This window comes from Candidatus Zixiibacteriota bacterium (genome assembly GCA_036480375.1).
GTDB lineage: Bacteria > Zixibacteria > MSB-5A5 > GN15 > JAAZOE01 > JAZGGI01.
On the sequence record JAZGGI010000038.1, the window covers coordinates 1 to 57671 of the forward strand.

The following is a 57671-nucleotide window of genomic DNA, read 5'->3' on the forward strand; positions in this document are numbered from 1 at the left end:
CGGTCAGGTTAAATATCCCCGGTCCGCTTAGCAGCACTATTGAAACACTATCGTTGACGTCAGGATCCGATGCCGAGATATCAAAACAGATCGAATCGGGAGCGCATAACATAACCAGCGAATCGAAAGTATGGATAATCGGCTGATTATTCATGTCTATGTTAAAAATAATTGTAGCCGTGTCCGCGCCGCAGTTATCTGAAACTTCAACTTGATATTCATACACTCCTTCAATGTGAGTTGTCAGACACAAAGCTCCGGTTTCCGGATCAATAGTTACATTGATATTCTCGGTATTGATAGCGGGAATTAATTCATAAATATTCGGATCGTGCATTCCCCCGCCGATTAACATAAAAGTTAACATATCACCATCGGGGTCGGCAGCTTCGACATTGTAACAAACGGCAACATTAGGATCGCACGACGTTAGGGTAGTATCTCCATCATTAGCAACGGGCGGTTGATTAAATTGGACGTCAATGATCAGGGAATCGAGAGTTTCGTTGCCTTTTGTATCAGTAGCTTTGAAAATAGCAATATATTGCCCGGGGTCGGTAGGAATCCAGGTATAATTGCCGTAAACCGGAGAAGTCCCAGGCGCTGTTGATAACAGCCCCGGACCGGAAATCTGAGTTAGTGTAATGATATCGCCGGGATTGCGGTCGGTGACGGTAATAAATTTAGAAATCTTTTCGCCCGGGCACATGTCCAAATACGATAAATTTCCCAGGGGCGGATCGAAGATTGGCTTATTATTTCCCGAGCAGGATGACACGGAAAATTGCAGGCCGTTGCCTTCGTATACGTAGCTCCCGTTGAATTCACTGCTGGAGGGTAATTCCCCGATTTTATCATAGGTCGCTCCCGGCAGAGGTACCGGCGTATACATCGTCATATTGGCCCCGCGCCCCGAAGCGGTATCCTGATATTTATCGTAAATTCCGGCGTATGTATCTTCAAAATCGGGAAGATACGAAATCGGGATTCGATCTTTGCCCAAGAGGAGTTGGTCGGCGTCAAAGGGAGCGAAATGGCCGGTTGCCCAGATATTGAAATCCACCGCGCATCCGTCAAAGCAGATTCCGACGGTGTCGTAATTATCGGTAATAGATTCGAGACGGGCAAAATCTATGGTAATGTCCCACCAAATCTCATAAAGATTTTCCGCGATCGAGTCAGAATGTTTGACCCAGCCCCAGCGGTCGTTTTTGACGTAATCTTCGGAGGTTTCGAAACCTATCGGCCAGACGTTTACATTGGGGGCTGGTTCCCGGTCAAGCTGAACAAGAATCGAGCCATGGAGTTGTTCATATCCGATGATGCCAGGAACAATTATTCCGCATACGTACCATTTATTTGTCACGCTATCAAGAAAGACATAATATCCAGTCATTCCGGGCGTATTTAGCGTCTCAAACGGAGGACCGCCGATTAAGTGTTTGGAATCAAGCAAAGAATAATTCGGTGGAGGGCTGGTAACCTGATTGCCGGTATTGGGGTCATAGAAGAGTGAGAGATCGCTTTCATATTTATCCGCCGCCGATATCGGAACAGCCAGAATTAAAAATAATAACAGAATTTTGAGGAATCTATTTCCAGATCTGAACATCGGTCCTCCAGAGTTTATTTACAAAGCGGAATTCCATGGTTTTATGTTTTAATACTAAGGCGTAATGTCACATCTATCAGCTTATTGGAAATTACTCCTTACCTGACCATGTAGCATACCAGATGCGTAAATTGAAATTTTCTCAAGCAGTAAAAAAGCACTATCAATCGGTGGGGATGAAGTGCCTTACTTTAACCAAAATATAAGAGAAACAGAAGATATGTCAAGCGATTTGTGACTTCGACAAACCCCAATACCACATTGATTAACAACAGATTATGAGGATTGATGAAATCTACGCTTCACTATTTTAGATTTTGAACATTTTTACAAAATGACTTTATCGAATATAATGTTCCTGTTTGTGAATGTTTGGAGCTTGCGCAAAATGTTGCATAATATTTTCCAATTGACCATTAACCGACAATTGATTGATGGGGAAACATTTTAATATTCAAAAAAAACGGCCGCAATAATAAATAAAAACTCATTGGACTGTGTAAATTTATTCTACTCTTTAATACTAATAAAAATCTATCGACAGCTGGGATATATCCGGCGAAAGCTCAAGTTCAATTTTGTTTAATCGTGAATTATAATCGGGATTAGTATAGGCGTCATCGGTTTCAATAAAGCCGATTCTCTCAAACAAACGGCGTAAATCATCGCCGTATCCGGAAACTTTGATACCGCTGTTTTCAGGGGCGTAAACTGAGAAGTTGGCATCTTCTCCCTCAAGTGATACTTTAATATTTTCCAACATCTCACCCAAATACATATTGATACGGCCACGTTCTGATCTAACGAAGAGTTCCTGCAAATTCAATGATTTGCAGTCGATTTCCATATCCGATTTACCGCCGTAGAATTTCAGGCTTAACGGCAGGTGATCGGCGACCCTGATATTCCAGTTATCATAGGAGCTCCGATAATGAGAATCGCCCCATCCCCAGATACGTTTTTCTTCGGCGATATCAATTTTGGCAATACCGTTGGAGACATCATAATCAATATCCGGTTTATATTTACGTCGTTTAAATCGGCCGTTAAATAAATCGCTGGCGGTTTTTTTCAAATTAATATCGACGTTTTTGACATCAAGGGTCATTTCCACGCTGGAGATTTCCGCGTCTTTTTCAATTTCATATTTGTATGTATCGCCTCGGCGGGAAAAATCCAAATTTGAATATGATGAGCCTATCGCAACCCATAATACGATTCCGGAAAATAACACCGGCGCGAGGTATGAAATGAAAACCGCTTTCGATTTGGCGAAGATTTTTTCTACTCCGATAGCGATTAATATAATCGGCCAGAGAGCAACGATATCTTCCCAGACATACCAGTCGACAACTCCAAAGTTATGCAGCAGGATTAGCCCGCCAGCCAATATGAAATATATGCCCCATCTAAACCTGGCTGGAGTCATGCGGTCCCCCTTTCAACTCCTGATTTTCGGCCTCTTCCCGGCGGCGCCGGTTGCCCCATCTAAAGATCAGGAATATACCGACCAATATTAGCAAAGCCGGCCAGAATTGTTCAAAATCCCACCACCAGAAGTTGTTTCTCAATATAAAGAAAACTCCGATAGCTATTAAAATAGCACCTGGGACATATTTATTCCAGCCGATATATTCCGTCTTTGGGGGTTTGGGAACCGGAGTTTCTTTGGATTCGGATTGGATTTCCGCGGCTGATTCTACGGGTACTTGAGGAATAATAATCCAGGCGATAATATAAGCAAGAAGGCCGACACCGTCGGCGAATACTAAAAGCACGGCAAGGATGCGGATAAAGGTCGGATCGATTCTAAAATATTCGCCCAGACCGCCGCAGACGCCGGCAATGGTACTATCGGTTCGAGAACGATAGAGTTTATTTTCCAAGGATACCTCCTTTTCCTCATTTATTTTACCTGTCTTTTATTTACGAGGAACCCATCAAAAAGTTTTCTTATAATAGTTTTTACAAATCAATCATCGCGCCTCAGAGGGACGAATCTCACCGGATACATATCCTTAATACTGACCTGTCCCCTGATATTTTTTGAGACCAGTTTAAGACTCTGAATATGAACACCAACCGGAATAATCAATTTACCTCCCCGGCCGAGGCGGTCAACGAGCGAGTCGGGAAATTTCTCAGGCGCGGCGGTTACGATTATGGCATCGAATTCCTCAGGAGTTTTTGGTATTTCAAGGCCATCTCCAACGTAGAATTCAATATTCCTATAATCAAGGCTGTCTAACAATTCCCTTGCGTTTTTTGACAGCCTGGCTATGAATTCGACTGTATAGACTTTCTTAAATAATCCCGCCAGTACAGCGGTTTGATACCCTGAGCCGGTGCCTATTTCGAGAACTATTTTATCCGGCCCCGGGGCAATATTTTCCGTCATCGATGCCACAACATAAGGCTGAGAAATCGTCTGCCCGTATCCGATTGACAAAGGACCGTCCTCATAAGCTAAATTTCTCGATTCATTCGGGACAAAAAGATGGCGAGGGACTATCCTCATCGCTTCCAGAACCGCTTCGTTTGTTACGTCCCGAGCGACGATTTGTTGAGCAACCATTTTCATGCGGGAGCGGAGGGAGTCATTTTCTGAACCGCCTGATTTTTTTGAAAATCTCGAAAACATTTTGCCCCTTCCGAACTCCCAACATTTACTCGATTAAGTCAAAATTACTTAATCTATCTTTATATTCAAGCAGATTTTTATTTTCCGGATACAGGACTAATTGTGAATCTATTAGTTTTTTTAATGATTTTAAATTGTCAATCGCATCGTCAAAATACTGTTTTTCTCCGGTAATTTGATATAATTCTCTCGCGGCCAGAATTTTCAGGTAATGGTTTTCTATATTTTTTGACGCAAGATCAAATTCTGGTAGAGCCCTTAGACTATCCAAAAATCGCATTACCGGTTCGTTGAGACTTACATCAGTAAAAGTCTGACTGAGCATCTCTATTTCACCTGCTGACTTTTTGGATCGGATTTTCTGCGGTGAATAGTTGTTAAAAAACTGATCGAGGCTATCGACTGAAGCAATTGCATATTCGCTTTTTAAATCTTCGGCCGCGAATAATCGTTCTCCTTTTCTTTTTTCGATGCCCGGCATTGACACCGCGTCGGTCTTAATTTCAGGCTGAATTAATTGCGGTCTGGCTAATTGTACAGCGACGAATTCATCCTTTTTATCCGTTTCCTGCGGCATAATTTTATCGGCTTCTTTTATATCGGGTAAATAATCCTGCTCATCAATTTGGACTATCAGAGTCTCTGACACTGGAGATTTTGCCTCTGCTCCTTCGCCTTCGATTTTTTCCGTTGATTCTTCGGGAATAGGTTCATCGCGTCCAGATGTTTTTTGAGATTCTTCCGGGGAAAGTGATTTTTCATTTTCAATCGCAGTATCATCTGATCTTTGCCCGCTGATTGCCGAAGAATCAATATCTGGGGCAGACTTAAGATCGCGATCGTATCTGATTTTATATCTTGCTGGTGATAAAATATCCGTACCGTATTCCTGGTATGCTATCCGTCCCGCCAGAAAAAATACAGCGATTGTTGCGGCGACTGCCAGGTACTTCCGCCAGACGGGTATGATTTTGGCTGCGTGTTGTTCCTGTGAGGCTTTGCGAGATGGTTTATCTTCGAGATTGGACATAATACTGTTTTCAAGATTGTCCAATATCTCATCTTCAAATTCGGGCAGCGATTGAGTAGCTAACTCCTTTAGTTTAACTAATCGGTCAAACTCATCAGCAAGGCGTTTGTCTTTTTCCAGGGCCGCGACAATTTCGGCCATTTCCCGGGGAGACAATTCGCCGTCGAGATAAGCCGATAATTTTTCCGAGTATTTGGAATAATCGTTTTCCATTTTATTCCAGTAAATCCTTTAGCTTTTCCACCAATGCTTTTCGGGCTCGATATAACCGGGAATCCACCGTTCCTTGAGAAATTTCGAGGCGTTTCGCGATTTCGTCATAACTAAGCTCCTCAAAGTGTCTTAAAATAAATACGATTTGATATTGCCCAGGCAGTTCCCGAACTGCTTTCAAAAACCTACGGTCATTTTCAATGAGCTGCAGCTTTTCCAGAGGGTCGGGACCGGCGTCCAACCGTATATTATGACTCGGTTCCAGACTGGTTTGACGTCCGCTTCTTTTTAAAAAATTTAGTGCCTGATTGGTAGCGATAGTTGAAAGCCAGGGATAAAACGGACGGGTCTCATCAAATCTATCGAGTGCCTGCCAGCCGCGAATAAAACTATCCTGGACAATATCCATGGCGTTATCTAAATCACCGACCATACCGATTACCATGCGCAAAACCCTCTTCTGGTATTTCTTTACCAAATAACCGTAAGATGCCTTATCCCCGTTTCGCGCCCGAATTATATAAGCGGCATCTTCCGTACTTTGTTCTGTATTAGTTACCGATTTGTTATTACTTTCTTCCAAAATTTATCGAGAAATTTCGCGAATTAGATTTTCAACTAAAAGTACCGGTTCCAGACCGCTTTTGCGCACCTTGCGCTCGGTAATCGCGATTTTTGAAATCGCATTTAGAGTGGCGTTTTTATCGTACAATGCGGCCTGTTTTTTCAGTTTGGAGATAAAAAAGGGATGGCGGGCGAGCTTTTTCCCGGCGTGAATTTTCAGCAAACTCATCAAATGCCGCGAGAGCAAAAAAAGCAATCCGGTGGGATTGGAACCCTTTTTTACCATGTCGTTATAAGCAAACAGAGCCCGGTTGCTATCCTTTTCGGCAATCATATCGATCAATTCAAATATCCCGAATTCCTCATGCGAACTGCTCAGCGATTTTATTTCATTGATGCCGATATGGGAGCCGGATTCATTTGATATGGCAAGCTTGTCCAGCTCTCCCGCAAGACCGCCGAAATCACCGTCGGTTAATGAAACGAGCAAATCGACCGCTTCAGCATCGAAAGTAAACCCGAGAGATTCCAGGTGTCTGATAATCCTGACCTTGGCACTACCTGCTTTTAGGCGTGTGAATTGCATCGGTTCGGCGATTTTTGTTATGGCTTTGAAGAAGGCGCCTCTTTTATCCGGCGTATAAGAACCCGGTGTCGAAAGGATTACCACCGTTTCAGGAGGCGGCGCCGTCAAAAAATTAAAAAGCCATTTATACTGGGTCGGTTTCAGTTTTTGAATATTCTCAATAAAGATTAGGCGCCTTTCCCCCAGCATAGGAATCGCCGACAGTTCGCAAATTATCGTTTCGAGGTCGATTTTGTCGGCGGAAAATTTATTGCTGTTAAGAAGCTTTTGGCGACCGGGGATATAATTGTTCAGAAGGTATTTATAGGCTTCTACTTTCCGATAATCTTCTTCGCCGTAAAAATAATAAACGGGCCGGTATTTGCCGGCCCCAATTTCTTTTTTCAGGGAATCGGAGTCCATACATAGAAAGTATGAACCCGGAGAGGTGCTTGTCAATCAATTTTGGAGCGCAAAGCCGGATTATCGGGCCGCGATACCCAGTTCAGCGTATAATTGAGCCTGTCGCGGTATTCCAGAGCTTTTTGCAGATAAGGCGCAAGAGCTGTATTGTCCACTTTGTTATTATTCACCTGATTTATCAGGTCGAAATTATTTGTGTATAATTCCAGGGCACGATTTGAAAAAAGCTGTGGATTGACTTCCACAAATTCCAGTAGGGTCAAAAGCGATGCGTAATCGATAACCATTCCTTTGGCCTGATACGGCGCTTTGAATTTGACGCCTATATCCGGGATATCAAAAGTAACCAGAGTATCAATATCATTGTTGGATTTTTTGAGTTTGAAAGAGCCGAAATACATTTCCATGAAAGTTTCCTCCGACGTGTTTAGCGCAAGCGGCATGCCTGAAATTGTTTTGGATTTTTGAAATCTAAGTTGTTCCCTGACGGGACATTAAAAAGAACCCGCCCGGGAAGGGGAAACAGTTTTATGATTTATTGCAGACTGTTGCAAATATTGAAATGCTTAGCAATTGCGAACGAATTCATTTTGCGCAAATCTATCGGTCATTCCCGCGATATAATCGACCGTCAAACGCCGGTGAGGAACATCGGGAAATCTCTTTCTGAATCCTTCCGGTATCCGGCTTATGTCTTCAAGAAAATAGCTAAATAGAAAAGAAATTATTTCAAATGACTGCTCTTTCATGGCGTTGAGCTGAGAATGATGGTATATGTTTCGTCTTAGAAATTGCTTTAATTTATTGTTAAATCCGCTTTGCTCATCGGAAAATGATATAATTCTATGAGGACATTGCCGCACATCAGATATGGTTTCAATATCATGCTCATTAATTCTTTTTTTGATTTCCGCGGTTAAATCGAGAACATTCATATTTACCAGATGTCGAACAAAAGCGTAACGAATCATTTCTTCCGATTTATCGTTCACACCTGCCTTAACTTTGTCCATAACCGGAGCCAGAAAATCAATATCACGCATCATTTCCAATGTCAGAAGCCCGCTGCCCAATCCATCATCGACATCGTGGCCGTGATAGGCGATTTCATCGGCAAGATTAACAATTTGTCCCTCCAAAAGAGGGTTTTCATCGGGATTAAATTCATCGGGAACGGAAATATCATGATTGGATTCATGCTTGATAACCGCTTCTCGGACCTCATAAGTCAAATTCAATCCAAAGTGATTCGGGTATCTTTTCTCCAGAAAATCAATGACCCGCAACGATTGTATATTATGATTAAAACCTCCGTCATGGGCCATCATCATATTCAAAACTTCCTCACCGGCGTGACCGAAAGGAGTATGGCCCAGGTCATGGGCCAGCGCGACCGCCTCGGCGAAATCTTCATTCAATGACAAAACCCTTGCGATGGTACGGCTAATCTGAGTAACTTCAATAGTGTGGGTCAATCGCGTTCGGTAATGGTCTCCGGTTTTCTCGACCGAATCAAGATTGGCAAAGACCTGTGTTTTATGCTGCAGGCGCCGGAAGGCAGTTGAATGAATAATCCGATCGCGATCACGCTGAAAAGCCGAACGCCCCGGACCTTCGGCGATTTGATATTTCCTGCCTTGGCTGTCTTCCGCCCGAGCGGCATACGGGGCCGGCTTACTAATACCATCATGTATTGGCATTGTTATATATCCGTTTCCTTTTCAACGCATATAATAGCTATTTTCGCCCAATTCCCAATAAAACCGAATGAGTTAATCCCAAAACGGGATGATGCGAAAATTTGTATTCGAAAGTCATCTTTCGATGCTCGAACTTCAGACCGGCTCCGACTCTTACCGGGGCCAATACCAGAGCCCAATTGATATGGGCGTATTCAACCATTTGGAAATCCTGGGATATTTCCGCGGTCGGCTTTTGGTATTGGATGAATAAAAACTTAATTTGAGAGTCCAGGCCTGTTTTGTTTTTATATGATGCGCCCAGTTCCGCCTCGGTCGGTATGTCGCGTTTATTGACAATATATGACGGCTTATTTATCGCGCGGATCAGCCCATATCCTGAAATATTCTTCACTTTGAACATCAAACCGGAATTTACTATTATGGCCGATTGTGAATTATATTTTTCATTAAATGATATACGGCTATAGATGAGAGACAGGCCGAATGATATTTCGCGGCATGTATAATTTCCGGCCAGCGACATACCGGTTTGCTGAAAGTAATTTGATTTTCCGAAATTTGAAAATCCGGCGGCCAATTGATATTTGTTGAATGAATAGGTTAATCCGGCCCGGTTATCGCTTAATTCGCTTAATCCGTAGAGCGAACGATACGAGGTTTGCAAAGTTAGTTTTTTACCGGTTAGGGCGAAGGGGTATTGAAAGATATCAAGGGCCCCGGCATTGTGGAAATCGACATAGCCGTGCGAAAAAACCTGATGATCCAGATAAGACATACCTCCTGCCGTCACAGATTTGCCCAATAGCGTAAGTACAATTCCGAATATAATGATAAAGCGACTCGTCATGGCGCGATTACAACTGTCCTCTTAAAATCAAAATCCTCATCCCCATTAACGCGGGCATATAAAATATAAATTCCCACAGCAAGCGTCTGATTATAATCATCTGTGCCGTCCCATTCGATTTCGCCAGGTATGATCTGCGAGGATTCGAATATTGTTTTCAGTTTTCGCCCGGAGATATCATATATGAATAAATCAAACGAATTGCCGGGAGGCATATCATACGATATGACTGCGATATCCTCAAAACCATCGCCGTTGGGTGAGAAGGGATCGGGTGATACTCTGAGTTGAATACCATCGGGGCGAAAAGGATTAAAATTATTTGCTCTCCCCGGCGACGAACCGGTTGGATCATATGATTGCCCCCAGAATGATACTCCATGCACATCCAAATATCGTTCCCAGCTCCGGTTGTCGGTAAATACCTTTTCGTAATAAAAGCTGTCAAACGCAAGAGTATCAATAAACCCTAATCTGATTTTGTCTCCTCCCGAATTGTTGAGAGCCTTCCATCCCGGCGGCTCGATGACAACACCCTCAAAACCAAAATAATAATCAAGAAATGACGCTTTATCCTGGGTCATTATTATAAAAGCAGGACCTGGAATAATCATAGATGTATCAGAGATTTTTTCCCAACCTAAGGCATCACCGATATAATAATTCGACAAATCAATTGCCGAATCGGCGGCATAATAAAGCTCAATCCATTCGCTTTCCAAATCGCCGGATGGATTGGGCAGAAATTCATTTATTCTTATTTCTTCCGGCGAATCCTGAGCCGATATGCTTGTTATTAATAATACACTAAGAATGCAGCTTAAAAAGATAAACCCGCTCATTAAATTCTCCAATTTATATCCCACCGCAGAGTCACATACCTTTCGTCGGTATAATCGGCGCGGTATCGATAACCGTACCTGATGTATGAACTGATATTTTTGCTAATCGTTGTTTCATGCGATACGGTCGCGTATATGTAATTGTTCTTTATATCCGTCAGCCTTATTCTATCGAGTTTTATCAGGAAATGTAATTTCCCAAAACGATCCTTGACCCGGGTTTCGGCCAGAAGCATACAATCGTTACGATTATAATACCGATCAAAATAATACCCGATTACCAACCGGCCGTTTATGGCTGAACGAATTCTATTAACTTCAAACTGGACTCGCCTCTGCGCCTTATCGGTAGAATATAAATTATCATACCTCCAATAACAATTGAGTTTTGCGGTATAATTTTCCGATAAATATCGAATAAAGCCCGTTTTTGCCTCCAGCCTGTTATCGTCGGCGGAACGTTCGGCATATCCCAGAGATGTTTTAATTTGAATCGACTCTGTCATTGAATATGTTGAGTTAACGGCACCTCCGATTTCTCCGGCGTAACGATCCGAATAGGAAAAATCCATATCATCCAAATACAGAGTCCTGCTTCGACGTGAAGATGGCCCTCCCGCGAAAAACGAAGGATACCGATTGTCATAATGCCATCCGTTGATATTTAATAAAATGGATCCCTTATCCCAGCGAGCTTTTATCGCACTGGCGGTTGTTAATTTATTGTCGTTATAGGCCAGTGCAAATTCGCATTCTTTCAACGGTGAATTGGCGGGCATAAATCCCAGTGAAAGATAGGTCGCATCAGTATTGTTATTGTGGCCCCGGTTGACTACTCTTCCATGTGCGCCAGATAAGAAGGATACGGTTGAAAATAAACTGAGCGGAATTGAAATACCGGTAAAAAATTCCCGAAATGATTCATTGCGATCATAATCGAATATTATTTTTGCAATTCCACTTTTTATTGGCCAGCTTAATAAAGCTCCGTTTGACCCGCCGTAATTTGGCAATAAGAACTTTTCCAATTCATCTCTTTCGGATGGTTTGGACAGCAATTGGCCATGATAACCGTAAATCAGACCCATCGAAAATTTCTCTTTATAATTTCCTAACGTAAGAATGGATTGAGATTCGGTTATACCCGGTATGGTCAGCTTAGCATACCTCCTCAACCATCTTTGATTGCCGGCATAGCTGTTTTCCCATTCGCCATAAACTTCCAAATTATTTTTTATTCCATAATAGCGAAGCAACCTCTGATTTTCCTGATTGGGTTCCAGTTTATGATATTGCCGAAATAAAACGCTTTGATTGAGAGTTTTTTCATGCTTGTGTGCTTTGGGCGCATCCCTTTTTGATATTTCCGCAGGGATAACTTCAATATATGGGTTTGATGAAAATCCCGCGATAAGGTCGGGATATTGCGCTATGATTTGCGAATCGGCCGAAGTAATATATTCTTTTCTAACTATTTCGAGCAGCTCGATATAGTCATTGTATTCCAGAAGATCGTTTTCAAACGCTTCATAAATCTCTTCCGGCGAAGGGATATATATATTCGATTCTCCAAACGAAATTGAGCCGAAGATATATAAAATAATTAATAATGTGACAATCTTTAATCTATAATTCACCGTATTTATTCAGCTTGCGATATAATGTTCGTTCGCCAATTCCCAGCTTTTTTGCCGCTTCACGACGATTGCCTCCGGTCGCCTCCAACGTCCGAAGTATCAATTCTTCTTCCATTTCCTCAACGGTTTTAATATTCGCTTCTCGGGGAGTTTCCCCGGTAATAACCGTTTCTCCCCGCCCGTGCAAATTTTCGATTATTATATCACGGAGCATACGAATTTCCTGCCCCAAAGAAAGAAGAGCCTGGTAGATAAGCTGAAATTCCGCCTCCTGAGGAGATTTCCCTGTAACAACCGGCAGGGTTCGCTCGCTATAACCCTGTTCCTCGATATATTGCATCACCTGCTGTTCCGATATTTCACCCTTTCCGCCGGCGACGATTATACGGCTCACGAAATTACGCAGTTGTCTGACATTCCCCGGCCAGCCATAATTCAGAAGAAGCTCCATCGCTTTTCGGGACACAAGGCGCGTCGTTCCCGTTTCTTTGAGAAAGAAGTAATGTATCAAGGGCATAATATCGGCCAGGCGGTTTGCCAGCCCGGCCAAATTTATCCGCATCGCGCCCAGCCGGTAGTACAAGTCTTCCCTGAATTCATTTTCGGCAATGGCATCAAGAAGTTCGCGATTGGTCGCGGCGACAATACGCACATCGGTATGAACCAAATCGCCGCCACCAACACGATAAAAAGTACCCTCTTCAAGCACCCGCAAAAGTTTGACCTGCAAAGCCGGTGATGTTTCTCCGATTTCGTCTAAGAATACCGTGCCGCCGGCGGCGCGCTTGAAAATGCCTTCTCGACGACCGATAGCTCCGGTAAAAGCCCCTTTCTCGTATCCAAATAGTTCGGATTCCAAAAGAGTTTCAGCGAGCGCCCCGCAGTTAACGGCTACAAACGGTTTTCCTTTTCTGATGGAAAAATTATGAAGCGCCCGGGCAACTAATTCTTTACCCGTTCCGGATGGTCCGATAATCAGAGTGGAAATATCCGTTGGCGCTACCTGAGCGATCATTTCCGCGGTGCGTTTCAGATTAGCGGACTTTCCAAATAGTCCATAGTCTTTCAATTTCCCCCTGATGCGCAGGCATGAATTTACTCGCGCCTCAAAATCAGATACTTCTGTAATATGTGAGATAACGCTATCGACTATATAATCAGGTAAATGATGTTCGGATGTATCCGAGATAAGCCAGAATTCCGCCTCGGGAATCTTTCGATACACTCTGAATACCAGCGATTCCGAATATTGCGAGTGATTGGCGTCAATCAGGATTATCTCATAAGACTGCTGTTTGACCGCTTCAAAAAGATTTGAAGGCTCCCACATACGCAATGCCAGTCCGCTATCCAATGTCGATTCAAGAAAATCATGTTCTTCCTCCGAAAACACCAAAAGGTTTGGAATAACCATAAATCTATTTCCTTTTTCTCAAGCGTTTTCTTCCATGAGGTTTTTTACTTTGACTGTTTTTCTCTACTACAAACAAATCAATCTCCTTGGCTTCCTTGTCAACTCTCATGATCCCGACTCGAATCTTATCCCCCAACCTGAAAACCTGACCCCGCCGCCGCCCCTTTAACAGGTAATTAGCCTCATCGAATTTATAATAATCATCATCCATTGTTGAGAGACGAATCATTCCTTCACATTCGGGTCCGATTAGACGAACGAAAAATCCAAAATTCATTACTCCCGAAATAATCCCGTCATACTCCGACCCGACCTGTCCCGCCATGTAAGCAACCTGTTTAGCCTTGACGGCGCTGCGCTCGGCTTCCATCGCCCGCCTCTCCATGGCCGAGCAATGTGTGCCGGCGTTGTTCAATATTGTGCCTAACTTCTGGGTCGTCTTAACCGGATACTTGTTTTTCTTCAGCATTTTCAAAAGGCGATGTACGAGTAAATCGGGATACCTGCGAATCGGCGATGTAAAATGAAGATATTGCTTAAACGCCAATCCAAAATGTCCAATGTTTTTGGGTTGATAGACCGCTTTAGCCATTGAGCGCAGGAGAAGTTCATTGATGAATTCCTCTTCCGGCTGGCCCTTAATTTTCTTAAGCAGTCTCCCGAAATCGCCGGTCGGCATAGTCGGCGATACGGGGAAGCGATATCCAAGCTTGGATATCAAAAACGAAAAAGCCTCCACTTTTTCCATATTGGGTCGATCATGGACGCGGTACAGAGTAGGCAGAGCATGATGAAGAAAATGATAAGCCACCTGGCGATTAGCCGCCAGCATGAATTCTTCAACCAGGCGATGCGATTCGCGCCGGACGCGATTTCCGATTTCGATTACATTCCCCTGCTTATCGAGAATAATTTTTGCTTCGGGCAAATCGAAATCAAGCGATCCGGCTTTTTGGCGTCGAGCTAAAAGGATTTTCGCCAGCTTTCGCATAGTCGTCAAATCATCGGCGATACGATCAATGCGCGGGCTGGCTTTCCCGGTATCATAAAAATCCTGTACCTCGCTATAGCTTAATCTGGCGCGCGATCTGATTACCGAAGGAAACAGTTCATAATCGAGAGCCTTGCCGGTTTTGTCAAAATCAATGATTATGGAGAATGCCAGTCTTTTTCGATTTGGCCTCAGCGAGCAGACGTTATTGGATAATATTTCCGGCAGCATTGGAATGACCCGGTCGGGGAGATATACCGATGTTGCCCTGCTATATGCTTCTTTATCAAGTTTGGTATTGGTGGCGACGAAATGCGACACATCGGCGATATGAACGCCCAGCCGATAAATATCCCCCTCTTTTTCAATCGATACGGCATCATCATGATCTTTGGCGTCGGACGGATCGATTGTAAAAGCGCTGAGTCCCGTCAAATCAGGTCGATTGAGAATCTCGCTTTGCCATCCGCTGACCGCGGCTTCTGCCTCACCTATCACATCACCGGAAAATTCTACAGGGATCTCGTATTCTCTGATAATCGATTGCATATCCACGCCCGGATCGCCGGGAAAACCAAGCCTCTCGGAAATCTCACCCTCCGGATTCAGTGACGGATGTTCCCACTCGACTAATCTAACGACAACTTTTTCGCCGTTAGTCGCGTCCATTGTTTTTCCCAGAATAATATAGATATCGCGATTGATATTTTTTGCATCGGGAATAACGTGGGCGTATCCGCGGCCTTTTCGGAATGTCCCGACAATAGTCTGTAATTTCCGTTCGACGACTTTGATAACTATTCCGGTACGTTTGCCCTTGAAACCAAATCCCGGCTTTAACCTGATTAAAACTTTGTCTCCGCCAAAAGCTGTCAATGTGTCCCCTGCGGCAATATAAATTTCCTCATCAGACCCATCAGGCGTACAAAAGCCAAATCCGGATTTTGTTATTTGTAATGCGCCCGATACCAGATCCATTGCCTCAGGAAGGCCTATACGATTCCGTTTAAGCTTGACCAGTTTTCCCTCGTCCAGCAGGTTTTTAATTTTCCTGCGGAATGTTGGATATGCGGAATCTTTGATTCCCATCGCCCTGGCCAATTCGAGAGCTTTCATCGGGTAATCAGCATTGGAACGGATAAATTGAAGAATCTGGTCAATACTTGTAGAGCGTTTCTTTTTCATATAAGAATCCATTTTATAAGAATTTGGAGTAAATAATCATGTTTGTCAAGTAGATTTTGTCGCACACCTGCCAATTTGGCAGAAAAATAAGGGGTCGGGTAAATCCTGACCCCTTATAGATATAACGAGAAAGGTTCTAATTTATTCTAACGACCGCAGCAGCCGTCCTGGTGGCGTATTCCATGACCACCTTTGCCCCGGCCCATCGGCGGACATTTGGTTTTGAGCTTATCGAGTTTCTTCACTTGCTCCACTGTTAATATTTCACGAATATCAAAGCGATGATTCATTTTCATTTCGGAAACCCTGCCCTTGAGTTCGGCAATATCGGAGTTTATAGACAATGCTCTGTTTTTATCGGGGGAATCCGAATGCATTTCGTTGTGAAGGTGCAATTCAAGTTTTTTCAAATCCGCCCGCAAATCAATCATTGCCTCATGGTGAGACAATCGTATTGATTTGATTTTATCAATCTGCCCGTCGGTGAGCTCGAGCGCTTCGGAATGCCTTAGTATATTTCCAGGACGATGCGCCCGGCCAAAATGCGCGCCTCGTTCGAAATTATCGCATCCTGCTTTTCCTGCTTTTCCCATTTTTCCCATACCGTGTCCCTGCATCTGCGCAGCAGCCACTCCTGCAAAAATGAAAACCACCAGAAAAAATATAATCCGTTTCATATCCAATCTCCTTTTTTTAAAATTAAATTCCATCATCTTCATTGGGAGGGAACGTTCTGCCTCGCTTTCGATAATCAAACAATTTCTTAATAATATCCTTCTCAAAACGTTCCTTGAATAGGATAAACCTCCCCATTTGGTAAACATCAAGGATTTCGGAAATCTCATTGGCCAATATGAATTTTTCCTCATCCGTTTTTTTCTCGTTATGATTTAAAAGTTCAAATACCCGCCCTATATCTTTCTCCACATTTTCTTGTTTTAGAAAATGCGACAAAGAATCAAGTAGCGTTATTCTTTCACGTCTTATTTCCCGCATCTTTTTGCGATGCGAAGTAAAGATCGGCAGGAATTTATCCGCTTGCTCTTCGGTCAATTCAAGAGTCTCAATTAGCTTCATCTTTCGAAGAGTCTCGAAATTCTCCATTCTACGATGCTTATCCCCCTTGCCCTTAAACCCCCGCCCTCGATGCTGGGCATCGGCGGAAAGGCTTAAGGTCAGAACCAATGCAATCAATGCCGCGATTGTAATTATCCGCTTCATGACTTATATCTCCATCGTAAAGTTTTCGCTTAACCAGGCCAACTCTTCTTCGGTCAGACTTTCAAGCAGGTCGTAGGCTTGATCCAACTGTATCTGGGACGTGATATATTCGGCCGTTGACTCATCGATAAATTCATTCAATATATACTCATCCGATTCAAATATCATTTCAGCCAGCACATCGGAATCGATATTGCCCGGATCAATCTCCGTCCAGTCGAGAGCTGTAGTAATTTGATTTGGTTCTTCCGGCGAATAAACGAACAAAACAATCAGAGTAACCAATGCGACCGCCGTCACCGTTCGGATCCATGATATCATTTTTCGTTCCCGGGGCTGCACCGGTATCGGAGCCGGTTCGTCAATCATTTTTTCTCGGAGGTCCTTTTCGAGCCGCGCCGCCTCGTCTTTGGCCAACTCGAGATTCGTGAGAGGCGTGAGCATTTCCGACATTTGGGAAAGCTCTTTACAATAGGTCATGCATTCGTCGCAGGATTCGATATGTTTTTGCATCGCTTCCGGCAGTTCCATTGGAGAACATTTGAAGAGCTCATCCATTTTCGATTTAAATTCATGACATTTCATAAAACTTACTCATCGATTTTTTAAGTTTTTTCAGCGCCTCGGCATAGTTGGTCTTGGCCGCCGATACCGAAATTTCAAGCGCTTCGGCAATTTCATTAAATTTCATTTGTCCGAAATAACGCATATTGAAAACCATTTTTTGCCGCGGAGGCAAATCCGTTACGGCCTGCAGTATCTTTTGACCGGATTCCTTATTAACGACTCTGCCATGAGGCGAAACATCGCCTGAAGGCGCGTCAAAATCGTTCGGCAGCGAGATTTCCCGTTTCGCCTTTTTCAAATAATTTTTGGTTTTGTTGGCGGCGATTTGAAAAAGCCAGGACGAAAACAGCGCGTCTTTGCGAAAACCATTCAGGTTCTGCCAGGCCGCCAAGAAAGTATCCTGGGTCAAATCGAGAGCCGTTTCTCTGTTTGCCGTCATTCTCATAACAAATCCAAAAATCCTGTTTTGATATGTCCGGACGAGTTCGGTAAAGGCGTTTTTGTCGCCCTTTGCCGCTTTTTCTATGAGTTCCTTCTCGCCCGCCATATCGTTTTTCTTACTTTCTGTAAATTAGACACCCCAACCCCCAAATAAGACCAAAGGGATCAGAAATAATCAACCATTATTTTTAATTCTGATTAGATAAATTAATAATAAAAAGCGGGATCATTTTTGAATATCGATATTAAATCTGGCTGAAATATTATCCAAAATAATTTTGGCTTCGGCTTCGTCAATAGAGGCACCGAATCGATAAGTCCTGGCACCGTAATCAAAAGCGATGATTCCACCGCCAAACCCCCAGAATTGGAAAGCTGATTTGGAACTAAAAATATTTCTTGATTCCGGTGATATTCTCAAATCCTTTATATGCACTAATTCATATTCTTTTTTCAAACCAACATTAAAAATAGCCCTTTTTATTTTAAGCTGCAATCCATCAATCTTTATTATTTCACGTCCAGCAACATTCCAAAACCAAATGAATATTGCAAATATCCCGCCAACCGTCCACATCGCTAGCCAAAAAAGCATAAAGGCCTTCCCTTGATTTTCGACTTCGCCGCTAAGCAATTGTTTAGTAACCGTAAACTCACCGAAGCACCAACCTGCCAGCCAAAACATCAAAAACAAAATGATAAACACGTTTTTTTTGGATGGAATTGATATTTCCAAAAATGACACATTGTCAATAATTGTCGATCTGGTATTTTGAAGTTTTACTTTTGCCATTTATCCAACCTCTCATGCAAATTTTACTAAGTATTATATGCCTTATTATATAAAATATTCATCGATTTCCAACAAAAAAACGGCTTTAGTGAAAAGTCGTTATTAAAATTCATGAGTGTGGCTGTAAAAAATCAATCCGGCCGGGCTTTGATTAGCACCTTGCTATAGGCGTTCATGTCTTCGAGGACTTTACCCGTTCCGCGGACGACACAGGTCAACGGATCTTCAGCGGCATAAACGGGCAGATTAGTCTCTTCGCGCAGGCGTTTATCCAATCCCCGCAGAAGCGCGCCGCCTCCGGTCAGAACGATGCCTCGTTCGAGAATATCGGAAGCCAATTCCGGAGGCGTTTGTTCGAGAGACCGCCGCACTGCCTCGACAATTGCTTCGATCGGTTCTGCCAACGCTTCGCGAATCTGCACTGACGAAAGTTTGATGCTTTTGGGGACTCCGGCAACAAGATCGCGGCCTTTGACTTCCATTGACAGTTCCTGCTCGAGCTGGAATGCCGAGCCGATATTTATTTTCAACTCTTCGGCGGTAAGCTCGCCGATTAGGAGATTATAGTTTTTCCGAAGATACATTATGATGGCCTCATTGAGGTCATCACCGGCAATGCGGATTGATATATTATTGACAATGCCGTTGAGAGCGATTACGGCGATTTCGGAGGTGCCGCCCCCGACATCAATAACCATTGTACCGGACGGCTGACTGACCGGGAGCCCAACCCCGATGGCCGCCGCCATCGGTTCCTGAATTAAATACACCTCGCGCGCCCCGGCATTTTCGGCCGAATCGCGGACGGCTCGCTTTTCAACTTCGGTAATCCCCGACGGCACCGATATGACGATGCGAGGCTTCATCAAATATTTATGGCGCACAACGCGCCGGATAAAATCGGATAACAGTCTTTCGGTTATCTCAAAATCGGCAATGACGCCATCTCGCAAAGGACGAATAGCGGTAATTTCACCGGGAGTGCGCCCCAGCATTTCTTTGGCGGCCGATCCAATCGCGACGACTTTGCCTGAAACTCGTTCGATGGCGACCACGGACGGTTCATTCAGGACAATTCCCTGTCCGCAAACAAACACGAGAGTATTGGCCGTTCCCAGGTCAATACCGATATCATTCGAAATCAAATCAAAAAACCCCAAAATTCCTCCATAAATTCATAAGGGCTCAAAATATATAACCTTTGAATATTATCGGCAAATTGTGCGAAATCAACAAAAAATAATGCGGCCCGATTAAGAATTATCCGGTCAGTCCCGTTATACTTTTTAGATTATCGATTTCCGCATCGGTTAATTCGCGCCATCTCCCCTTTTTCAATCCCCGGCAGGTAATTCCTCCAAACGATATTCGCTTTAGCTTAATTACCGGATGGCCTGCCGCCTCGCACAGATGTTTGACTTCCCGCTTGCGTCCTTCGGTCAGTTCCAATTCGATCTCGCTCTGGTTCACACTCGTTGAAATTATCGAAACATTGGCTTTTCCCACGGCGCCATCCGGGAGTTTAATTCCTTTTTGAAATAGACTTAACGTCTCACTCACCATCTTTCCTTTTACACGAGCTCGATAAACCCTTTTGATGCTATAACGGGGATGTGTAAGCCGAAAAGCTAATTCACCGTCATTGGTTAAAAGCAAAACGCCTTCGGTATCCAAATCCAAACGCCCGACCGGATTGATCCGCTGGGGTATATCTTTGAGAAGATCAATTACCGTTGTTTTGTGGTGGGGATCGTTGCGCGAAGTTAAGTATCCGCTTGGTTTATTTAAAACGATATGGGTGAAATCATCAATCGGCGTTACACGTTTGCCATCGACGCAAACAACATCTTTGGCCGCATCGACAATATGGCCGGGAGATTCCAGAACTTTACCATTGACAGTTACTTTTCCCTTTTGGATAAGCACGTCGGCCTGGCGGCGCGATGACACGCCGCATCGGGTCAGAAATTTATTTATTCTCATAATTGGAATAAACCGGATGATTAACTGTCTTGATTATATTCGGCATCATCCGATTCGTTATCGGCAGTTTCTCGTTCATTGAAATATACCGGAGCAGGATTATCAGCGTCATCCGGATTTTCGATGATAATCGAGCGGGGGCCGGAATCGGGAGAGATTATTGCAGCTTTTTCATTTGGCTCTTCTTCCCCATCTTCCCGTGTATCCTGACTATCTTCCGGCAATTCGAATCGATCAACTGGCTCAGGTGAGGTTTCATCTTTGTCAGAAACGGATTTATCTTCCGCATCCAGCGAATCAATTTTGAGTTCGGTGCTGAACATATTTGTTTCGCTAACTTCGCGCGGCAGTTCGACAATTTCTTCCGGTTTCGAGTCAATATGCTCAATACGAGATTCGACCGATTCGACATTTTGATCGCCTGCAAAATCATCAACCGCGATGGAAACACCTTCAGGAATTTCATCCTCATTAGTTTCCATAATTGCCGATTCGTCGCTATCTTTATCGTTTATTTCAAAAGCCTCTTGCTCTTTTATTTCTTCAAAGGGCAATGCGGTCTGTTCTTTGGGCTCTTCGGCCAGCTTAATCATTTCCTCGATTTCGTCCATGCGAGGTAAATCTGATATTCTATTCAGACCGAAGAATTTCAAAAATTCGGATGACGTTTTATAAAGCAACGGTCGTCCGGGCGTTTCGGCGCGACCGGCGATTAAGATTAACTTATGATTAAGGAGATTATGCAAAACTCCATCGGAAGCGACTCCGCGAATATGTTCAATCTCAGTTTTGGTAACGGGTTGTTTGTAGGCAATAATCGCCAGGGCCTCCAGTGCGGCCCGGGTCAGGCGAACAGTACGTTCTTTGGTCAATAGCTTCTTTATCAGGCCTTCAAAATCTGGTAATATATGAAATTGATAACCGTTGGCCACTTCCCTGATACGAAACGACGAACCACATCCCATATAGACATTATTGAGATCACCGACGGCCTGCCTGATTCTTGGCGGAGTAATGTCTCCGATGACATCGCATAATTTTCGGGCGGACACCGGCTCGGGAGAGGCCAGAATTAACGCTTCAATGGTACAATTTATATTTTCATCTTTAATCATCAGTCAATAGTCACCTTTTCTTTATCAACGGCGGATCGGATGTTTATGGTTCCTATGGTCGGCAGTGGGTTTATTGCCTGCAAGAGACGGTCGGTTCTATAAACCCGGATTTCCGAAAACAGTCGCGCCTGCCGAATCATAATACGATGGTTCTTAGCCATTTCGAGAATAGCGAGAAAAGTCAAAATCGCTATTATTTTCACCTTGATATCAGTGAATAATTCTTCGAGAGACACAAATTCGCTTTTGGATAATTTCTCGACAATGATTTCAATCCTGTCCTCAACCGTCACATCCTGATGATCCACAAGGTATGAGCCATCATCCTTATAAGCTGACATAATTTCATGAAATACGGTCAGCAATTCATACAGGGAATTGTTTTCGACAAGCACGGGGCGATCCGGTTTGAAACCGTTCGTTCTTCCGGCCACGGCGGTTAACCTCGATTCGAGTTCGCGTTTTTCGCGCAGAATCTCGCCAGCCTCTTTGAATTTCCCATATTCCAAAAGGGCCAGGGTCAGTTCTTCTCGGGGATCAAACTCCTCGTTATTGATCGATTCCCGCGGAAGCAGCATCTGGGCTTTAATACGAATCAAGGTCGCGGCCATGAGAATATAATCGCCGGCATTTTCCAGATTAAGCAGTCTCAGCATCTCGACGTATTCCATATACTGACCGGTAATACGGGCAATTGGAATATCATAGATATCGATTTCATCTTTCCCGATTAAATACAGAAGCAGGTCCATCGGCCCCTGAAAAATATCAATGTCAACCAAATAGTTTTTGATATCAGCCGTCATTTAAAATAATCCATCTTCATGTTGCTTCGCACGCTATCCATTACCTCGGCGGCCCGTTTACGTGCTTTTTGGCCGCCTTCCCTTAAAACATTAAAAACAAAGTCAGGTTTTTCAACTAATTTTTTTCTTTTTTCTCGTATCGGCGCCAGGGTTGAATTCATATTTTCGGTCAGTTTTTTCTTGCAGTCAACACAACCCAGTTCGCCGCTTTTACAGGGCGCGATGATATCGGCATGGTTGGGAGTGTAAATTTGATGGAGTAGATAGACAGGGCATATCGTCGGCCGACCGGGATCGCCTCTGCGCAGTTTTTTCGGATCGGTAAAAAACCTCTTTAATTTCCCGGCCGTTTCCTCTTCGCTGTCAGCCAGGGCGATATGATTGTTCAGGGATTTTGACATCTTATTACCGTCCGAACCGGGAATGGTTGGAAATTTGGTTAAAAGAGCTTCGGGTTCGTTGAAAGTCTGCCCGTAAAGATTGTTAAATTTTTTGGCCAGGTCGTTTGCCAGCCAAATATGTTTTACCTGGTCTTTTCCCACCGGAACTTTATTGGCGTTATAAACAAGGATATCGGCCGCCTGGAGGACGGGATATCCCAAAAATCCGTAACTATCAAGACCGCCTTCTTCCTTTTTTTCAAGATAAGTCGGCAACCGGGTCAAAGTCGGAACGGTCGTTATCATCGATAATAGAAGATGAAGTTCGGCGTGTTCTTTGACATCGGATTGAACGAAAATCGCGCATTTTTGGGGATCCAATCCCCCCGCCATGAAATCAACGGCCATTTGAAAGATCTTTTCCTTAAGCTCATCGGTCTGATCGTATTCGGCGGTTAGGGCGTGCCAGTCAACGATACACAAGTACATTTGATATGAATCCTGGAGAGCGACCCAGTTTTTCAAAGCGCCCTCATAGTTTCCCAAATGCAAATGACCGGTCGGTTGCATGCCGGATAAAATTGTTTCCATAATTACTCCGGGTTAATCCAAAAACAGGTACGGCCTCCAGCGTTTATCGGAGATGCCGATGAAACTTTGAATATATGTTATATGGCTGGGGCGGTGAGGCTTCCTGAGCAGTTTCATTCCGGCTTGTTCCGGAAAACGGTCGCCTTTGCGATTATTACATTTTTCGCAGGCACAGACCATATTTTCCCAGGTATCGCTGCCGCCGAAACATTTCGGAATGACATGATCGACCGTCATCGGACCTCGCGAATCTCGGCAATACTGGCAAACATGACGATCGCGTTTGATGATGTTCTTCCGGGTCAGCAAAATTTTCTTATAAGGGACGCGGATATACCCACCCAGGCGCACGACCGAAGGCAGAGGTATCGATGAATTCACGGAATGAACTCGAACGCCGTCATAGGCTTCCACGATCTCAACCTTTCCCAGAATCTGCATTATTATAGCTCGCTTAGCCGAACAAACCGACAACGGCTCATAATTTTGATTAAGCACTAACACTCTGTTACTGGTAATCACGATGCTAACTCCCGCTAACGGCCGGTAAATTATTCATTATGGACAACTTTACCCGGTGTGTCAACCTCAAAATTATCTTTAACGCCAATAAAATCGGCATTTGACGGACAATTGAATTGGCCCATCATATAGTCCATTTTACGCTCCTTAAATATAATCGCCCGAAATTATTTTTGCATTTGATTTCTGCCGTTTTCAATCGTCTTTAAAGTATCTGGATATAAAGAAAATGGGAGCTTTACAGATTTACAAATTATCGTATATTATGAGGCCATTTTTTTATAAATAAACAGGAGAGTTGATTGTGAAAGTATATATTTACCTATTAGCGATTATGATGGTTTTGTCTGGATTCGCGACGGCCGATGATATGTACCGGGTTAGCCTGCAAAATCATCAGGACGCGGAAAAATTAATCAATTCCAGAGCTGATCCGGTGATTAGAATTAACGGAGATTATTTAATACTGGCCAATAATAGCGCCTTCGAAATATTGAGTCACTCCGGCCTTCCCATGTATCGTGTCGCCTCCAATATCAGCCTTGACGAATTATTTCTTGAATTTGAGGCGGGTGTCAAAGATGAATCCAATTACAAATCGCTTTTTGAAATTAACAACATTAAACTATATCAAACGACCAAAGCCAAACTGGCCCAATCAGAAATATCCCCCGAAATGCTTCCGGTCAAAGGCAATCAACCTCGAATTTATTTCAGGCGTCCGGCGGTATTCAACCCATCATTTTCAATAGTAAACGCCGAAATCGATCTGGATTCGCTTATAAATCTCGTCAGTCAGGATACTATCATGGAGTATTCCGATACTCTTCAGGCTTTCAACGGTCGATTAACGGGGACACCTTCGATTTTTGCCGCCCGCGATTGGGTCGAGGCGAAATTTACAGCCTTTGGTTACGATTCGGTTGTCGTTGATTCATTTGGCGGCATTCAGCACGATACTCGAGATAATGTCCCGGCCTATAACGTCATGGCCTATAAAATTGGCACCGTTTATCCGGATAAACATATTGTTATCGGCGCTCACTATGACGCTGTCGCAGGTTCTCCCGGAGCCGACGACAACGGTTCGGGCACCGTTGGTGTTATTGAGTTCGCGCGCATACTTTCAAATCTGGATACATATATGACGTTGGTATTCGTCGTTTTCGATTCGGAAGAGTCAGGACTTTACGGATCGCATCATTACGTCAATAACGCCGAAACCCAGGGAGAAGATATAGTCTATATGCTGAATATGGACATGATCGCGCATATCGATAATGACAGTTTTGCCAAGCTGTTTCATGGCGATCAGATCGCCTATTCCCAATTATGGGGAAATCTCGCGGACAGCCTGTTCAATATAACCGGTGTGTTATCCGGCACATCGGCGAGCTCGGATCATTATCCGTTTCAGCTCAAGGGCTACGATGTAACTTTTGTCCATGAACATGAATTATCAACGGTATACCACTCTCCTCAGGATAGCACTACCTATATGAGTTTTGATTATATGACAAAAATGATAAAATCCTCATTGGCGACCGCGTATGTTGTCGATTATTCGCCTCCCCCGGCGATTATATCCAATATAAGCGATATTGGCGATGGGCAATCTTTGAGAGTAGAATGGACGCAATTAGACCCGATTTATATAAGCCATTATTACCTCCACTATAATGAAGTTCCGGTCTCGATGCCGGATTCGATTTTGATTCCGAGTGATAGTAATAGTTATGTAGTCAATGGATTAATAGAGGGACAGAAATATAGTTTTTATTTGATATCCTACGATAATATAGGCCGCTCATCGATCGCAATTACACAGGTAGAAGCAACTCCTCTGGCGATTCCTCATAATCCGGCAGGCTTATCCGTTCTGCCCGTCTTAGGCGCGATTAACCTGACCTGGCACAAAAACAATATCGAACTTGATTTCAGTCATTATCAGATCATTCGCGATGGTGTTCTCCTGCCCGATATAATTACTGATACGACCTATAATGATAACGACCCTTCGCTCGGTTCAGATTTGCACGACTATTGGGTAGTCGCCTTTGACGATAGCGATAACATGTCCGACACGACCGGGGTCGATCCGGTTCAAATGAAAGCTGCTACGCTCGAAGCGGATCGGATTCTTGCTCTCAATCGCTCATCGGATCAATTTTTTGCCAATGTCAATGAGCAGGTTACCGGCGAATTTATGCGCCAGGCGCTGGAGAGTATGAATTATGATTATTTTTCCGATAGCTCAACTGCCAATGCCGCTCGCGCCCAATTAATTTCATTATTGGATTACGGCATTGTAGTGATCGGAGCCGAATCAGGTAATAGTACCGATGATATTGGTGGATTCCCCGGAGATTTTCTGAACGATCTTTCTTATTATTTATCCATCGGTGGGAAAGTCGTCGCCTTTGGCCGCTGGGGTACGTTGACTGCTCCTCCGTCTCGCATGGATACCGTTTTTTATAATCCAAACGCCTATAACGGGAATTATTATAATTATTTCAACACTGCCTTCAGAGTAAGGCCGACAACGGAAATCATTACTCCCGGGCCGTATCTGGTATCGGATTTTGTGGGCGCAAATAGTCAGATATTAGGATATCCATCGCTTGATTGGGATTCAACCGCTACCGTCAATCATATCAGCCCGGTTTTCATCGCGGCAACAGGGATTCCCAGTCCCAGCTTACCGGGATTATTTGGAACAAATAATGAAGTGATTTATACCTATAATTCCTCGATGGATACGGTTGAAACGGACGGCAAGCCTATCGCCTGGCGGCATATTGACGGCAGCAGGGATTATGTTTTCTTTGATATTCCTCTCTCGTTTATGGAGCGAACGGCGGCAGTTTCAACACTGCAGAAAGCAATTAATGATCTGATGTTCCCCGTCGCAACGGATGAAGAGTTTGATGAAGAGTCTTTACCGACACACTTTACTCTATCTCAAAATTATCCGAATCCTTTTAATCCGCAAACTACGATTGAATTTTTTAATCCGTATAATTTACCCCATCAGATGTCTTTGAAGGTATTCAATATTATAGGACAGGAAATTAAGCTATTATTCAACGATAACGCTTTACCGGGAATCACTCGAATAAAATGGGATGGTACCGATAATAGCGGCCGGACCGTGGCCTCGGGAATTTACTTTTATCAATTGAAAACTGATGATTTATCCGAGACCAAAAAGATGTTATTCTTGAAATAATCCGGATATTAAAATACACAAGGCCGGGCACTGCAAAAGCGTCCGGCTTTTTTTATTTCGATAATATTTACTTAAGACTCAATTAATTCAACATTTGCTCTCGGGACAGTAACGGTTTGACCGTCTTCAAACTCGACCTCCAACACACGCGCCTTGGATTCTGATTCCAAAACCTGGAGCCGCGGTGGCAATCCCGAAACTTTGCCCAGCTTTCCAAAATATGGATGGCGGATAATACGAATCGGAGATCCGATCTCAAGACCCTGCTGTTCATAGCCGTCCGCCTCATCTTTTTCACGAGGATCTCCGCCCAAAGGAACAACGACTTCCGGACGAATAACCCCGGCCCGGATCTGAGTCGCGCCGTTGATACAGGCCATCTGCCCGTTTTTGGATTTGAGCAGATCAAATGTCTTTTGAGCCATATTGATATCGCCGAAACCTTCCGTGATGACCAGGGTAATACCCAAATCCTCGGAACCGGTAATAGCGACACCGATATCATATCCCAAAAATTCGCGCAAATCCTTATCATCAAAACCGCCGGTGACGACGCCTTTGGCGCCAACTTTTATAGCTTTTTTAATGGCGTTAGCCGTAACCCGGGAACCGCCGATGATAATACAATCTTTACAATCCTCGGTAATATATTTTTCCTGCAATTGAGTATAATTATCGGGAACAACGACCTTAATCGTTCCGTGAGTTTCTCCGCCGATGCCGAAAATTCCCTGGATAAAAGCGCCCCAGGTGGATACGGCCACGCCTTCTTCCGGGATCACTTCCATAACTTCACCTTCAAGGTAAGCGGACACTTCAACCGGAATCGGTTTTCCGCGCAGCAGAACCTGACCGGTAACGCCGGAAATTGACTCCACGGTCCCTGTTAATGTGGAAGCACTGGAAGAGGAAAAAAACTTCAATCCAAAAAGAGGTTTTGTACGAGCGATAATTTCACCCTTTTCGATCGGATCACCGACCTTTTTGAGCATACAGCCTTCAATATCCTCAGGCGGCAATCCCAGTTGATTGGCGACGTTTATCGGTTCGACATCTCCCGGCAAAAACGTCCGGGCAACCACGGTATCGGGAGTGACACGATCCCCCTGAGAAGCGACAACCTCGCCTTTTAAAGGGAGAATCCTGCGCTTGGTTACAAGCAGCTTTTCGCTAACTTTCAATCCGGGTGTATATGCATGTGCCATATTATTTCAGCCTTCCTGAATAAACTTCAAATTCTAATCGGAATCTTCTTTCGATTTTTTCCTGCGCGGCAGGATGACAAAATTCCATATTAAACCAATAGCAATTATCACTATTACGCCGGCAAGCATCCAGTTTTTAAATCTCATAACCGGTTCGGCCGCTTCTTCTTCGGAAAGAGATGATGAAGGATTATCCAAACTGTCGTATTTGCCGACATCCGTAAATTTTAATTCTTCCTGCGCCGCGGCCTCTTTTAAATTTTCAAATGATAATGAAGCGATTACACTGTCAAAAATCGCCTTATCACTTTCAAAGGTAGAATCCGGACTATAACAGTAAAGGGTTACCATACCTATGTCGTTTAATTTCATATGCATCATAAGCTTCTTCATTGCTTCCGGACGATAAGCCATTTCCGATATGACCGTAATCGATTTATCATTCAGATCCAGTCGAGGCTGTCCGGGAATCAAATCAGACATTTGATCCACTACGCGGCTTTTGTAAATATCCTGTTTGTACGTGTTGGAGATATCTTTTAGCAATGAATCCGCCTCTTGTTTGGATAGTGTACCGATTGAATCAAAGGCGATCACCACGTAAGCGTCATCAAGATAAGGCGAAGTTTTGGGCGCGAAAACCGCTTCATAATTATAAGTACCGCTGGTACTATCGGTGGGCAAAAATATTCTATCAACAATGCGGTAATCGACTTTTTCCCAATCATCGGGAAAATTCAGCCAGAAGCCGCCATTCCAATTGACGTAATTACCGGCGTAAACGCCAGCCGCCAGAATAAGAACAATCAGCAGGAGAAATATTATCACCCGAATTTTCAGCATGTTAAATCCTCTTTGCAATATTTATTTATTATCCAGAGCTTTTTCCGGATAAGCGTCAAGTTCTGTCATCCAACTCTTCAAGGAGTTAATTCTTTGCGAATTTTCTTCCGGTAGCACAAACGGACTGCGACCGCGGCCGTCAAGAATAATGCCAACCACGCCGCCGTGCAATTCTGTTTCCAGTTTTTGACCGCGTCCACGACCAAGATCGAGATGCTTCAACGGCTCCAAAGAGGCTTTAACTTTTAAAGGCAGGCCATCCTCCCCGAGGCCGACTTTGAGCAGTTTCATCTCGCCAAATTCGAGTTTGCCCGACACGGTTCCGTCGGGAAGATCAATCTTATAATTCATGACGTCTCCGCCTTTTTTAACTTCGCCGGTCGGAGCCACGCAACTGCCCAGATGAATCAAACAATCTTTCTCAAAGACTTCGGTGGCTGCCTGAGGATGCAGTGTTGAAAGGACGCCAAGCTGGGGCATCATAAAGATGGAATCGACGGCAAGGCGGGTTACACCTTCCGGCTGGAAAGCGTCAATCAGCATCATGGCCGATTGCTGGCGGCGCGGGGCGTGAGACATAACGCCGCCGGAACCGATTAACATATCCAGCGTCATCATATTGACAATTGACGAACCGGAACTATCCTGCTCAAAAGCGTCAGCGATGGTTCTTTGTTTCTGGACGCCTTTCAAAACCGTCGCAAAACTTTTATGCTGAATAAAAGCTAATCGCAACGCTTCCTTTGCGACCGCTTGCTCGAAAACCAATTCTTCCATTGATTGCGGAATTGTTGTCGGGCGGATCATCTTATTTTTAACTCGGTTGCGCAGATCGCGTTCATCCATGTCGAATGGAACCCAGCGCATAACATTCGGCAAAGTCGCCTCAGCGAAGACATTTGAAATCGAATAACTCATTCCCAAATTGGCCGAAACCGTCCGGTTAAAGACTCCTTCCCCGCCGTCGGGACGAAAAACAGAAAAAACATCGGTCGTGGCGCCGCCGATATCGACTCCAACCGCTTCCATATTACCCAGATCGGCGATAGTTTTTATAATCAATCCCACCGCTCCCGGCGTCGGCATAATCGGAGCATCGGCCCATTTCATCAGCTTTGAATAACCCGGAGCCTGAGCCATGACATGCTCCATAAATAAATCATGAATTTTTTCGCGGGCCGGATGAAGATTTTCGCGCTCCAGAACCGGGCGAAGATTTTCAACGATGCCCAAATCGACTTTATTTTCCAACGTGTCTTTGATGGCCCCGCGGGCTTCGATATTTCCAGCGAATATAACGGGGAGATTATATCCCGAGCCCAGACGCGGTTTGGGGTCGGCCGCGGAGATCAATTCGGCGATTTCCACTACATGCGAGGTGGTTCCGCCATCAATACCTCCCGATAACAAAATCATATCGGGGCGTAGATGACGAATTCTTTCAATTTGCTGATGGGGACGACGCTTATCGTTGGATGCGATAACATCCATAACAATAGCGCCCGCGCCCAAAGCCGCGCGTTCGGCCGACTCGGCCGTCATAGAACGGACTACGCCAGCGACCATCATCTGCAAACCGCCTCCGGCCGAAGATGTTGAAATATAAATATCGCATCCTCGATCGCCGTCAGCCGGTGAGATGATTTTATCGTTTTCATCAAGTAAAGTTTTATTGGTTAACTCACCCACTTCGGCTACGGCATTAAGAACTCCCATAGTAACGTCCTCAAAAGGAGCTTCGACAGTCGTTGGCGCTTCGCCGCGGGCTAAAAGGCGAAACTCGCCTTCTCGTTTTTCTATCAGGATTGCTTTGGTAGTTGTCGAACCGCAATCGGTGGCTAATATCGTATTAATATTTTCCAGATTCTCAAGCATATTTTCTTTCTCACTGGCTTAATGTAAATTCCCAAAATTGCCTGTCTACTAAATCGTTTTTTACTTCCCGACCGCAATTATAGCGGCTCAGAAAAGATTCCAAATATAATCATCAGAGGCGATTTTGTCCACCCCTTTCGAAAGGATTTATTTAAGAGAAAAAACTGGCGAATCAGCCTTCGGCAACAAAGGTTTTTTGACCTATCAAGGCTGCTACTAGTACAAACTCACAAGATAGGTAACAGATTGGACTCACGACATAGGTAACAGTTATGTTACGGCATAATCAGAGGAGGAGCGATTATGCCGTGGGTGGGATACAGATTTGTAGTCTCAACCTTATTTACTTTCCTCACATGGTCCCGGACCGCCTTTAAATACATGATTGATTAAATAAACGGCGTCACCGACATTACACGCGCCATCGCTATTGGCATCGCCCGCTTCGATAGGATAGGGGGCAGGTCCGCCTTTAAAAACAGTATTGATAATATACACGGCGTCGCCGACATTGACATCACCATCGCCGTTGGCGTCACCACAATTTAATTCAATCATTTCTATATATTGATTTATGGCAACGTCAGTTATAACATTGACGACTCCGCTCGGCCATTCTACAATGATGGAATCAATGATGGCGGCGTCACCAAGTCCGAAATGGGCGTTTATGGCATGGTGCACGCAGTAACTGGCGGCAGGGGAAATCTCGCGCAGTTGCCAAACCGGACCACCAGAAATATTAGCCTTGATGCGAACCTTGGCACCAATTGCAGAAGCATTAGAGACCGTTCCGACACACTTCACATTCAGCCAGTTGTTACCATTACCGTCATTTCGAAAGAGAAGGTTATCATTCTGAGACCTGGTAATAAACACGTCCAGATCACCATCGCGGTCATAATCACCCCAAGCCGGACCAAAAAACTCGCTTTCAAAACTGACCAATGCCCCGGACATGATTCGTGTGAACGTACCGTCACCGTTGTTCTCATACAATTGATTAGCCCGGTTTTGTTGATATGCCCATGTTGTCACAAACAAATCCAGGTCGCCATCATTATCATAGTCTGCCCAACTACTACAGAAGTTAGGAGATTCGTCGGTAACCATTTCGCCAGTTGTAATCCTGGTAAAAGAGCCATCACCGTTATTACTGTAGAGAAAATTCGGTAAATCCAAATAGCCATTAGCGACAAATAGATCCTGGTCACCGTCATTGTCATAATCACCTAAACTGGGGCCATACGATATTGCTCTATCGGTTACTATTGGCTCTGATACGATCTTTGTGAAATTAAAATCACCTTCGTTTCGATAAAGACAGTTCTCATACATAAAGTCCGCTGGATCCGGTTGAGGGTTGGCAAAAAATGCATTGGCCACGAACAAATCCATGTCACCATCATTGTCATAATCCGACCAACTCATACCGTGTGCATTGTTGACATCGGTCACAATCTCCCCGGTCGTAATCTTTACGAAGATCCCGTTATCGTTGCGATACATCGCATTGGCAGCTGACCACGGCAGACTGTTGGTTTCAGTCTGGGTGTAGAGATCCAGATCACCATCATTGTCGATATCAATCCATGCATGCGTGTTTGAGCATGCGGCATCTGTCGTGAGATCACCGGCCGTGTCGATCTTGGCGAAAGTCCCGTCACCATTGTTGGTGTAGAACTGGTTGGTCCTGTAATTATGCCGACCGACATAGACATCCTCATCACCATCGTTGTCGTAATCACCCCAGGCTTGTGTGTAGGAACGTGCCATAACATTGGCGATCGGGTCGGCAGTGATTCTTGTAAAGGTCCCGTCACCTTCGTTGTGATACAGGAAGTTGTTTTCATTCGTCGCGGAATTTCCCACATGAATGTCCAACCAGCCGTCGTTATCGTAGTCTATCCAACTTATGCCAAAAGACGATCCCCCATCAGTAACGTGGGGGCCTGTGGTGATTCGAGTGAAGTTCGCCGGAGCGGCAATTGTTGTTGATGCGAGAGCGATAGTCAGAATCGCACATACTGCGATGGTGAGGAAATGATGCCAGTGTAAATACTGTTGTTGAAACATTCGTCACTCCTTTTGGTTTTTTGTGTCCGCTTGAATAGTCGTGCCACGTCAAGCGTCGTTTTCTATCTCAAGAAGGCTATCTCCATCATTATCATAATTAACTAAACTGATACCATTGGATGTACCTCCGTCATTAACAATATCCCCGGTCGTTATGGGAGTATAATTGAGAAGAATTGGCGCCATTTTTTGCATTGGTGTTATCTTTAAGACATATATCAATAGCTATACCAATGCAGGTCCAAATGTTACACATCTTAACAAGATTATCCCTATTGGACCTTAGCAAGTTTTCATTCGTTTCCTCCGGATTATTTCACCATTATTGGCATGAAATATGAATTAATGTTTACTTATAGCCTTGTAAGATACGTGTCGCAAAACTCTCAATAATCTGTCAATATTTTTCAAATATCTAAAATATTGCTAAAATCGAGATTGATCCATATACTTACCATCATGTTCAATTGAATCTCGGGTCCAGGAGAAACCTATTTTGAGATTATTGCGTATTGTAAGAAAATGTTGTTAATTCCTTCTGAGGAAAGGTGTAAACTGCTGTTTATTGTATGAATATCAATGAATTACATTCTCTCGCAATTAATGGAGACAAAAAAGCAGAAGAAAAATTATTCCACCAATTATCTGACAGATTTTACTATTTTATTCGACAAAGGGTAGGTAGTAAAGATGATAATGAAGAAATAGTCCAGGATGCCTTGACGACGATAGCCGAACAATATAAGAATATTAAATTTCACGTCAGTTTTTCGGCTTGGGCATATCGAGTACTTGAGAATAAACTTAACAGTTTTTATCGTCGCAAATACGGGTGGTCCGAAAAGAGGGCAGAGTTGCATGAATTGGGCTTAATTAAAGAAAATTGGATTCCCGATTTGAACATCATTCGTCGATTATTAAAATGTTTGAAGAAAGTCAGTAAGGCGAATATAAAGTATTCAAGAGTACTCAATCTTCATTATCAGGGTTATACGGTGAAAGAAATCGGTAAAACATTAACGATATCTGACAATGCTGTTTATTTGGTTTTATCAAGAGCAAGAAAGGCATTACTTGAATGTCTGGCAAAAGAGGAAATGTCTGATGTCTAAATGTATTGAAAAGCGTTTTGAAAATCTCATCCATGCCTATGAAATGGGTATGCTGACGAGTAAGCAACGACGGGAAGTTGAGCTTCATCTCATGGTTTGTCAGTGTTGTATGAACTCAGTTCTAAAATTTGAAGAATTTACCAATCATCTGGATCATGATGAATCTGTTCGTAAACAAATAAAGGAATTATCGCTGGCATCCGAATCGGCATATAAGTCGGAATCCACAAGTACAGGCAAAGAGACCTTGAGTCGAGGCACTTGGAAGCGTGTTATTCCGGTGTTTTTGGTCATAGCCATAATCCTATTTTTATTGTTCAAGCCGTGGACTTTAGAATTCCAGCCAACAAAAGAAGCAAAGGCAAGTGACAATTCTCTGGTAGTACTCTATATCAAAAATATAGCAGAACCGGATGATCCGGAAAATTTAGGCAAAATCGCAATGAATTTGCTGATATCCGATTTAGCCGAGTCGCAGTACCTGCAGGTAGTTTCCACACAACATTTATCTGAAATATTAACACAAATAGGAAAAAAGGATTCAGAAGCAATTGGAGAAGAATTAGCTGCCGAAGTGGCAAAAAAAGCTAATTCCAGATGGATGTTAACGGGCAACATTCTCCAAACGGAACCGCAAATAATTATATCGGTGCAAATTGTAGATGCGGAATCAGGTCATATACTTAGTTCTCGAAAAATCGAGGGATCAATTGACGACGACATATTCAAACTGGTTGATAAACTCACGGCGGTAATTAAAAATGATCTACCATTATTACCTGATGCTATCAATGAACCGGATCCTCAGATTGCCAGTATTACTACGAATTCCCAGAAGGCTTACTTTTATTATTTGGAGGGCCAGGAGTATTTGTCAAAATTCTATTATGGAGATGCCTTTTACAGTTTTAATAAGGCATTAGAATATGATTCGACTCTTGCTCAGGCATATTATTTTTTATCTACTCTTACTGCTGAACCGGAATATATTGAAAAAGCTGTGCAATATATTGACAATGTCTGTCAAGTTGAAAAGCACTATATATGGGCATCAAGGGCTGTATTAATAGGCGACGAATCTCAAGCGGTTACTGAATATGAAAAACTTATTAAACGCTACCCGAATGAAAAGATGGCTTATTATTACTACGGTTTATTGAGGCACCGCATGGAACAATATGAAAATGCGATTATTCAATTTAAGGAAGCGATTGCATTGGATCCATATTATAAATTGGCAATTAATAATCTCGCATATTCGTACGACTTGTCGGGTAATCCTGATTCGGCTTTCGCGGTTATCGACAGATATATTGCTCTATATCCTGATGAAGCCAATCCCTATGACAGTAAGGCCGAGCTAAGTGCAAAGAACGGCCTGCTTGATGAAGCCATCAAATCATATCGGAAAGCTTTGGAAATTAAATCCAATTTCCCTAATTCTATTTTAGGACTTGGGGATGTGTATTTATTAAAAAGAGATTATGCGATGGCAGAAGAGTCATATCGCGAATATATCTCCAAGATAGGTGGACGCGTCGCAGGCAGGCTTCGTCTTACATATATATTAGTAGCTCAAGGCCGATATGAGAATGCTTTGAATATGCTTGATGATGGCATCGCAGCTGACAGATTGGAATTATCCAAGCCGACACTATATGCAGATTATAATGCAAAATTTCTATTGAAAGCCGCTTTGTACGCAGAATTATCTCAATATGAAAAGGCAATAATTGAAATTGAGCATTATAGAAATCAACATCAAATAGAACAATCCGATACTAACTTTGATTATTTTGATATATACGCATGGCTACTGGCAAAAAACAATCAAGTCACAAAAGCAAAAGAAGTAGCTGAAAATCTGAAAAAGGTATGTCAGGACTCGCCCTCTCAGTTCATGCATCCATATTGGTGGACACTTGGATACATTGAATTGGCGCAAGATAATAGTGAATTGGCTTGCACATATTTCGAAAAACTGAGCCCTTCAATAAAGAATTTTGATGTCCAATTTATGCGAGCCAGGGCGTATCTAAAATCGGGGAAATTGGACAAGGCCATAAATTTATTTGAAGAATTAGAATTGACTTATACTTCGCCACGGATTTTTTGGAGCAATTGGGCAGTAATGATACATTATTATCTGGGTCTCGCATACGAAGAGACCGGCCGAATAAATGATGCTATTTCTCATTATGAAACATTTCTTGATATCTGGAAAAATGCGGATTCCAATATACCGCTATTGGACGATGCCAGGGAACGTATGAATAGACTTAAAGATATTTCTTGAAATTCTTTCAATCTACTAAACATCAATAATTCTAAGATATATTTAATGCTCGGCGTATATTGTCGTTATCGAATTGTATTCCAGTAAATCCGTATCCCACCCATTGGATAGAGATTTTATATTCTGTCTGCTAATCGTTCCCCCACTGGAACCAATCCTTGCGATTTCTGGTATAAATTCTTAATCCGCAACAAGCGTTTTTTGTTGAATTAAACACAACGTTTTTCTATCGTTATCAGATCAGGGCAGGATCCCCGCGATCCTGCCATTTTTCTTTGGCGGGATCTTTCTCGCAACGACCCTTTTGGGTCTTCGCTCGAAACCTTCGGCAGGAATCCCGAACTACAGGGCTTGTTGATAAACCTCTTTCGGGTGTTGCGGCAGGTCTTGATTTTGTGAAAACAAAATTGTGACCTGACGTGTATCAAGAACTTACGATTCGAAATGTTTCCCCATTCTTTAGGCTGAAGATCATTTCAAGACTTTTTCAACAGGCCCTACAGGCTGGTTCCCCATAGCAAAGAAAGATTAGTGTAGCGACAACTCTCGAGTTGTCGTCCTCGTTGCGGCAGGTCCTGTTCCCGTTTTACGAGGATGTGACCTGCCGCCGAATGGCCAAATAAAATTCGTTGCTATTATCATATAAACAGAGTATTATTGATTTGTGCCCCACAATCTTGCTGTGGGAAAAAAACCTGGGCATTAAGGCAAATGAATAAAGATTATCCAAATTCAACGAGTGATGGAACGAAATCCACAGCAAGCTGTGGGGCAGCCGGTCATGAATAATATTCTTGTCAAAAATCAACATTATATCCCGGAAGGATTCCTTAAAGGATTCACCGATTCTGATGGTAAATTGGTTGAAGTCCTTTTGAGGAACAAGAAAATTTATCGGACTAGCCCTTCTAATTCAATGTCTGAGAAATTTGTATACGAGCATGATAACCTAAGAAGGAATACATTAGAAAAGTATTTTGCCAAATTAGATAGTAACATTGTACCAAGAATTAAACTTATTAATAAGGAAATCGAAAGGCTAAAAAACAATGATTCATCAATTGAACAAATAAAAGCTATGATTGAAGAGTTATTGCCCATCTTTGTAATTTTCTATTACCGAAGTGGAGCGTTATTGACGGAATCGTCATTCTTCGATGCAAGGATGAAAATACCACTTCTCACTGAGAAAATACTAAACCATCAATATATTAAAGCACTAAGTCAAACGATTATACTTGGCTACAATTTTGCTCTTATTGAGAGTAATAATGACTTTTTATTAAGTGATCAATTTATGTCGACAGCAGCTTTGGATATAAAAGGTCAAATCGCGAATATTAGCAATAGGCATATAGGATTTATAGAAACATTAATATTGATACCAATATCTTCTATATATTATATAGTGTACTGGAATAGCCAACGAAAATTCGTACTAGAAAATAATACCTTTAAGCTATTAGACAATAATCAAGTCATTCAGTTTAACTCTATCATAATTAATAATTCGTATATCAAATGTGTTGGCGCTGAGGAAGAGCGAATTAAGGAAGTGACCCATGCATTTCATGAAGAATATCCATCACAAATATTCATCGGCGGAGGGAAGTCCGGACGCACTTTTGGGGCAACAAGAAAGAAAGAGGTTTTTTTCTATGATATAGATAAGAAGGCTTTTGAATTATTTGATCCTGGATATTACTCCATGTTTAAAAAATTAAAGCGTAATGACCCTTGCGCATGCCCCAGTGGTAAAAAGTATAAAAAATGCCATATGGATGCATTTGTCAAATTCGAGTCCTTAATCAATAATAAAATAGCAACTGGTAATTATGTTAAGGATATAAGAATAAAAGGCACAATAGCATGTGAATTACCGATTGATTCTTGGGGCAGTCAGTAGCCCAGGTACCCCACGTCTTTATACGTAGGATTAGATCACCCCCCCAACTGGAACCTTTTCTTCCGATTTCTTGTATAAATTCTTAATCCGCAAGCGTTTTTTGTTGAATTAAACACAACGTTTTTCTATCGTTATCAATCTGAAAGATAAATAAAAAACCTTTTTATAGAGATTGTGTACAATAGGTTATGACGTCAATTTCAATCATTCTTTTAAGCGCGCAGATTGCTGCACCGCTGGCATTGTTTTCCGGAGGAGTCTGGGAAATTCTGGCGCATATGTCGTTTTTCGGTTGGATAATCATCAGCGTCCTGGTCATCATGTCTCTGGCTTCCTGGGGCATTATGTTCAACAAATATCGCTTGTTTAAGGAAGTTGAATCACAGTCGTTTAAGTTTAATAATTTATTTGAAAGGGCGACCGATGTTTCGGATTTGATAAACCAGACAAAAAACTTTCGCCTGACGCCGCTATCGGGAGTCTATTCCGCCGGTATCAAGGAAGCCGATTTAATCATGGAAGCCAAAAACAAGGGCGGCGTTCCTGACAATCAACGTAAACTGTCCGAAGATGATTTTAGAACCGTAACTTTAATGATGGACAAGGCTATTACTGAACAGGTCGGCGAACTGGAACGATACGTCGTCTTTCTGGCGACGACCGCCAACGCCGCGCCGTTTCTGGGATTGCTGGGTACGGTAGTCGGTGTCATGGATTCATTCTGGTCAATCGGCGAACGTGGCTCGGCGTCTTTAACAGTTGTCGCGCCGGGGATCGCCGAAGCCCTTCTGGCGACTATCGTCGGCCTGGCGGCGGCTATCCCGGCTGTAATCGGATATAACTGGGCCAATAATAAACTCAAATATATAACCGACCGGGCCAATAATTTCAGCTTCTCGTTAATGGCCAACCTCAAGAAAGACAGTTATCAATGATTCAGCGCCGCTACGGACATATGGCCGATATTAACGTCACCAACCTGGTTGATGTTGTGTTGGTGCTTTTGATTATTTTTATGATTACCGCGCCGATGCTTCAGTCGGGCATCGATGTCAATCTACCCAAAACCAAAACGGCCATCAACGAAGATCTGGGCGAAGGCGTCGTCCTTACCATCGATAAAAAAGGCGGTATCTTTATTGATGATATTTGGGTCAGGATACCCGATTTTGAAAAACGCCTTGATGCCGTTCTCCGGCAGAAAAATACTTCATCGGTTTACGTCAGGGCAGACAGCGCCGTCGTTTACGCCGCCGTCGTTGACGTTATCGCGAAATTAAAGGATATGGGAATCGATTATCTGGGATTGGTCACCTCGCCGATCAATACTGATAATATACGGAAATAACAGCCATGGATTTTACGGCACGAGATATTCTTTACTCTCTCATTTTTCATGTGGGATTAATTATGATAGTTAGCTTTATGAATCCATTTAAAGTCCTCATGAAGCCGGACTTTGAATCGGTGGGTGTTAATATTATAGAAATGCCGCCGCTGGGCAGTCCCGAACTTATTCAGCCCGATAAGATGCCGGAAATCTCGATTCCCGAAGCAATGGTCGAAGAGGAAATCGCCGTGCCGATAGCCACTCCCGAAACTCGCGAGGAGCCGGTTGAAATCGAAAAACCGCCCGAAGAAAAAGTCGAAGAGAAATCAAAAACGGAACGCGATACCGGCTACAAAGACCAGGCCACGACAGCGGATAAAAACCAGGAAGGCGGCGCCGATGTCAGTGAACAGATAGGCCCGGGGAGCGCTTTTGGATCGGCTTTTGTAGATAACGCCAGTTTTAACTATCCTACATATTTCCTTCGCGCTTTTGGAAAAATCCAGAGAGCGTGGTCGAATCCGGTTCGCGCAAATAAACCTCTATCATGCTTTATATATTTTCAGGTGCTTCGTTCGGGGACTATATTTGATCCGGTAATAAAACAATCTTCAGGAGTCGAAGCTTACGATCGTTCCTGTATGCGCGCTCTACAGGCAGCCAACCCGTTACCGCCATTACCTTCCGAATTTCAGGATGATATTATTGGCATAACATTAGAATTTCCTTTTTTGCCGAGATAAATATGAAAAATATACAATTAGGCCTCACCATTCTGCTTTTATTAATCTGCGCTTCCATTATTCATGCTCAAATCAAGGAGTATGAAGGCCGACTCGATCCCAAGCGGGGGCATGAACAAATCTCTCTTGCCGTCGAGGATTTTACCGGCGTTGAGAATCAACGATTAACAACCGCCGATTCGGTCATCCTCGTCCGCATGGGTGAGATTATCCGCAATGATTTGGACTTCTCACCGTTCTATGAAGTCGTCGAACTTGATTCTTTCTATATGCGTCACATGGAACTGGAAGTGATAACGCTTCTGGGATGGTCTCACCTGGGAGCCGAATATGTCGTCAAAGGCAAGGCGTCGTTTTCAGGAGAAAACATCAATTTCAGCTACCGGATTTACGCCGCCAAATCTCAAATGGTTTTCGCTCGCGGACGATTCCAATCAATAACAAGCAATTACCGCCGTTTGTCACATACCATCGCCAACGATATCATCTATTATCTCACCGGTGACAGAGGTATCTTTGATACGCGGATATGTTTTATGTCGAAGCGGACCGGCAACAAAGAATTATTCCTGTGCGATTATGACGGGGCTAACATCTATCAATTAACCGGAAACGGCTCGATAAACCTCTCCCCGGCTTTCGACCCTGACGGCAGACGAATACTATTCACCTCGTTTATGAATGACAAACCTCAGCTCTACGAGTATAATGTCATCGACGGAAATGTCAGCCAGATCGCCGCTTATCCGGGAATTAACTCGGCCGCGCGGGTTTCACCCGACGGCAAACATATAGTGGCCGCTTTATCCCGCGATGGCAACGCCGAATTATATCTGTTGAGACGGGATGGACGGATTAAGCGCAGACTGACCTACACCAAATCGATTGAATCGAGTCCATGCTGGTCACCGACCGGGAAGGAGATTGCCTTCTCTTCGGACAGAACCGGGTCACCCCAGATTTATATAATGGATATTGACGGCGTCAACGTCAGGAGATTAACTTATCAGGGTGGCTACAATGACTCCCCCGACTGGTCGCCCAGGGGAGACATAATTGTTTTCTTAAGCCGAGTAAACGGCAAATTTAATATCTGCACGATTGATGTTACTGGCGATAATTTTCGTGTTCTTACCGAACGGGGCAATAACGAAAACCCCCACTGGTCGCCGGACGGGAATCATATCGTTTTCTCATCAACGCGGACCGGAACGAAAGAAATTTATATCATGGATAGATTCGGATTTGAAGAAAAACGTTTGACCGCCGGAGGGGGTAATTCCAACCCGTATTGGTCCGGATATGACCGATAGGTTTTTCTATAATATCGGCAAATATTTGTTGCTTTGAAAATTCCAATTTCGTACAGTTTGAACATAGATTGGAAAACAATGAAACTGAGTTTGTATAAAGAATTGTAAGGAGGGACTAATGAAAAAATTACTGCTCATTTGCGGGCTATTAATTATCATGTTGGCCGTTTATGGCTGCGGGAGCAAACCTCCCCCACCGCCCGAGGAACCGCCGGTCGCGGTAGTTGATACGACACCGCCACCGCCGCCGCCACCACCACCGCCGCCGGAGATTAAAGAATCCGACTTTGTCGTTATTTATTTCGATTTTGACAAGTACAATATTCGCGGCGACCAAAAGGCGAATCTCGATAATAACGCCGAGGTGATGAACGAGTTCGCCGACGCAGTCGTTAAAATCGAAGGGCACTGTGACGAACGAGGTACGGTCGAGTATAACTTGGCGCTGGGCGACAAACGAGGAAATTCGGTCAGGGAATATTTAGTCGGTCTTGGTATCAGCGCCGACCGCATCGAAATTGTTAGTTATGGCAAAGAACGCCCGGCCATCACGGGAAGCAACGAAGAAGCCTGGGCCAAAAACCGTCGGGCCGAATTCCGAATCATCTTGAAGTAATCGGATTGATGAATATGCGAAAAGAAAAACGCATAAAGGGATACCTCCTCGTGGTATCCCTTTTTAGTCTGATACTTTTATTCTCGGGATGCGCCACCAAACAGGATGTTTTGCGGGTTGAGGAAAAGGTCAATCAGATCCGCGCCGACCAAAGACTACTGAAAGCCAAGATTGATGCCATTGATTCATTGATTGCTTCGAGTGCCGAGCAGGATAATCGTCTCCGGGTCGATATGCGATCTTCGGTTGAGGATTTGAACGAACAACTCAATCAATTGCAGAATCAGCTTAACGACCTCAACCAGATGATTTATAACTTCTCTCAACGCGTGGCCATGCAACCGATACAGCCACAGGTTGTTCAGCAACCCCCACCGGCAGAAGATACGACCTCCCGGGCAGACGACACTACCGAAGTTGAAACGATCTCATCGGTAGATTGTACCGAACTGTGGGATCAGGCCTTCAAGGATATGCGTCGCGGCCAGTATGATCTGGCTCTTTCGGGATTTTCAGATTATATCAAGTTCTGCCCCGAGGGGAATCTACTTGACAACAGCCAGTATTGGATTGCCGAATGCTATTATGAGATGGAAATGAATGAACGGGCTATCGAGGAATATACTAAGCTTATTGACGGTTATCCCGAATCCGAAAAAATATCATCAGCGTATTTTAAAATTGGCCGCTCTTATGAAAAAATGGACAACAATGAAAAGGCCCTCGAGTATTATATCATAATCCAGGAGCAATTTCCCGGGTCGGTTCAGCATGAGCAGGTCAAAGATAAGATCGAACGGTGGCAAAAAGAACAAAATTGACCGGCGACGATCATATTGAACTAAGTATAAGAATTCCGGCTGATAATAGATATTTCTGCCGGGGTTTTTATCAAATTGAAGAAGACGTGTTATACGTCCCGATTTACCCATCGGGACGTTTTTATTCATATTTGGATTCAATCCCGGATTCGAGTATTAAAAATAAAAATAATAATAAGCAACCTCTCGCCAATTTAGATATTGATCCCGAAGGACGACTTTTATTCCTGCAAATTAAAACTCCCCGTCGTCAGTGGGAGATTAATAATTCTCTTAATTATTCATCGCCGTTTGAATTTGCTGATATAAGATTCATTCGTTTCCGCGATAGAATCAGATGTCGAAAAATCGAAACCGATAAAGATTTTTCCTGGGCCAGATTGACATTTTTAAAACAAAAGATTAGCTGCTCATATCGCGCCGCGGACAATTTGATATTTGACATAACTGAAGATAATTTATTGGCGTCGATTTGGATAACATCAATGACCGATGATCGGGCCGCGAAGTTAATGTCACAGTGGCGCAAAGAAATGCGAACATATCATAAACTCGGAGACACAAAGCTATCTTACAAACGAATTGAGATAAATAAATAACCTCCTCAAAAAAAACGTCCCGATTTATCCATCGGGACGTTTTTTATTATATTTAAGGAACCCTATTATTTTTTCTTTTTGATTCCCGTTTTCTTAGCCGCCGCCTTCTTCAAAGCCGGTTTTTTCGCGCCGCCCTTGATTGTTTTAATCTTGCTCCTGGCGGTTTTCTTCCTGGAAGCAACTTTTGCGGCAGGTTTCTTTTTGGCCGGAGCTTTTGCCGTGGCCGTTTTCTTTGCCGCCGACTTTTTGGCTGCTTTCTTTTTACCCGTTGGTTTGGCCAGCGTATCCTTATCTCTCAGGGTCGCCTGAGCAGCTACCAGTCGAGCAATCGGGACTCTGAAAGGAGAACAGGAAACATAGTCGAGTCCGACTTCATGAAAGAACTGAATCGAGGCCGGGTCGCCTCCGTGCTCACCGCAGATACCGATTTTCAATTCGGGATTGACACCGCGGCCTTTCTCGAATCCCATCTTCACCAGCTGGCCGACACCGATCGTATCCAATGATACAAACGGATCGACAGGCAATATGCCTTTCTCAACGTAATAATTGAGGAACTTACCGGCATCATCTCGAGAGAATCCCATTGACATCTGTGTCAAATCATTGGTTCCGAATGAGAAGAATTGCGCTTCTTCCGCGATTTCATCAGCGGTTAAAGCCGCTCGCGGAATTTCAATCATTGTTCCAACCAGATAGTTAAGCTTGGATTTCTTACGACTGGTGATTTCGAGAGCGATGCGTTCCACGACTTCCTTCTGATTCTTGAATTCATTGATATGACCAATCAACGGAATCATGATTTCCGGGTAGACTTTTTTGCCTTTCTTGGTCAATTCATTAGCCGCTTCAAGAATCGCTCGGACCTGCATTTCTGTGATCTCAGGATAAACGATACCCAATCGGCAGCCGCGATGACCCAGCATAGGATTCATTTCCCGAAGCTCATCTATCCGATCCAGCATCTTTTCGATCTTTTCCAGTTTCTCCTCATATTCCTCGTCGGCCTTATCGAGCATTCCAATGCGTGCCTCGACATCTTCCCGACTCGGAAGGAATTCATGCAATGGCGGATCAAGCGTTCTGATAGTTACCGGATAACCCTGCATGGCCGCAAAGATCTTCTTGAAATCGTCTTTCTGAAATGGAAGCAGCTTATCAAGGGCGGCCTGCCGCTCTTCGGTGGTCTCGGCAAGAATCATTTCCTGCACGATCGGCAAACGCTCCTCGGAGAAAAACATATGTTCGGTGCGGCAAAGGCCGATCCCCTCGGCGCCAAATTTAATAGCCTTAACAGAATCAGCCGGCGTATCGGCGTTTGTCCGAACGCCCAATTTCCGATACTTATCGGCCCATTCCATCAGTTCGGCAAATTCGCCCGATAATTCCGGTTCGATCGTGGACACTTCGCCGATGATTACTTCACCGGTCGAGCCGTTGATGGTGATGACTTCGCCTTCTTTTATGATAAGGCGACCAATATGAAATCGCTTTTTGGCTTCGTCAACACGAATCTTTTCGCAACCGGCCACGCACGGTTTACCCATACCGCGCGCTACAACGGCGGCATGTGATGTCATACCGCCCCGACTGGTCAAAATTCCGGCGGCGGCGTTCATGCCTTCGATATCATCCGGGTTGGTTTCCTGTCTGACAAGAATACATTTTTTCTTGGTTGAAACATTGACCGCATCCTCGGCAGTAAAGACAACGAAACCAGAACCAGCACCCGGAGAAGCCGCCAAACCGGTAGCAACTGAAGTATATTTCACCTTGGGATCCAGACGAGGATGCAAAAGATGATCCAACTGAGTCGGCTCGATGCGCATCAAGGCTTCCTCTTCGGATATCAAACCTTCTTTGACCATGTCGGTCGCAATTTTAAGGGCTGCCTGAATCGTACGCTTACCGGCTCGGGTCTGAAGCATAAATAGTTTGCCTTCCTGAATGGTAAACTCAAAATCCTGAACATCGCGATAATGTGCTTCAAGACGATCCGTGATTTCTTTCAATTGTTTATAAACATTCGGCATGTCCGCTTTTAGCTGACTAATTGGTGATGGAGTACGAATACCGGCCACAACATCTTCACCCTGGGCATTAAGCAGATACTCACCATAAAAAACTTTTTTGCCGCTGCCCGGATCGCGGGTAAATCCAACACCGGTACCGGAAGTATTTCCCATATTTCCATAAACCATAACCTGCACGTTTACGGCGGTCCCCAGATTCGATGGAATATTATTCAGACGGCGGTAGCTAATCGCCCGGGGATTATTCCAGGAACGAAAAACCGCGTCGCGCGACAGCACCAGTTGTTTATAAGGATCCTCGGGAAAGGGCTCTCCGGTTTTCTTCAATATGATTTTCTTAAATCTCTTGACAATATCCTGAAGGTCTTTCACCTGCAGCGAACTATCCTGCTTGATCCGTTTGTCTTTTTTCTTCCTGGTGATTACTCCCTCAAAGACATCTTTATCAATACCAAGAACCACATTTCCAAACATCGACATGAAGCGCCGATAATTATCATAACCAAAACGCTCATCACCGGTCTTGGCTATAAAACCCTTCATGGTTTCCTCGTTTAATCCCAGATTCAAAACCGTATCCATCATGCCCGGCATTGAGAATTTGGCTCCCGAACGGACCGATACCAAAAGTGGATTTTTGGGATCGCCAAATTTGGCTCCCATTAGTTTCTCGACTTTGGCCATGTATAATTTCATTTCCTTTTCAAATTCAGAAGGCAGGTTCATATTATTTTCATAATAGGCCAGACAGGCTTCGGTTGTAATTGTAAATCCCGGCGGGACAGGAATTTTAATATTGGTCATTTCGGCCAGGCCGGCACCTTTTCCGCCGAGGATATCTTTCATATCTCCCTTACCCTCAGCCTTGCCGCCGCCAAAGAAATAGATAAATTTAGGTTTAGTCTTACTGGCCTTTTTTGTCTGTATTGTCTTCGCCATTTTCTTAATCTCCGTAAATCGTTTATAGTTTGAGACAGTATTTACAAAAATTATGAGCAGTTTACAAGTCTAAAGGCAAAAACAAGCCGTAAAAATCCAATTATGGGGTGTAAAAATACAATTTCAGGTATAACTCAACTCAAATTCCCTTCCCGTCCCTTATTTAGTTTTTAATTCACACCAGTCCCACCAGCCAATTTAGAGATACTATCCCCTATCAGCTAAAACCACAAGAAATTCCATCCATATAATAAATCGATAAAAGAAGAGTATTAATTACATTGTAAAAAGCCGTTCACCGGAGATAATTTTCTCCAGCATCTTAACAGTCTTTTCTACCGGTGAATTCATTAAATCACAGGTGTTAAAGGTCTGGCGGCTTGCCTCGCGAGGACAGTCAAAATTGGCTTTGCCACGCCCCCCTCTTTTCTTCTTATGGGTCAAATTGTACAACCGCTGATATTCCTTAGCCTTCTCCTTATGCATCTGATAATAGCGGCGCTGATACTCCCTGCGGGCTTCAGCCGTTGATAATTTACCCTTCATTGTTTTTGTGGTAGAAGAATCAGTCTTCCGTGCCATTCTTCACCTCACTTTTGCCTTGGTTAGAAAACTCCACATTACTCCTGATAACTCGTAAGTCTTCATATTACAAGGAATTCCCACAGCGACTATATTAAAAAAATAGACAGCATTTGTCAAGAAATATTTTCGCTTTTTTGAAAAAACTTGTTTCATATCATATTGTGGTCAAATAAGTTAGTTCGCCGAATAAAGCGAAATCCCTGTAACCAACTCCATTACAACAACTTACGGCCATCACCACAACTCCCGATCCGGCAATTGCTTATCAAATGTTAAAGACACATTCCCTCTGATTCTTTTTACAGGATTAAACTTTGAACTCGGAAGGCACAGATGTAAATCTGTCTCCCCGCCTTCGTAGTTTTAATATAATACGTTGTTAAAACACTATTCAACTATTTTTTTTGGTTTTTTTCGAGAAAAATTCAAAAAAATTATATAAAAAAAAACCCCGCTCGAAAACGGGATTTTTCATATGACCTATTTTTAAGATACTATGCCGGCGCCTGTGATGATTTCTTTTGCATGTGGCGAATGATCTCAAGAATAATTAACAATACCAATATCAGGGTCGTTACCCAGACAACGGTTGTCATGCCTCCTCCGCCTTCGAATCCGGCCGATACCCAGTCACGAATATATTGTACTCTTTGGATAAATAGTGAAATACGTGCCATAACTGTATATCCGAATGATGCGCCAAAGCCTATCATTAAAATATAAATTCCGAATTTGGCGACACCTCCGAAGGTACCCTTATGAGCCACTGAGAAAAAGAAGTAAAATAATCCCGTAACGACTCCGAGGATAATCACAACATCTTCAAATCCTACCCAAAATCCCTGGGCGAAATGTGTCTTGATATCAAAAACAATATTAACAGTATCGGCCAATTGACGACTAACCCTGTTTTGCATTTCCGTCGGGATAGCGACACCAGTGGCAATACCGATATAAAAAGCAATCGGGTAGCGAGAAATCCAGGCTTTCTTTTTGGAGAAACGAAACCACATAAGTAATCCGAGGATTCCCGGAAATATGTACCACCATTGCCCGCCCCAGATCTGCCACCAGGGTTGACCAACCCAGATTTTATCAAATAGGTTTGGTATTAGATTATTATATACCAGTAGCATCGAAAAATAACCGGCTGATACACCGACAAATAAACTCTCGGAAAATTTATAAAACGGATTGTCTCTATAAAGGAATGAAAAAGTGCTTAAAGTGAGACAGACACCGAGAGTAGTCCAAAGATAGGTTCCCCAATCCATCAGCGCATCCCTCCTTTCCTCTTAGAAACAAAGTAGCCAATATTTCCAATCAGAATAAAGATAATGATTGTAATATGGGCCCAAACTTGAACCCGCATGGCCTCCATTGCCGGCCCCGGTTTGTCTCCCGGTTCACGGAGCAGCGTTTCATATTCCGCGGCGCCGAGCATACCTCCCATAAGACCGAATAACTGGCCTGACCTGAGATAAGGATAATAATCAGCCGCGGATACGCCGGTCAGACCGGCCGCAAGTCTGGCATTATATCTTCCGTTGGCATAAGCAAGCCAAAAATCAATGCCGCTGGTTCCCGTGATTAAAATAATACCTTCAACATTATCGTAATTGATAATGCCATCCATCATAGGAATACTGTCCGTGGACGTATTATAATAATCACTGGGGAAGGATAACCTGTAATTTTGCCCCATGCTCAGGATAACGATTCCAGGATATGCCTTATATCCCAGGAAAACAACATCCTCACCATAAATAAGCTCTCGCCCGTATTTTACTCGAACCGAATCCATAATTTCAAGCATGGCTGATTCGGCCATTCCCGGACCATTTGGAGATAATGCAGTAATTATTATTTTGACCCCTTTGGCCAAAGTCTGTTCCATGATAGCGTAAGTCATGGGATGCAGTTCGGCCATGGAACCGGGATCATAATCCATCGCGAAATGAATATACTGATCTTCCTCAAGCCCCTCAACAAAGTTAAAGATCGAACGAACCTCTGGATTAACTCTGAGAGGTGATTCGAATTTAACCAGAATAGTAATGACAACAACAGCGGCAAGAATCAGATAAATCCATCTTCTATCGAGTTTTGCTATTTTTTCAAAAATGTTCATGCGTCATTCTCCCTCAATCACTACCCATATAGGTTCGTTCGATACCAAGGATAACCTTGAGAGCGGTTCCAACCATGCCCAGACCAATTCCGATAATGATCGCTCGTTTGGCGGCCATATTGGGCACGTTTAGAATCCAGGCGGCCAGATCACCGATCGGTTCGCCCAAAAATCCCAAAAATGGGTTAAATCTCAGCATAATAATTATGGCGGAAAAAAGTAAAACTGAAGCCAGAAGTGAGTGTGCCCGGAAAGCCCTGAATGCCGCCGAGGCGATAAAGAACGCCAAAAGCGAAAACATCGTAGCGTGAAGAGGCATTATTATATAGTTGAAAAAATGCCGCCACATATATGATTCCAATCCGCCAGTAAGAGCGAAGATCGGCATACTTATTAATCCGGCTAAGATAATTATCGCATACTGCCAGTTTTCCGCTCTTCTTTTTATTTTATTAGCTGAAACTCTTACAATTGACCATATTCCCAGAGCCAGCGCGAAAATACCGATAATGATTGTCCATTCCATCACAAATTCATAAACGAATTCCGACTTGCTATGAGGAACAAAAAATTGTACCGCCATAAACAGGCCGGTAACAAAGACAATCATTAGAGGAATTTCTCTTTTCATAATTCGTATCCTCCTAATTACCGACCGTAAAAAGGTTCATGAAGCCGTCCCAGTTGAATATAGCCGCGATGACTCCCAGTAATATGCTGATAATAACCAGAGCTTTGCAGTAGTCCTGACCTTTCAGAGAACCGAGCAAAATCGGTTCGCGACCGAGATACGCCGAAGCGGCATATAGCTCCTCACCGATAAGAGTATAATCGCAGGCAACGACAAAAAACGGAATCTGGGTCACTTCATCGGTACCGGCAATTTGAATTGACCCCGTTGCCGATCCGGTTTCGGCCAGGATGAGAGATTCGGCGTAAAACTTGCCGAGATAAAAATTCGTCGCTGGCTTTTCTCGAATCATGATTCCGTTGACACCGCCAACGTATGCGAACTGCTGATTAGTAACGAAGAAAACATCGTCTTCATGGTAAGCATCGGGGCGTCCGGCATCATAGTATGCTGTCTTAACCGTTTCCTGCGCGACCGTCATAACGATGGGATCATAACAGGGAACAATCAGAGACGTCTGATATTCGGCGACTTTTTTGGCCACACGGCTCAGGATGGTAAACGACGCGATAGTCGCGACGTCAGCGGCAGTACCCAATCCCAAGACATAGAGAATCGGTTTGCCCATTTCCGTAGCACGACCAATCGCCTCGTCAACAGCATCAATTCCCGCCAGTGGGCGTACATATAATTCCGCGCCGGCCCGTGCTTTCTGGATAAAAAATAACGTAAAGACTGTAAACAGAATTACAGCGGCGGCAACAGGCGTTTTACCCCAGTTGTAAAGCTGGCCCACGGCCCGTACCGGTCCAAAAACTTCAGATTCAGCATTACCGTTTTTATGCAGGGTGACTACTTTATACCAAAAATCTTTTTCTCTTGGGAAATAGTCCTGATTATCGGATTCTTTGACACCGCTATCCCGCTCCGACATCGTTCCCCGCGGGATAGAATCTTTTCGAATCTCATAAGGTCCATCCGGTGATTCCGCCCGCAAAATACGATAACCAGCAAAATCTAAATTTCCCTCAACATCATCGGCCGACAAATCCCATTGCAACGATATTGAATGACCATTGTCATTGGGAGTATCAAACGCGCTTAAATTAGTGGGCGGCGCCGGAGGTACGGATTCGACAACGCCATCGGGCTCCGTTTCATCCTGACCCCATCCGGCGATAGGAATTACCAGAAGCACCATGATAAACAGTAAAAACTTGTTTTTCATCATAACTCCACTCATTATCTATCTTATCTTAATTTGTCTTCTATTGAATCAGTCCCAGCCAGTCATCGAGCAAAAACGTCAGGCGTCCGACCAGTAGCGAAATTCGTCCCATCACCGTATATCCGAAAGAAGCGCCAAAGGTTACCATCAGAATCCATATCCCAAAACGAGAACCAACACCAAAAGCCCCTTTATGCTCTTTGCTGAAGTAGAAATATATTATTCCACAGAATACACCCACGAAAATCACGAGATTGCTTAGCATTCCCACTAATTGACCGGACGCCGAGAGAGAAAGATTTGAGAAGAAATGACCAAAGCCCTGCCACTGGACAAACAATGGCATAAAGGTCGATGAAATCTGTGATATAAAATCCGATCTTAAAAATCGCGGCAAATTCAAACCGGCCGTAGTGCCAACGATAAAGGCCAGGGCCCATCTTGATATCCAGCCGCCTTTGGGAGACAATCGCATCAGCAGGATAATTCCCAGCGCCGGCGGAATTAAATAATGCGGATGAAATCCCGCGTACGGAACCTCAAACCAATTACTCAATGTCTCCGATACGCGCGGAAATAAATTCCCTACCAGAGTCGTCCAGAAACCGAGACACATCCAATAAGCGGCCGAAACGCCAACATAAAGATGCTCCGCGAATTTATAAAAGGGATTGTCCTTATAAAGAAATGACATCACTGCCAGTGTCAAAAATGCCGCAAAGGTTACCCAGAATGCCGACGCCAACGATTCAAATGTCGATGTCCCCTCCGGTACGCCGGACATCCTGGAAATCAGGCTGATAATAAATAATACCGCCACAACCGCGACTACAATAACAGGTCCTTTACGCATCGATATTTTTCCTTCGGCTGCGGAAGTATGAAATATTTCCTATTATGATAAAAGCCATGACAACTATATGCGCCATCGTCTGCGGCCCCATCATTTTCAAAGCGGTCGCTTCGGAATCCTGAAATTGAGGATACCTTTGTCTTAACTCCGATTCATATTCGGCGGCTCCCTTAACTCCTCCCAAAAGTCCGATCGCTTGTTTGGGATAATAAGGATATATCTGCGGAGCCACAACTGCCGCTAATCCCGGCGCTACCGGAACATTTCCGGGATCACCGATAAATAATATCCATTCTTTTGGCCCCGGAAAACCGCCTCCGATAGGTAAAATCAAATCCATGTTGGTCGCTGACTTAACACCTTCAAAGATTGGCAATTCAGATAATTCGGTATTATTGTCATCGGTCGGATACATTTTCTGGAAATCGGTAACGATGACATTCAACACGCCGACTCCACCGGCCTTAAAACTGAGCGACGTATAATCGGTGCCGTAAACCGCATCGGGAAATTCCGGTTTTAAAACTTCCTCAATGCTCTCGATCATAAGAGCATGTCCGGTAGCCCAGAGCGTCATCAAATATAGTTTATGGCCTTTGGCCATACAATGCCTGACAAACGAGTTCGCCATCGGGCCTACTTCAGGTTTCATCGCCGGATCATAATCAAAAGACAGCAAAACTCTTGATCCCGGCGGCATATTTTCTATTTTATCAAAAACAGCCCTGACGATTGGTGTGGGACTTTCCTTAAATTCAATATTGAAAAGGATCGCGAAGGCGACGGATAAAAATATAAACAGGAAAATTACACGTCGGTCTATATCTCGACCCTTAAGGGAATAAATCAGGATGATCAATAAACCAATCAGAACTCCGACTATGGATATTATCGAGCCGATATTAGTCATTATCACTCCCGAGATAGGTTCGTTCCATTCCTAATATCAACCTGAGTGACATCGACACTACGCCCAGTCCAACACCGATTAAGATCGCCCTCTGCCCGGCCAAATTTGGACCGTTCATGATCCAAACGGCCAAATTTGGAATTTGCAGAACGGAAAACGACTCGGGAATCCAGCCGGTAAGAGCCATCCCCAGGGGTGTTCGTCCCAATAGAATTATAAATGCCGCAATGAGAAGTATTGTGGCTTCTCGATTCTTGGCGCGAAATGCCCGATAAGAGGCCGATGCGACAAAAAACGCCAGGAGAGAGTACATTGTAGCCGATAGCGGAGCAATAACATTATCAAAAATAATTTTTAATACCGTTCCTTCGGCAATAACCGAAGTGGCGATGTTTTCGCCGCCGACTTTTAGCATGCCGAAAACTAAAGTCAGGAAAAAACCGGTCAGGGTTACGATTGAAAACCCCCAGTCGGGGCGTTTACGATACACTTTTATTATATGAATGCGAACCAAATTACCGCCGCCGAGAAAAAACGCGAAAACCGCTATTATATCAAAGAAAAGTGAGAAATCTTCGCCTATGGTCTGGGCCATAGGGAAAAAGACCGAAAGGATCAAAACAATTCCAACGACAGATGTTATAATGACCGGTATTATGCGTTTCATTTGTTAATACTTACTCCGCTAATTAGTGGCAAATATCGCGTCTAACACATCCAGAAGCCATTGCATTGATTCAAGATCCCAGGCGTTAGCTAAAGTAATCGCCATTGTCCCCAGTAATATGCCGCACATTGCTACAATTTTTCCAATATCCTGACCTTTTAAAGATCCTAATTGCTTGGGATCTCCGGATAGATAGGCCGATGCGGCGAATAATTCCTCGCCAATTAGAGTATAATCGCAAGCTGCGACAAAAAACGGCAACTGGGCCGGACGAGCGGTTCCGGCGATTTGAATCGCTCCAATACTATTCCCGGTTTCAGCCAGAATCAAAGATTCGGCAAAAAAGGCTCCCAGATATAAACAGGTGGCCGGCTTTTCCCGAACCATAATTCCATTAACCGCAGCGACATAACCAAACTGTTCATCAGTAATATACTGAACCATGTCGTCGCTATAACCGTCGGGACGACCGGCAGACGTATACGCCTCTTTGATAGTCTCTCTTGCCGAAGTCATCACCAGCGAGCGAGAGACAGGCATCCTGATTTTGCTATCGTAGTCGGCAACAACTCGGGCAACTCGCCCCAAAATAGTTATCCCCGCCAACGTCTGGACATCATCCATATCCTGAATGCCGGCTATGAACAGAATCGGGCGTCCCATTTCGGTCGCGCGACCAACCGCCTCTTCTATAGCTTCCAAACCACCGATTTTTCTGATAAACAGTTTACGGCCGCTTTTAACTGACATAATAAAACCGATGACCGCCCCGCATACGACAATGGCCATAATAAAAATATTCAATTGATTAAAATTGAAAAATTCCCACGCCGCCGCGGCGGGTTGTGACGCTTCCGAAAAAACTTCACCGGCAGAATTATACGCGGCTACTTTATATTGATAAAGGATATCGTTTTCTAATTCCTCATCGGCATAAGATGTTTGGCCGGGTATTAAATCGGAAACATGCTCAAAATCAGTGTTCGCTCGTGAACGATAGAGTTTATAACCGAGGATATTGGCCGGATCATCCGGGGATTTAACCCAGGTTATGTTTAATATTCCTCCGGCGTCATATACAGCGTTTTGGGCAGATACATTAGTCGCAGGCATTGGCAAAGCAACAGCCGTTGAATCAGAGGACTCATCAACAACCGTCACTTCTTCGGCGAAAATCGCGGAAGAGGTAAAGATGAATAATACAATTGCCAGTGCGATTAAGATTTTATTCATTACGGAAGCATTCCAAGCCATCTATCAAATAGAAAATCAAGTCTTCCCAACATCAACGACATACGGCTCATAACCGTATATCCGAATGAAGCGCCGAAGGTGACCATCAAAAACCAGATACCGACTTTCGCGGTCACTCCAAACAATCCTTTATGCTCTTTACTGAAGAAAAAGTAAACCAGGCCGGAACAGACTCCGACAATAATTATCAAATTGTTTATAAAGAGACCTGCCCCGCCGCCAAAAAGAGGTACAATTGTTGCTGAAACCTGCTGCATAGCGTTAGAGACAAAGTACATCATCATATATAAACCGGCCGTCGCTCCGACTATGAAGGCAAGGGGCCAGCGGGCTACCCAGCCAATTTTGTCAAAAAGGCGGGCCAGCATAAGGACTCCCAGAATAAGGCCAAACCAGGGATAAATCAAAGGATCTGCCGCAAAAATGGTTTGTTCAAGAAATTTCTTATACATCATATCCCAAAAATAGACGGCAAACCAATAACCCGCCGATGCGCCAACAAATATCGCCTCACTAACTTTGTAGAATACGTTGTCCTTATATAGGAAAGAGATTATGCCCAAAGTCAAAAGCGCAGCCACCCAAACACCAAATATCTCCCAGCTCATGACCTTTTCTCCTTCTTTTTCTTATCGCGAAGATAGGCAACATTACCAATTATTATAAAGCCGATCACCACGACATGCGCAAACGATTGAGACAATAAGAACGTAGTTGCCTTACCCGTATATTCGGTTAACAATTCAAATTCAGCCGCACCGGACATACCTCCCATTAATCCGACTAATTGGCCGGAATTGACATAAGGATAAGCCATTGGAGCCTGAACCGCCGTATTCCCGGCTCCCATTGTCAGATTAAACCGATCAACCGCCAATTGGACCCACTCAATCGTCCCCGGTTTTCCGGCTGAAAGATTGATCGAATAATCTATATTTGTAAAATTCGAGACGTTACGCACTAATGGAATCGAATCGTAGGCGTGTCCATTGATATCGCGAGGGAATGTTGCCCGAATCGATTCCCCCATGCGCAGAATAACGAATTCATTCCCGGATTGAAAACCGAGATTGCAATAATCAATACCATCAATTTTCTGTTCTCGCCAATCGGGGTTTTCTAAAAATGCAGCCTCAATCGCAAGCTGTGCCTGCTGCGGACCCATTGGCCATAACCCCATGATAATCAACTTCAGATCATGCTCGAAAGCATATTTCATCAAGGATTCCGCCATCGGTTGTAATTCGGGCGCGGAAGGGGGATCATAATCAAAAGAGACCAGCACGGTCGAACCAGGCTGTAAGGCGGCAAGTCCATCAAAAACGCCCCGAACTTCATCTGAAACCTGAATGGGAAGGTCAAATTGCATAAAAAACGGCACAAGCAACGCAATTCCAATCAATAAAAATACTATCCGACGTTGAACATATTTCCCCTGTAAAGTTCTGATAAGCATCAAAACAAAAATCAATACCATCACGATCATTATGATGTATGTGACCGTGGGCGAAAACTGAATCGGTTCCTTTATTACAAAGTAACAGACAAGAAAAAAGATAGCGATCAGAACCGTTGCAATAATTTCTTTCATCCTGATATTCATCAGTCACCCCCCAGATACGATCGTTCAAGCCCGATAATAATCCGCAGAGAGTTGGAAATCAATCCGAGGGCAATACCTATCATAATTGCCCGCTGTCCGGCGGTATTAAGAACATTCATAGTCCAGTTAGCCCATTGAGACATTTGATATTCATAAGGAAGCCATGACGTAATAAGATCCCCGACCGGAACCCGTCCAAGCATCACAAAAAACGCGGCCAAAAGTAATAAAGTCGCTTCAAAATTACGAGCCCTGAAAGCCCGATAAGATGCTGAAGCCACAAAAAACGCCAGCAGAGCAAACATTGTTGATGACAACGGGGTATAAACATTGATATAAAGCCAGTCAAAAGCCGTACCGGAATTTCGGAATTCTATCCCGCCCGCAAATCCGGCAATAGCGACAATCAAAAACGAGATTATAATTATGACGGAGTAAGGCCAATCAGGACGCTTTCGGAAAATTTTTATAGTCGAAATCTTAAGCAGATTCAGCGCACCCAACCAGATTGCAAAAGCGGCCACAATTAAGAACCAATCGGTAAACCATTTCTCAAACTCATAAAATGGCCAATGCGGTATGAAATATGATATAACATACGCAACACCGACTACAAAGGTTATTATCAGGGGTATTTCTCGTCTCATCAAAAATCCCTTATATTTTCTATTTCGTTAATGGGCGGCAAACCACCCTGAGATATTCCATTCCGGATTAAGCGCCAACAGGATCACACCAACTATAATCGCTGTCAGACATAGCACCTTGCCCACATCCTGACCTTTAA

At 43.7% G+C, this 57671-nt stretch carries 55 protein-coding genes (1 of these 55 running past the window's edge); 11 read left to right on the forward strand and 44 right to left on the reverse strand.

The annotated features are described in order from the left end of the window. The 25 genes from V3V99_12065 to V3V99_12185 form a co-directional block, all read right to left on the reverse strand. Nucleotides 1-1612 (reverse strand): hypothetical protein (locus V3V99_12065; GenBank protein ID MEE9443390.1); only part of this gene is annotated, 1612 nt, incomplete at its 3' end. 523 nt (nt 1613-2135) lie between these two features. Further along, on the reverse strand, nt 2136-3041 hold the full coding sequence (locus V3V99_12070) for a DUF5668 domain-containing protein (GenBank protein ID MEE9443391.1): 906 nt from the start codon (nt 3039-3041) through the stop codon (nt 2136-2138). Next, nucleotides 3022-3498 carry a PspC domain-containing protein gene (locus V3V99_12075; protein ID MEE9443392.1) on the reverse strand — a complete coding sequence of 159 codons (477 nt, stop codon included), beginning with the start codon at nt 3496-3498 and terminating at the stop codon, nt 3022-3024. Before V3V99_12075 ends, V3V99_12070 begins: the two co-directional genes overlap by 20 nt. Before the next feature lie 86 nt (nt 3499-3584). Next, nucleotides 3585-4253: a protein-L-isoaspartate(D-aspartate) O-methyltransferase gene (locus V3V99_12080; protein MEE9443393.1), complete on the reverse strand. Its 669-nt coding sequence runs from the start codon at nt 4251-4253 to the stop codon at nt 3585-3587. A gap of 25 nt (nt 4254-4278) precedes the next feature. Further along, nucleotides 4279-5496, reverse strand: coding sequence for a zf-HC2 domain-containing protein (locus tag V3V99_12085; protein MEE9443394.1), 1218 nt, complete (start codon nt 5494-5496; stop codon nt 4279-4281). A 1-nt stretch (nt 5497) separates the two neighbouring features. Continuing rightward, a complete protein-coding gene (locus tag V3V99_12090) occupies nt 5498-6079 on the reverse strand; it encodes a sigma-70 family RNA polymerase sigma factor (protein ID MEE9443395.1) in 582 nt (193 codons plus the stop codon). 3 nt (nt 6080-6082) lie between these two features. After that, nucleotides 6083-7048, reverse strand: coding sequence for a DNA polymerase III subunit delta (gene holA, locus V3V99_12095; protein ID MEE9443396.1), 966 nt, complete (start codon nt 7046-7048; stop codon nt 6083-6085). A 32-nt stretch (nt 7049-7080) separates the two neighbouring features. Next, on the reverse strand, nt 7081-7455 hold the full coding sequence (locus V3V99_12100; protein ID MEE9443397.1) for a hypothetical protein: 375 nt from the start codon (nt 7453-7455) through the stop codon (nt 7081-7083). Between the two features lie 159 nt (nt 7456-7614). Further along, a complete protein-coding gene (locus tag V3V99_12105) occupies nt 7615-8748 on the reverse strand; it encodes a deoxyguanosinetriphosphate triphosphohydrolase (protein ID MEE9443398.1) in 1134 nt (377 codons plus the stop codon). A gap of 37 nt (nt 8749-8785) precedes the next feature. Beyond that, complete coding sequence (locus V3V99_12110) at nt 8786-9598, reverse strand: hypothetical protein (GenBank protein ID MEE9443399.1); 813 nt, start codon at nt 9596-9598, stop codon at nt 8786-8788. Next, a complete protein-coding gene (locus V3V99_12115; GenBank protein MEE9443400.1) occupies nt 9595-10440 on the reverse strand; it encodes a hypothetical protein in 846 nt (281 codons plus the stop codon). Before V3V99_12115 ends, V3V99_12110 begins: the two co-directional genes overlap by 4 nt. After that, nucleotides 10440-12077, reverse strand: a complete 1638-nt coding sequence (locus V3V99_12120; protein ID MEE9443401.1) for a hypothetical protein — start codon at nt 12075-12077, stop codon at nt 10440-10442. The genes V3V99_12115 and V3V99_12120 overlap by 1 nt, the downstream gene beginning before the upstream one ends. Then, nucleotides 12067-13491, reverse strand: coding sequence for a sigma-54 dependent transcriptional regulator (locus tag V3V99_12125; protein MEE9443402.1), 1425 nt, complete (start codon nt 13489-13491; stop codon nt 12067-12069). The genes V3V99_12120 and V3V99_12125 overlap by 11 nt, the downstream gene beginning before the upstream one ends. A gap of 4 nt (nt 13492-13495) precedes the next feature. Then, nucleotides 13496-15667: a ribonuclease R gene (gene rnr / locus V3V99_12130; protein MEE9443403.1), complete on the reverse strand. Its 2172-nt coding sequence runs from the start codon at nt 15665-15667 to the stop codon at nt 13496-13498. Between the two features lie 146 nt (nt 15668-15813). Further along, nucleotides 15814-16344: a Spy/CpxP family protein refolding chaperone gene (locus V3V99_12135; GenBank protein MEE9443404.1), complete on the reverse strand. Its 531-nt coding sequence runs from the start codon at nt 16342-16344 to the stop codon at nt 15814-15816. Nucleotides 16345-16366: 22 nt separating this feature from the next. Continuing rightward, nucleotides 16367-16888 carry a hypothetical protein gene (locus V3V99_12140; protein ID MEE9443405.1) on the reverse strand — a complete coding sequence of 174 codons (522 nt, stop codon included), beginning with the start codon at nt 16886-16888 and terminating at the stop codon, nt 16367-16369. Nucleotides 16889-16891: 3 nt separating this feature from the next. Continuing rightward, nucleotides 16892-17473 carry a hypothetical protein gene (locus V3V99_12145; GenBank protein MEE9443406.1) on the reverse strand — a complete coding sequence of 194 codons (582 nt, stop codon included), beginning with the start codon at nt 17471-17473 and terminating at the stop codon, nt 16892-16894. Beyond that, nucleotides 17460-18002 carry a sigma-70 family RNA polymerase sigma factor gene (locus V3V99_12150; GenBank protein MEE9443407.1) on the reverse strand — a complete coding sequence of 181 codons (543 nt, stop codon included), beginning with the start codon at nt 18000-18002 and terminating at the stop codon, nt 17460-17462. Before V3V99_12150 ends, V3V99_12145 begins: the two co-directional genes overlap by 14 nt. 120 nt (nt 18003-18122) lie before the next feature. After that, nucleotides 18123-18632 carry a hypothetical protein gene (locus V3V99_12155; protein ID MEE9443408.1) on the reverse strand — a complete coding sequence of 170 codons (510 nt, stop codon included), beginning with the start codon at nt 18630-18632 and terminating at the stop codon, nt 18123-18125. A gap of 188 nt (nt 18633-18820) precedes the next feature. Beyond that, nucleotides 18821-19849, reverse strand: a complete 1029-nt coding sequence (locus tag V3V99_12160) for a rod shape-determining protein (GenBank protein ID MEE9443409.1) — start codon at nt 19847-19849, stop codon at nt 18821-18823. Between the two features lie 100 nt (nt 19850-19949). After that, a complete protein-coding gene (locus V3V99_12165; protein MEE9443410.1) occupies nt 19950-20672 on the reverse strand; it encodes a pseudouridine synthase in 723 nt (240 codons plus the stop codon). 20 nt (nt 20673-20692) lie between these two features. After that, a complete protein-coding gene (gene scpB / locus V3V99_12170) occupies nt 20693-21787 on the reverse strand; it encodes an SMC-Scp complex subunit ScpB (GenBank protein ID MEE9443411.1) in 1095 nt (364 codons plus the stop codon). Continuing rightward, entirely contained in the window at nt 21787-22593 is an 807-nt protein-coding gene (locus tag V3V99_12175; protein MEE9443412.1) for a segregation/condensation protein A, read from the reverse strand. Before V3V99_12175 ends, scpB begins: the two co-directional genes overlap by 1 nt. Continuing rightward, nucleotides 22590-23564, reverse strand: coding sequence for a tryptophan--tRNA ligase (gene trpS / locus V3V99_12180; GenBank protein ID MEE9443413.1), 975 nt, complete (start codon nt 23562-23564; stop codon nt 22590-22592). The genes V3V99_12175 and trpS overlap by 4 nt, the downstream gene beginning before the upstream one ends. 12 nt (nt 23565-23576) lie before the next feature. Further along, nucleotides 23577-24086 (reverse strand): HNH endonuclease, encoded by a 510-nt coding sequence (locus tag V3V99_12185; protein ID MEE9443414.1) that lies wholly within the window; start codon nt 24084-24086, stop codon nt 23577-23579. A gap of 304 nt (nt 24087-24390) precedes the next feature. Here V3V99_12185 and V3V99_12190 point away from each other — a divergent pair, with 304 nt between their 5' ends. Beyond that, nucleotides 24391-27315 (forward strand): M28 family peptidase, encoded by a 2925-nt coding sequence (locus V3V99_12190; GenBank protein MEE9443415.1) that lies wholly within the window; start codon nt 24391-24393, stop codon nt 27313-27315. A gap of 71 nt (nt 27316-27386) precedes the next feature. Here V3V99_12190 and V3V99_12195 read toward each other — a convergent pair whose 3' ends face one another. From V3V99_12195 to V3V99_12215, 5 genes are all read right to left on the reverse strand, one after another. Then, nucleotides 27387-28520, reverse strand: a complete 1134-nt coding sequence (locus V3V99_12195; protein MEE9443416.1) for a hypothetical protein — start codon at nt 28518-28520, stop codon at nt 27387-27389. A gap of 33 nt (nt 28521-28553) precedes the next feature. Next, complete coding sequence (locus V3V99_12200) at nt 28554-29363, reverse strand: hypothetical protein (protein MEE9443417.1); 810 nt, start codon at nt 29361-29363, stop codon at nt 28554-28556. A 21-nt stretch (nt 29364-29384) separates the two neighbouring features. After that, complete coding sequence (locus V3V99_12205; GenBank protein MEE9443418.1) at nt 29385-31238, reverse strand: glutamate mutase L; 1854 nt, start codon at nt 31236-31238, stop codon at nt 29385-29387. 339 nt (nt 31239-31577) lie between these two features. Continuing rightward, on the reverse strand, nt 31578-33314 hold the full coding sequence (locus tag V3V99_12210) for an FG-GAP-like repeat-containing protein (protein ID MEE9443419.1): 1737 nt from the start codon (nt 33312-33314) through the stop codon (nt 31578-31580). Nucleotides 33315-33362: 48 nt separating this feature from the next. After that, a complete protein-coding gene (locus V3V99_12215; GenBank protein ID MEE9443420.1) occupies nt 33363-33509 on the reverse strand; it encodes a hypothetical protein in 147 nt (48 codons plus the stop codon). Nucleotides 33510-33883: 374 nt separating this feature from the next. Between V3V99_12215 and V3V99_12220 the strand changes: the two genes are divergently transcribed. The 10 genes from V3V99_12220 (at nt 33884) to V3V99_12265 (ending at nt 44050) form a co-directional block, all read left to right on the forward strand. Next, nucleotides 33884-34426, forward strand: a complete 543-nt coding sequence (locus V3V99_12220) for an RNA polymerase sigma factor (GenBank protein MEE9443421.1) — start codon at nt 33884-33886, stop codon at nt 34424-34426. After that, nucleotides 34419-36722 (forward strand): FlgO family outer membrane protein, encoded by a 2304-nt coding sequence (locus V3V99_12225; protein MEE9443422.1) that lies wholly within the window; start codon nt 34419-34421, stop codon nt 36720-36722. Before V3V99_12220 ends, V3V99_12225 begins: the two co-directional genes overlap by 8 nt. Nucleotides 36723-37464: 742 nt before the next feature. Then, entirely contained in the window at nt 37465-38628 is a 1164-nt protein-coding gene (locus tag V3V99_12230) for a DUF4238 domain-containing protein (GenBank protein MEE9443423.1), read from the forward strand. Nucleotides 38629-38816: 188 nt separating this feature from the next. Next, nucleotides 38817-39563: a MotA/TolQ/ExbB proton channel family protein gene (locus V3V99_12235; protein ID MEE9443424.1), complete on the forward strand. Its 747-nt coding sequence runs from the start codon at nt 38817-38819 to the stop codon at nt 39561-39563. Next, nucleotides 39560-39976, forward strand: coding sequence for a biopolymer transporter ExbD (locus tag V3V99_12240; GenBank protein ID MEE9443425.1), 417 nt, complete (start codon nt 39560-39562; stop codon nt 39974-39976). The genes V3V99_12235 and V3V99_12240 overlap by 4 nt, the downstream gene beginning before the upstream one ends. Nucleotides 39977-40038: 62 nt before the next feature. Beyond that, complete coding sequence (locus V3V99_12245) at nt 40039-40701, forward strand: TonB family protein (protein ID MEE9443426.1); 663 nt, start codon at nt 40039-40041, stop codon at nt 40699-40701. A 2-nt stretch (nt 40702-40703) separates the two neighbouring features. After that, nucleotides 40704-42014, forward strand: a complete 1311-nt coding sequence (gene tolB, locus V3V99_12250) for a Tol-Pal system beta propeller repeat protein TolB (protein ID MEE9443427.1) — start codon at nt 40704-40706, stop codon at nt 42012-42014. Between the two features lie 118 nt (nt 42015-42132). Further along, nucleotides 42133-42630: a peptidoglycan-associated lipoprotein Pal gene (gene pal / locus V3V99_12255; GenBank protein ID MEE9443428.1), complete on the forward strand. Its 498-nt coding sequence runs from the start codon at nt 42133-42135 to the stop codon at nt 42628-42630. Nucleotides 42631-42644: 14 nt separating this feature from the next. Continuing rightward, the gene (locus V3V99_12260; protein ID MEE9443429.1) at nt 42645-43451 is read left to right on the forward strand and encodes a tetratricopeptide repeat protein; all 807 of its coding nucleotides are present in this window, start codon (nt 42645-42647) and stop codon (nt 43449-43451) included. Then, the gene (locus V3V99_12265; protein ID MEE9443430.1) at nt 43430-44050 is read left to right on the forward strand and encodes a hypothetical protein; all 621 of its coding nucleotides are present in this window, start codon (nt 43430-43432) and stop codon (nt 44048-44050) included. The genes V3V99_12260 and V3V99_12265 overlap by 22 nt, the downstream gene beginning before the upstream one ends. A 65-nt stretch (nt 44051-44115) precedes the next feature. Here the strand turns inward: V3V99_12265 and ppdK are convergent, their stop codons facing one another. The 14 genes from ppdK to V3V99_12335 form a co-directional block, all read right to left on the reverse strand. Continuing rightward, nucleotides 44116-47022, reverse strand: a complete 2907-nt coding sequence (gene ppdK / locus V3V99_12270; GenBank protein ID MEE9443431.1) for a pyruvate, phosphate dikinase — start codon at nt 47020-47022, stop codon at nt 44116-44118. Nucleotides 47023-47298: 276 nt separating this feature from the next. Beyond that, nucleotides 47299-47604: a hypothetical protein gene (locus V3V99_12275; GenBank protein MEE9443432.1), complete on the reverse strand. Its 306-nt coding sequence runs from the start codon at nt 47602-47604 to the stop codon at nt 47299-47301. A 497-nt stretch (nt 47605-48101) separates the two neighbouring features. Next, nucleotides 48102-48881, reverse strand: a complete 780-nt coding sequence (locus V3V99_12280; GenBank protein MEE9443433.1) for a hypothetical protein — start codon at nt 48879-48881, stop codon at nt 48102-48104. Beyond that, nucleotides 48881-49738: a hypothetical protein gene (locus tag V3V99_12285; GenBank protein ID MEE9443434.1), complete on the reverse strand. Its 858-nt coding sequence runs from the start codon at nt 49736-49738 to the stop codon at nt 48881-48883. The genes V3V99_12280 and V3V99_12285 overlap by 1 nt, the downstream gene beginning before the upstream one ends. A 13-nt stretch (nt 49739-49751) precedes the next feature. Further along, a complete protein-coding gene (locus V3V99_12290) occupies nt 49752-50369 on the reverse strand; it encodes a hypothetical protein (GenBank protein ID MEE9443435.1) in 618 nt (205 codons plus the stop codon). Between the two features lie 13 nt (nt 50370-50382). Beyond that, a complete protein-coding gene (locus V3V99_12295) occupies nt 50383-51600 on the reverse strand; it encodes a DUF6754 domain-containing protein (GenBank protein MEE9443436.1) in 1218 nt (405 codons plus the stop codon). Between the two features lie 37 nt (nt 51601-51637). Then, nucleotides 51638-52450 carry a hypothetical protein gene (locus V3V99_12300; protein MEE9443437.1) on the reverse strand — a complete coding sequence of 271 codons (813 nt, stop codon included), beginning with the start codon at nt 52448-52450 and terminating at the stop codon, nt 51638-51640. Next, nucleotides 52443-53360 carry a hypothetical protein gene (locus V3V99_12305; GenBank protein ID MEE9443438.1) on the reverse strand — a complete coding sequence of 306 codons (918 nt, stop codon included), beginning with the start codon at nt 53358-53360 and terminating at the stop codon, nt 52443-52445. The genes V3V99_12300 and V3V99_12305 overlap by 8 nt, the downstream gene beginning before the upstream one ends. Next, complete coding sequence (locus tag V3V99_12310) at nt 53353-54027, reverse strand: hypothetical protein (protein MEE9443439.1); 675 nt, start codon at nt 54025-54027, stop codon at nt 53353-53355. Before V3V99_12310 ends, V3V99_12305 begins: the two co-directional genes overlap by 8 nt. 18 nt (nt 54028-54045) lie before the next feature. Continuing rightward, on the reverse strand, nt 54046-55260 hold the full coding sequence (locus V3V99_12315; protein ID MEE9443440.1) for a fibronectin type III domain-containing protein: 1215 nt from the start codon (nt 55258-55260) through the stop codon (nt 54046-54048). Continuing rightward, the gene (locus tag V3V99_12320) at nt 55260-55889 is read right to left on the reverse strand and encodes a hypothetical protein (protein ID MEE9443441.1); all 630 of its coding nucleotides are present in this window, start codon (nt 55887-55889) and stop codon (nt 55260-55262) included. The genes V3V99_12315 and V3V99_12320 overlap by 1 nt, the downstream gene beginning before the upstream one ends. Next, a complete protein-coding gene (locus V3V99_12325) occupies nt 55886-56884 on the reverse strand; it encodes a hypothetical protein (GenBank protein ID MEE9443442.1) in 999 nt (332 codons plus the stop codon). Before V3V99_12325 ends, V3V99_12320 begins: the two co-directional genes overlap by 4 nt. After that, on the reverse strand, nt 56884-57531 hold the full coding sequence (locus V3V99_12330) for a hypothetical protein (GenBank protein MEE9443443.1): 648 nt from the start codon (nt 57529-57531) through the stop codon (nt 56884-56886). The genes V3V99_12325 and V3V99_12330 overlap by 1 nt, the downstream gene beginning before the upstream one ends. 27 nt (nt 57532-57558) lie before the next feature. Then, nucleotides 57559-57671, reverse strand: the 3' portion of a protein-coding gene (locus V3V99_12335; protein MEE9443444.1) for a fibronectin type III domain-containing protein. Its footprint extends 1147 nt past the window's final position; the window shows 113 of its 1260 coding nt (coding positions 1148-1260); the start codon falls outside the window, past its right edge; it ends in the stop codon at nt 57559-57561.

Excerpts from the sequence above, each read along its gene's own strand:
- V3V99_12070 (MEE9443391.1), bottom strand. The coding sequence starts at position 3,041 with ATGACTCCAGCCAGGTTTAGATGGGGCATATATTTCATATTGGCTGGC.
- V3V99_12080 (MEE9443393.1), bottom strand. The coding sequence starts at position 4,253 with ATGTTTTCGAGATTTTCAAAAAAATCAGGCGGTTCAGAAAATGACTCC.
- V3V99_12085 (MEE9443394.1), bottom strand. The coding sequence starts at position 5,496 with ATGGAAAACGATTATTCCAAATACTCGGAAAAATTATCGGCTTATCTC.
- holA (MEE9443396.1), bottom strand. The coding sequence starts at position 7,048 with ATGGACTCCGATTCCCTGAAAAAAGAAATTGGGGCCGGCAAATACCGG.
- V3V99_12100 (MEE9443397.1), bottom strand. The coding sequence starts at position 7,455 with ATGGAAATGTATTTCGGCTCTTTCAAACTCAAAAAATCCAACAATGAT.
- V3V99_12105 (MEE9443398.1), bottom strand. The coding sequence starts at position 8,748 with ATGCCAATACATGATGGTATTAGTAAGCCGGCCCCGTATGCCGCTCGG.
- V3V99_12110 (MEE9443399.1), bottom strand. The coding sequence starts at position 9,598 with ATGACGAGTCGCTTTATCATTATATTCGGAATTGTACTTACGCTATTG.
- V3V99_12115 (MEE9443400.1), bottom strand. The coding sequence starts at position 10,440 with ATGAGCGGGTTTATCTTTTTAAGCTGCATTCTTAGTGTATTATTAATA.
- V3V99_12125 (MEE9443402.1), bottom strand. The coding sequence starts at position 13,491 with ATGGTTATTCCAAACCTTTTGGTGTTTTCGGAGGAAGAACATGATTTT.
- rnr (MEE9443403.1), bottom strand. The coding sequence starts at position 15,667 with ATGAAAAAGAAACGCTCTACAAGTATTGACCAGATTCTTCAATTTATC.
- V3V99_12135 (MEE9443404.1), bottom strand. The coding sequence starts at position 16,344 with ATGAAACGGATTATATTTTTTCTGGTGGTTTTCATTTTTGCAGGAGTG.
- V3V99_12140 (MEE9443405.1), bottom strand. The coding sequence starts at position 16,888 with ATGAAGCGGATAATTACAATCGCGGCATTGATTGCATTGGTTCTGACC.
- V3V99_12145 (MEE9443406.1), bottom strand. The coding sequence starts at position 17,473 with ATGAAATGTCATGAATTTAAATCGAAAATGGATGAGCTCTTCAAATGT.
- V3V99_12150 (MEE9443407.1), bottom strand. The coding sequence starts at position 18,002 with ATGGCGGGCGAGAAGGAACTCATAGAAAAAGCGGCAAAGGGCGACAAA.
- V3V99_12165 (MEE9443410.1), bottom strand. The coding sequence starts at position 20,672 with ATGAGAATAAATAAATTTCTGACCCGATGCGGCGTGTCATCGCGCCGC.
- scpB (MEE9443411.1), bottom strand. The coding sequence starts at position 21,787 with ATGATTAAAGATGAAAATATAAATTGTACCATTGAAGCGTTAATTCTG.
- V3V99_12175 (MEE9443412.1), bottom strand. The coding sequence starts at position 22,593 with ATGACGGCTGATATCAAAAACTATTTGGTTGACATTGATATTTTTCAG.
- trpS (MEE9443413.1), bottom strand. The coding sequence starts at position 23,564 with ATGGAAACAATTTTATCCGGCATGCAACCGACCGGTCATTTGCATTTG.
- V3V99_12195 (MEE9443416.1), bottom strand. The coding sequence starts at position 28,520 with ATGGCACATGCATATACACCCGGATTGAAAGTTAGCGAAAAGCTGCTT.
- V3V99_12200 (MEE9443417.1), bottom strand. The coding sequence starts at position 29,363 with ATGCTGAAAATTCGGGTGATAATATTTCTCCTGCTGATTGTTCTTATT.
- V3V99_12205 (MEE9443418.1), bottom strand. The coding sequence starts at position 31,238 with ATGCTTGAGAATCTGGAAAATATTAATACGATATTAGCCACCGATTGC.
- V3V99_12210 (MEE9443419.1), bottom strand. The coding sequence starts at position 33,314 with ATGTTTCAACAACAGTATTTACACTGGCATCATTTCCTCACCATCGCA.
- V3V99_12215 (MEE9443420.1), bottom strand. The coding sequence starts at position 33,509 with ATGCAAAAAATGGCGCCAATTCTTCTCAATTATACTCCCATAACGACC.
- V3V99_12220 (MEE9443421.1), top strand. The coding sequence starts at position 33,884 with ATGAATATCAATGAATTACATTCTCTCGCAATTAATGGAGACAAAAAA.
- V3V99_12225 (MEE9443422.1), top strand. The coding sequence starts at position 34,419 with ATGTCTAAATGTATTGAAAAGCGTTTTGAAAATCTCATCCATGCCTAT.
- V3V99_12230 (MEE9443423.1), top strand. The coding sequence starts at position 37,465 with ATGGAACGAAATCCACAGCAAGCTGTGGGGCAGCCGGTCATGAATAAT.
- V3V99_12235 (MEE9443424.1), top strand. The coding sequence starts at position 38,817 with ATGACGTCAATTTCAATCATTCTTTTAAGCGCGCAGATTGCTGCACCG.
- V3V99_12240 (MEE9443425.1), top strand. The coding sequence starts at position 39,560 with ATGATTCAGCGCCGCTACGGACATATGGCCGATATTAACGTCACCAAC.
- V3V99_12245 (MEE9443426.1), top strand. The coding sequence starts at position 40,039 with ATGATAGTTAGCTTTATGAATCCATTTAAAGTCCTCATGAAGCCGGAC.
- tolB (MEE9443427.1), top strand. The coding sequence starts at position 40,704 with ATGAAAAATATACAATTAGGCCTCACCATTCTGCTTTTATTAATCTGC.
- pal (MEE9443428.1), top strand. The coding sequence starts at position 42,133 with ATGAAAAAATTACTGCTCATTTGCGGGCTATTAATTATCATGTTGGCC.
- V3V99_12260 (MEE9443429.1), top strand. The coding sequence starts at position 42,645 with ATGCGAAAAGAAAAACGCATAAAGGGATACCTCCTCGTGGTATCCCTT.
- ppdK (MEE9443431.1), bottom strand. The coding sequence starts at position 47,022 with ATGGCGAAGACAATACAGACAAAAAAGGCCAGTAAGACTAAACCTAAA.
- V3V99_12275 (MEE9443432.1), bottom strand. The coding sequence starts at position 47,604 with ATGGCACGGAAGACTGATTCTTCTACCACAAAAACAATGAAGGGTAAA.
- V3V99_12280 (MEE9443433.1), bottom strand. The coding sequence starts at position 48,881 with ATGGATTGGGGAACCTATCTTTGGACTACTCTCGGTGTCTGTCTCACT.
- V3V99_12285 (MEE9443434.1), bottom strand. The coding sequence starts at position 49,738 with ATGAACATTTTTGAAAAAATAGCAAAACTCGATAGAAGATGGATTTAT.
- V3V99_12290 (MEE9443435.1), bottom strand. The coding sequence starts at position 50,369 with ATGAAAAGAGAAATTCCTCTAATGATTGTCTTTGTTACCGGCCTGTTT.
- V3V99_12295 (MEE9443436.1), bottom strand. The coding sequence starts at position 51,600 with ATGATGAAAAACAAGTTTTTACTGTTTATCATGGTGCTTCTGGTAATT.
- V3V99_12300 (MEE9443437.1), bottom strand. The coding sequence starts at position 52,450 with ATGCGTAAAGGACCTGTTATTGTAGTCGCGGTTGTGGCGGTATTATTT.
- V3V99_12305 (MEE9443438.1), bottom strand. The coding sequence starts at position 53,360 with ATGACTAATATCGGCTCGATAATATCCATAGTCGGAGTTCTGATTGGT.
- V3V99_12310 (MEE9443439.1), bottom strand. The coding sequence starts at position 54,027 with ATGAAACGCATAATACCGGTCATTATAACATCTGTCGTTGGAATTGTT.
- V3V99_12315 (MEE9443440.1), bottom strand. The coding sequence starts at position 55,260 with ATGAATAAAATCTTAATCGCACTGGCAATTGTATTATTCATCTTTACC.
- V3V99_12320 (MEE9443441.1), bottom strand. The coding sequence starts at position 55,889 with ATGAGCTGGGAGATATTTGGTGTTTGGGTGGCTGCGCTTTTGACTTTG.
- V3V99_12325 (MEE9443442.1), bottom strand. The coding sequence starts at position 56,884 with ATGAATATCAGGATGAAAGAAATTATTGCAACGGTTCTGATCGCTATC.
- V3V99_12330 (MEE9443443.1), bottom strand. The coding sequence starts at position 57,531 with ATGAGACGAGAAATACCCCTGATAATAACCTTTGTAGTCGGTGTTGCG.